Origin of the sequence: Bacillus sp. ILBB4, from assembly GCF_035064545.1 — a bacterium.
Taxonomy (GTDB): Bacteria; Bacillota; Bacilli; order Bacillales; family Bacillaceae_H; genus Priestia.
Window position 1 is genome coordinate 1 of record NZ_JAIQVD010000015.1, and the last position, 56,135, is coordinate 56,135.

General features: G+C 39.8%; 71 protein-coding genes, 1 rRNA gene and 2 other annotated features. Of the genes, 71 read left to right on the top strand and 1 reads right to left on the bottom strand.

Annotation, left to right across the window (positions count from 1 at the left end):
• The 71 genes from rrf to salA form a co-directional block, all read left to right on the top strand.
• Window positions 1-76: ribosomal RNA gene (rrf, locus tag LAV82_RS28735) — 5S ribosomal RNA — on the top strand; the annotation flags it as partial.
• A 235-nt stretch (window positions 77-311) separates the two neighbouring features.
• Window positions 312-773: a CtsR family transcriptional regulator gene (locus LAV82_RS28740; RefSeq protein ID WP_013054895.1), complete on the top strand. Its 462-nt coding sequence runs from the start codon at window positions 312-314 to the stop codon at window positions 771-773.
• Window positions 774-814: 41 nt separating this feature from the next.
• Window positions 815-1,357 (top strand): protein-arginine kinase activator protein McsA, encoded by a 543-nt coding sequence (mcsA, locus tag LAV82_RS28745; RefSeq protein ID WP_013054896.1) that lies wholly within the window; start codon window positions 815-817, stop codon window positions 1,355-1,357.
• A gap of 3 nt (window positions 1,358-1,360) precedes the next feature.
• A complete protein-coding gene (gene mcsB, locus LAV82_RS28750; RefSeq protein WP_013054897.1) occupies window positions 1,361-2,434 on the top strand; it encodes a protein-arginine kinase McsB in 1,074 nt (357 codons plus the stop codon).
• A 20-nt stretch (window positions 2,435-2,454) separates the two neighbouring features.
• Complete coding sequence (clpC, locus tag LAV82_RS28755; RefSeq protein ID WP_014462041.1) at window positions 2,455-4,896, top strand: ATP-dependent protease ATP-binding subunit ClpC; 2,442 nt, start codon at window positions 2,455-2,457, stop codon at window positions 4,894-4,896.
• Window positions 4,897-5,019: 123 nt separating this feature from the next.
• Window positions 5,020-6,396, top strand: coding sequence for a DNA repair protein RadA (gene radA, locus LAV82_RS28760; protein WP_013054899.1), 1,377 nt, complete (start codon window positions 5,020-5,022; stop codon window positions 6,394-6,396).
• Between the two features lie 3 nt (window positions 6,397-6,399).
• On the top strand, window positions 6,400-7,479 hold the full coding sequence (gene disA / locus LAV82_RS28765) for a DNA integrity scanning diadenylate cyclase DisA (protein ID WP_013054900.1): 1,080 nt from the start codon (window positions 6,400-6,402) through the stop codon (window positions 7,477-7,479).
• 147 nt (window positions 7,480-7,626) lie between these two features.
• Window positions 7,627-8,724 (top strand): PIN/TRAM domain-containing protein, encoded by a 1,098-nt coding sequence (locus tag LAV82_RS28770; RefSeq protein WP_013054901.1) that lies wholly within the window; start codon window positions 7,627-7,629, stop codon window positions 8,722-8,724.
• Window positions 8,725-8,749: 25 nt separating this feature from the next.
• Window positions 8,750-9,451, top strand: coding sequence for a 2-C-methyl-D-erythritol 4-phosphate cytidylyltransferase (gene ispD, locus LAV82_RS28775; protein ID WP_029325232.1), 702 nt, complete (start codon window positions 8,750-8,752; stop codon window positions 9,449-9,451).
• Window positions 9,448-9,927 carry a 2-C-methyl-D-erythritol 2,4-cyclodiphosphate synthase gene (ispF, locus tag LAV82_RS28780; RefSeq protein WP_499717466.1) on the top strand — a complete coding sequence of 160 codons (480 nt, stop codon included), beginning with the start codon at window positions 9,448-9,450 and terminating at the stop codon, window positions 9,925-9,927. The genes ispD and ispF overlap by 4 nt, the downstream gene beginning before the upstream one ends.
• A gap of 105 nt (window positions 9,928-10,032) precedes the next feature.
• Complete coding sequence (gltX, locus tag LAV82_RS28785) at window positions 10,033-11,490, top strand: glutamate--tRNA ligase (RefSeq protein ID WP_499717467.1); 1,458 nt, start codon at window positions 10,033-10,035, stop codon at window positions 11,488-11,490.
• 39 nt (window positions 11,491-11,529) lie between these two features.
• Window positions 11,530-11,753 (top strand) — a binding site (T-box leader).
• 69 nt (window positions 11,754-11,822) lie between these two features.
• Complete coding sequence (gene cysE, locus LAV82_RS28790) at window positions 11,823-12,482, top strand: serine O-acetyltransferase (RefSeq protein ID WP_014462037.1); 660 nt, start codon at window positions 11,823-11,825, stop codon at window positions 12,480-12,482.
• Complete coding sequence (cysS, locus tag LAV82_RS28795; RefSeq protein ID WP_499717468.1) at window positions 12,472-13,869, top strand: cysteine--tRNA ligase; 1,398 nt, start codon at window positions 12,472-12,474, stop codon at window positions 13,867-13,869. The genes cysE and cysS overlap by 11 nt, the downstream gene beginning before the upstream one ends.
• A gap of 7 nt (window positions 13,870-13,876) precedes the next feature.
• Entirely contained in the window at window positions 13,877-14,302 is a 426-nt protein-coding gene (locus tag LAV82_RS28800) for a Mini-ribonuclease 3 (RefSeq protein WP_013054907.1), read from the top strand.
• On the top strand, window positions 14,292-15,035 hold the full coding sequence (rlmB, locus tag LAV82_RS28805) for a 23S rRNA (guanosine(2251)-2'-O)-methyltransferase RlmB (protein ID WP_013054908.1): 744 nt from the start codon (window positions 14,292-14,294) through the stop codon (window positions 15,033-15,035). Before LAV82_RS28800 ends, rlmB begins: the two co-directional genes overlap by 11 nt.
• 2 nt (window positions 15,036-15,037) lie before the next feature.
• Complete coding sequence (locus LAV82_RS28810) at window positions 15,038-15,547, top strand: NYN domain-containing protein (protein WP_013081364.1); 510 nt, start codon at window positions 15,038-15,040, stop codon at window positions 15,545-15,547.
• A 68-nt stretch (window positions 15,548-15,615) separates the two neighbouring features.
• Window positions 15,616-16,266: an RNA polymerase sporulation sigma factor SigH gene (sigH, locus tag LAV82_RS28815; RefSeq protein WP_013054910.1), complete on the top strand. Its 651-nt coding sequence runs from the start codon at window positions 15,616-15,618 to the stop codon at window positions 16,264-16,266.
• 81 nt (window positions 16,267-16,347) lie between these two features.
• Window positions 16,348-16,497 (top strand): 50S ribosomal protein L33, encoded by a 150-nt coding sequence (rpmG, locus tag LAV82_RS28820; protein ID WP_013054911.1) that lies wholly within the window; start codon window positions 16,348-16,350, stop codon window positions 16,495-16,497.
• 53 nt (window positions 16,498-16,550) lie between these two features.
• Window positions 16,551-16,730, top strand: coding sequence for a preprotein translocase subunit SecE (gene secE / locus LAV82_RS28825; RefSeq protein WP_013054912.1), 180 nt, complete (start codon window positions 16,551-16,553; stop codon window positions 16,728-16,730).
• 195 nt (window positions 16,731-16,925) lie between these two features.
• Window positions 16,926-17,459 (top strand): transcription termination/antitermination protein NusG, encoded by a 534-nt coding sequence (gene nusG, locus LAV82_RS28830; RefSeq protein WP_013054913.1) that lies wholly within the window; start codon window positions 16,926-16,928, stop codon window positions 17,457-17,459.
• Window positions 17,460-17,624: 165 nt separating this feature from the next.
• Complete coding sequence (gene rplK / locus LAV82_RS28835; protein ID WP_013054914.1) at window positions 17,625-18,050, top strand: 50S ribosomal protein L11; 426 nt, start codon at window positions 17,625-17,627, stop codon at window positions 18,048-18,050.
• Between the two features lie 110 nt (window positions 18,051-18,160).
• Window positions 18,161-18,856, top strand: a complete 696-nt coding sequence (gene rplA / locus LAV82_RS28840; RefSeq protein ID WP_013054915.1) for a 50S ribosomal protein L1 — start codon at window positions 18,161-18,163, stop codon at window positions 18,854-18,856.
• A gap of 65 nt (window positions 18,857-18,921) precedes the next feature.
• Window positions 18,922-19,065 (top strand) — a sequence feature (ribosomal protein L10 leader region).
• 40 nt (window positions 19,066-19,105) lie between these two features.
• Window positions 19,106-19,606 (top strand): 50S ribosomal protein L10, encoded by a 501-nt coding sequence (rplJ, locus tag LAV82_RS28845; protein ID WP_013054916.1) that lies wholly within the window; start codon window positions 19,106-19,108, stop codon window positions 19,604-19,606.
• 44 nt (window positions 19,607-19,650) lie between these two features.
• On the top strand, window positions 19,651-20,013 hold the full coding sequence (gene rplL / locus LAV82_RS28850; RefSeq protein ID WP_013054917.1) for a 50S ribosomal protein L7/L12: 363 nt from the start codon (window positions 19,651-19,653) through the stop codon (window positions 20,011-20,013).
• Window positions 20,014-20,125: 112 nt separating this feature from the next.
• Window positions 20,126-20,728: a class I SAM-dependent methyltransferase gene (locus LAV82_RS28855; protein ID WP_013054918.1), complete on the top strand. Its 603-nt coding sequence runs from the start codon at window positions 20,126-20,128 to the stop codon at window positions 20,726-20,728.
• A gap of 245 nt (window positions 20,729-20,973) precedes the next feature.
• Window positions 20,974-24,537: a DNA-directed RNA polymerase subunit beta gene (gene rpoB, locus LAV82_RS28860; protein ID WP_013081368.1), complete on the top strand. Its 3,564-nt coding sequence runs from the start codon at window positions 20,974-20,976 to the stop codon at window positions 24,535-24,537.
• Window positions 24,538-24,599: 62 nt separating this feature from the next.
• Window positions 24,600-28,193 (top strand): DNA-directed RNA polymerase subunit beta', encoded by a 3,594-nt coding sequence (rpoC, locus tag LAV82_RS28865; RefSeq protein WP_013081369.1) that lies wholly within the window; start codon window positions 24,600-24,602, stop codon window positions 28,191-28,193.
• A 131-nt stretch (window positions 28,194-28,324) separates the two neighbouring features.
• Window positions 28,325-28,573, top strand: coding sequence for a 50S ribosomal protein L7ae-like protein (locus LAV82_RS28870; protein WP_013054921.1), 249 nt, complete (start codon window positions 28,325-28,327; stop codon window positions 28,571-28,573).
• Between the two features lie 99 nt (window positions 28,574-28,672).
• Window positions 28,673-29,095: a 30S ribosomal protein S12 gene (gene rpsL / locus LAV82_RS28875; protein ID WP_013054922.1), complete on the top strand. Its 423-nt coding sequence runs from the start codon at window positions 28,673-28,675 to the stop codon at window positions 29,093-29,095.
• A 50-nt stretch (window positions 29,096-29,145) separates the two neighbouring features.
• A complete protein-coding gene (gene rpsG, locus LAV82_RS28880) occupies window positions 29,146-29,616 on the top strand; it encodes a 30S ribosomal protein S7 (protein WP_013054923.1) in 471 nt (156 codons plus the stop codon).
• Between the two features lie 57 nt (window positions 29,617-29,673).
• A complete protein-coding gene (gene fusA / locus LAV82_RS28885) occupies window positions 29,674-31,752 on the top strand; it encodes an elongation factor G (protein WP_043982712.1) in 2,079 nt (692 codons plus the stop codon).
• Between the two features lie 116 nt (window positions 31,753-31,868).
• Complete coding sequence (tuf, locus tag LAV82_RS28890) at window positions 31,869-33,059, top strand: elongation factor Tu (RefSeq protein WP_013081371.1); 1,191 nt, start codon at window positions 31,869-31,871, stop codon at window positions 33,057-33,059.
• 315 nt (window positions 33,060-33,374) lie between these two features.
• Window positions 33,375-33,683: a 30S ribosomal protein S10 gene (gene rpsJ, locus LAV82_RS28895; protein WP_013054926.1), complete on the top strand. Its 309-nt coding sequence runs from the start codon at window positions 33,375-33,377 to the stop codon at window positions 33,681-33,683.
• Between the two features lie 41 nt (window positions 33,684-33,724).
• Complete coding sequence (gene rplC / locus LAV82_RS28900; protein WP_013054927.1) at window positions 33,725-34,354, top strand: 50S ribosomal protein L3; 630 nt, start codon at window positions 33,725-33,727, stop codon at window positions 34,352-34,354.
• A 28-nt stretch (window positions 34,355-34,382) separates the two neighbouring features.
• Window positions 34,383-35,006 (top strand): 50S ribosomal protein L4, encoded by a 624-nt coding sequence (gene rplD / locus LAV82_RS28905; RefSeq protein ID WP_013054928.1) that lies wholly within the window; start codon window positions 34,383-34,385, stop codon window positions 35,004-35,006.
• Window positions 35,006-35,293: a 50S ribosomal protein L23 gene (gene rplW / locus LAV82_RS28910; RefSeq protein WP_013054929.1), complete on the top strand. Its 288-nt coding sequence runs from the start codon at window positions 35,006-35,008 to the stop codon at window positions 35,291-35,293. Before rplD ends, rplW begins: the two co-directional genes overlap by 1 nt.
• Before the next feature lie 27 nt (window positions 35,294-35,320).
• Window positions 35,321-36,151, top strand: coding sequence for a 50S ribosomal protein L2 (gene rplB / locus LAV82_RS28915; RefSeq protein WP_013054930.1), 831 nt, complete (start codon window positions 35,321-35,323; stop codon window positions 36,149-36,151).
• 57 nt (window positions 36,152-36,208) lie between these two features.
• A complete protein-coding gene (gene rpsS / locus LAV82_RS28920; RefSeq protein WP_013054931.1) occupies window positions 36,209-36,487 on the top strand; it encodes a 30S ribosomal protein S19 in 279 nt (92 codons plus the stop codon).
• A 19-nt stretch (window positions 36,488-36,506) separates the two neighbouring features.
• A complete protein-coding gene (gene rplV / locus LAV82_RS28925) occupies window positions 36,507-36,848 on the top strand; it encodes a 50S ribosomal protein L22 (RefSeq protein WP_013054932.1) in 342 nt (113 codons plus the stop codon).
• A gap of 3 nt (window positions 36,849-36,851) precedes the next feature.
• Window positions 36,852-37,508 carry a 30S ribosomal protein S3 gene (gene rpsC, locus LAV82_RS28930; protein WP_013054933.1) on the top strand — a complete coding sequence of 219 codons (657 nt, stop codon included), beginning with the start codon at window positions 36,852-36,854 and terminating at the stop codon, window positions 37,506-37,508.
• 2 nt (window positions 37,509-37,510) lie between these two features.
• A complete protein-coding gene (gene rplP / locus LAV82_RS28935) occupies window positions 37,511-37,945 on the top strand; it encodes a 50S ribosomal protein L16 (RefSeq protein ID WP_034654907.1) in 435 nt (144 codons plus the stop codon).
• Window positions 37,935-38,135 carry a 50S ribosomal protein L29 gene (gene rpmC, locus LAV82_RS28940; protein ID WP_013054935.1) on the top strand — a complete coding sequence of 67 codons (201 nt, stop codon included), beginning with the start codon at window positions 37,935-37,937 and terminating at the stop codon, window positions 38,133-38,135. Before rplP ends, rpmC begins: the two co-directional genes overlap by 11 nt.
• A gap of 25 nt (window positions 38,136-38,160) precedes the next feature.
• The gene (rpsQ, locus tag LAV82_RS28945; RefSeq protein WP_013054936.1) at window positions 38,161-38,424 is read left to right on the top strand and encodes a 30S ribosomal protein S17; all 264 of its coding nucleotides are present in this window, start codon (window positions 38,161-38,163) and stop codon (window positions 38,422-38,424) included.
• A gap of 51 nt (window positions 38,425-38,475) precedes the next feature.
• Complete coding sequence (rplN, locus tag LAV82_RS28950) at window positions 38,476-38,844, top strand: 50S ribosomal protein L14 (protein ID WP_013054937.1); 369 nt, start codon at window positions 38,476-38,478, stop codon at window positions 38,842-38,844.
• Between the two features lie 49 nt (window positions 38,845-38,893).
• Window positions 38,894-39,205 carry a 50S ribosomal protein L24 gene (gene rplX, locus LAV82_RS28955; protein ID WP_013054938.1) on the top strand — a complete coding sequence of 104 codons (312 nt, stop codon included), beginning with the start codon at window positions 38,894-38,896 and terminating at the stop codon, window positions 39,203-39,205.
• A 31-nt stretch (window positions 39,206-39,236) separates the two neighbouring features.
• Window positions 39,237-39,776, top strand: coding sequence for a 50S ribosomal protein L5 (rplE, locus tag LAV82_RS28960; protein WP_013054939.1), 540 nt, complete (start codon window positions 39,237-39,239; stop codon window positions 39,774-39,776).
• Between the two features lie 33 nt (window positions 39,777-39,809).
• Window positions 39,810-39,995, top strand: a complete 186-nt coding sequence (locus LAV82_RS28965) for a type Z 30S ribosomal protein S14 (protein WP_013054940.1) — start codon at window positions 39,810-39,812, stop codon at window positions 39,993-39,995.
• 30 nt (window positions 39,996-40,025) lie between these two features.
• On the top strand, window positions 40,026-40,424 hold the full coding sequence (rpsH, locus tag LAV82_RS28970; RefSeq protein WP_013054941.1) for a 30S ribosomal protein S8: 399 nt from the start codon (window positions 40,026-40,028) through the stop codon (window positions 40,422-40,424).
• Between the two features lie 30 nt (window positions 40,425-40,454).
• Complete coding sequence (gene rplF, locus LAV82_RS28975) at window positions 40,455-40,994, top strand: 50S ribosomal protein L6 (protein WP_013054942.1); 540 nt, start codon at window positions 40,455-40,457, stop codon at window positions 40,992-40,994.
• 32 nt (window positions 40,995-41,026) lie between these two features.
• The gene (gene rplR / locus LAV82_RS28980; RefSeq protein WP_013054943.1) at window positions 41,027-41,389 is read left to right on the top strand and encodes a 50S ribosomal protein L18; all 363 of its coding nucleotides are present in this window, start codon (window positions 41,027-41,029) and stop codon (window positions 41,387-41,389) included.
• A 20-nt stretch (window positions 41,390-41,409) separates the two neighbouring features.
• Window positions 41,410-41,910 (top strand): 30S ribosomal protein S5, encoded by a 501-nt coding sequence (gene rpsE / locus LAV82_RS28985; protein ID WP_013054944.1) that lies wholly within the window; start codon window positions 41,410-41,412, stop codon window positions 41,908-41,910.
• 14 nt (window positions 41,911-41,924) lie between these two features.
• Window positions 41,925-42,107 (top strand): 50S ribosomal protein L30, encoded by a 183-nt coding sequence (gene rpmD, locus LAV82_RS28990; protein ID WP_013054945.1) that lies wholly within the window; start codon window positions 41,925-41,927, stop codon window positions 42,105-42,107.
• A gap of 33 nt (window positions 42,108-42,140) precedes the next feature.
• Window positions 42,141-42,581, top strand: a complete 441-nt coding sequence (gene rplO / locus LAV82_RS28995; RefSeq protein ID WP_057240831.1) for a 50S ribosomal protein L15 — start codon at window positions 42,141-42,143, stop codon at window positions 42,579-42,581.
• The gene (gene secY, locus LAV82_RS29000; RefSeq protein WP_211079453.1) at window positions 42,581-43,873 is read left to right on the top strand and encodes a preprotein translocase subunit SecY; all 1,293 of its coding nucleotides are present in this window, start codon (window positions 42,581-42,583) and stop codon (window positions 43,871-43,873) included. The genes rplO and secY overlap by 1 nt, the downstream gene beginning before the upstream one ends.
• A gap of 66 nt (window positions 43,874-43,939) precedes the next feature.
• On the top strand, window positions 43,940-44,593 hold the full coding sequence (locus tag LAV82_RS29005) for an adenylate kinase (protein WP_013054948.1): 654 nt from the start codon (window positions 43,940-43,942) through the stop codon (window positions 44,591-44,593).
• A complete protein-coding gene (map, locus tag LAV82_RS29010; RefSeq protein WP_014462024.1) occupies window positions 44,590-45,336 on the top strand; it encodes a type I methionyl aminopeptidase in 747 nt (248 codons plus the stop codon). The genes LAV82_RS29005 and map overlap by 4 nt, the downstream gene beginning before the upstream one ends.
• 235 nt (window positions 45,337-45,571) lie before the next feature.
• Window positions 45,572-45,790, top strand: a complete 219-nt coding sequence (infA, locus tag LAV82_RS29015; protein ID WP_010285101.1) for a translation initiation factor IF-1 — start codon at window positions 45,572-45,574, stop codon at window positions 45,788-45,790.
• Window positions 45,791-45,827: 37 nt separating this feature from the next.
• Window positions 45,828-45,941, top strand: a complete 114-nt coding sequence (gene rpmJ, locus LAV82_RS29020; RefSeq protein ID WP_003156543.1) for a 50S ribosomal protein L36 — start codon at window positions 45,828-45,830, stop codon at window positions 45,939-45,941.
• A gap of 24 nt (window positions 45,942-45,965) precedes the next feature.
• Complete coding sequence (rpsM, locus tag LAV82_RS29025) at window positions 45,966-46,331, top strand: 30S ribosomal protein S13 (RefSeq protein ID WP_013054950.1); 366 nt, start codon at window positions 45,966-45,968, stop codon at window positions 46,329-46,331.
• Window positions 46,332-46,354: 23 nt separating this feature from the next.
• Window positions 46,355-46,744 (top strand): 30S ribosomal protein S11, encoded by a 390-nt coding sequence (gene rpsK / locus LAV82_RS29030; RefSeq protein WP_013054951.1) that lies wholly within the window; start codon window positions 46,355-46,357, stop codon window positions 46,742-46,744.
• A gap of 180 nt (window positions 46,745-46,924) precedes the next feature.
• Complete coding sequence (locus LAV82_RS29035) at window positions 46,925-47,869, top strand: DNA-directed RNA polymerase subunit alpha (protein ID WP_013054952.1); 945 nt, start codon at window positions 46,925-46,927, stop codon at window positions 47,867-47,869.
• Window positions 47,870-47,913: 44 nt separating this feature from the next.
• Window positions 47,914-48,276 (top strand): 50S ribosomal protein L17, encoded by a 363-nt coding sequence (rplQ, locus tag LAV82_RS29040; RefSeq protein WP_013054953.1) that lies wholly within the window; start codon window positions 47,914-47,916, stop codon window positions 48,274-48,276.
• 138 nt (window positions 48,277-48,414) lie between these two features.
• A complete protein-coding gene (locus tag LAV82_RS29045; protein ID WP_013054954.1) occupies window positions 48,415-49,254 on the top strand; it encodes an energy-coupling factor ABC transporter ATP-binding protein in 840 nt (279 codons plus the stop codon).
• Window positions 49,230-50,099, top strand: a complete 870-nt coding sequence (locus tag LAV82_RS29050) for an energy-coupling factor ABC transporter ATP-binding protein (protein ID WP_499717469.1) — start codon at window positions 49,230-49,232, stop codon at window positions 50,097-50,099. Before LAV82_RS29045 ends, LAV82_RS29050 begins: the two co-directional genes overlap by 25 nt.
• Entirely contained in the window at window positions 50,096-50,893 is a 798-nt protein-coding gene (locus LAV82_RS29055; protein WP_013054956.1) for an energy-coupling factor transporter transmembrane component T family protein, read from the top strand. Before LAV82_RS29050 ends, LAV82_RS29055 begins: the two co-directional genes overlap by 4 nt.
• 18 nt (window positions 50,894-50,911) lie before the next feature.
• Window positions 50,912-51,652 carry a tRNA pseudouridine(38-40) synthase TruA gene (gene truA, locus LAV82_RS29060; RefSeq protein WP_211079456.1) on the top strand — a complete coding sequence of 247 codons (741 nt, stop codon included), beginning with the start codon at window positions 50,912-50,914 and terminating at the stop codon, window positions 51,650-51,652.
• A gap of 156 nt (window positions 51,653-51,808) precedes the next feature.
• Window positions 51,809-52,246 carry a 50S ribosomal protein L13 gene (rplM, locus tag LAV82_RS29065; protein WP_013054958.1) on the top strand — a complete coding sequence of 146 codons (438 nt, stop codon included), beginning with the start codon at window positions 51,809-51,811 and terminating at the stop codon, window positions 52,244-52,246.
• Between the two features lie 22 nt (window positions 52,247-52,268).
• Window positions 52,269-52,661 (top strand): 30S ribosomal protein S9, encoded by a 393-nt coding sequence (gene rpsI / locus LAV82_RS29070; RefSeq protein WP_013054959.1) that lies wholly within the window; start codon window positions 52,269-52,271, stop codon window positions 52,659-52,661.
• 111 nt (window positions 52,662-52,772) lie between these two features.
• A complete protein-coding gene (locus LAV82_RS29075; RefSeq protein WP_013054960.1) occupies window positions 52,773-53,195 on the top strand; it encodes a DUF2521 family protein in 423 nt (140 codons plus the stop codon).
• Window positions 53,196-53,265: 70 nt separating this feature from the next.
• The gene (gene cwlD, locus LAV82_RS29080) at window positions 53,266-53,973 is read left to right on the top strand and encodes an N-acetylmuramoyl-L-alanine amidase CwlD (protein ID WP_328127941.1); all 708 of its coding nucleotides are present in this window, start codon (window positions 53,266-53,268) and stop codon (window positions 53,971-53,973) included.
• Window positions 53,974-54,063: 90 nt separating this feature from the next.
• Window positions 54,064-55,137, top strand: coding sequence for an iron-sulfur carrier protein/transcriptional regulator SalA (gene salA / locus LAV82_RS29085; RefSeq protein WP_211079458.1), 1,074 nt, complete (start codon window positions 54,064-54,066; stop codon window positions 55,135-55,137).
• 38 nt (window positions 55,138-55,175) lie between these two features.
• On the opposite strand, the gene LAV82_RS29090 is transcribed toward salA, so the two are convergent.
• Complete coding sequence (locus LAV82_RS29090) at window positions 55,176-56,084, bottom strand: LysR substrate-binding domain-containing protein (RefSeq protein WP_328255444.1); 909 nt, start codon at window positions 56,082-56,084, stop codon at window positions 55,176-55,178.
• Between the last annotated feature and the right edge of the window lie 51 nt (window positions 56,085-56,135).

Genomic DNA, 56,135 nt, shown 5'->3' on the forward strand with positions numbered 1-56,135 from the left:
CGAACACGGAAGTTAAGCTCTTTAGCGCCAATGGTAGTTGGGACTTTGTCCCTGTGAGAGTAGGACGTTGCCAGGCACCTGAAAAAGGACTAGCTATTTTAGCTAGTCCTTTTTTGTTTACAATTTATTTGTTTTATGAAAAAGTATAGTAAGAACAATAAAATTCACGATTTGCAGGTTTTGAAATAAATTTTAGTGGCAACGATAAAAGTAAAGAATAAACTTTAATAGTACATAGTTGAAAATTTTTTCGTTTCCTTTTATATTTAAATTAAGGTCAAATATAGTCAAAGTCAGAAGGAGGGGGCAGCGTGCCAAATATCTCTGACATTATCGAACAGTATTTAAAACAAGTACTTGAATTAAGTGAAAGAGAAATTGTTGAAATAAGGCGCAGTGAGATTGCCGATAAATTTCAATGCGTTCCGTCGCAAATTAATTACGTTATCAATACCCGTTTTACAGTTGAGAGAGGTTATCTTGTAGAAAGTAAGCGAGGCGGCGGCGGCTTTATTCGTATTGCAAAAGTAAAAATGCATGATGCAGCGGATTTGTTTCAGCAAGTAATTGAGATGATTCAAAATGAAATTTCACAAGTAAGTGCTGAAAACGTCATTATTAGGTTAGTTGAAGAAAAAGTCATCACAGAACGAGAAGCAAAAATCATGTTGAGTGTTATCAATCGTTCAGTTATTAATATTGAACTTCCTTATCGTGATGAGCTAAGGGCTAATCTTTTAAAAGCAATGCTTAATTCATTACGCTACCGATAAACTCATGATCTATTTTATTTAGAACAGGGAGTGATGACAGGATGATTTGTCAGCAATGTGAAACGAGACCTGCAACTCTTCACTTCACAAAAATTATTAATGGTGAAAAGACGGAGATGCATGTATGTGAACAATGCGCTTCAGAAAATGGAGATACATTTTCTTTTTCAAATCAGCAAGGTTTTTCAATCAATAACTTACTAGCTGGCCTACTTAACCTAGATCCAGCAGTAACTGAAAATTATAAGCAACAAAGTCAGGAGGTTCTTTCTTGTCCTACTTGTGGCATGACATATCAAAAATTTGCTAAAATCGGCAGGTTTGGATGTGCAGATTGCTACAAAACATTTGAGCGACCTCTTATTCCTTTCTTGAAGAGGTTGCATGGAGGTAATTATCTGCATCATGGAAAAATACCAGCAAGAATTGCAAGTAATCTTCATTTAAAAAAGGAATTACAGGCATTAAGATTGAACTTAAAAGAGTATATCGAAAAAGAGGAGTTTGAGAAAGCAGCCGAACTCCGAGATCACATTCGATTACTAGAAAAGAAGATGAACGAATCGAGAGAGGAGGAAGCGTAATTCATGTCCCAGGATTTGTTCTTTTCCCAGCCTGTTAGCTCTTGGATGCGTCAAGAAGCTTCGAATTCAGATATTGTTCTAAGCAGTCGAATCAGGCTGGCTCGAAATTTAACTCATTATCTTTTTCCAACTCTCTTTTCTAAAGAACAAGCAGTTGAAGTGGTTCGAGTATTCGAGCAAGTTTTTCAAAAAAGTGAGAACACCAATCAGTGGAATTTGCATTTACTAAAGATGAACGAATTACAGCCTCTTCAAAAGCAAGTGTTGGTTGAAAAGCATCTTATCAGTCCTAACTTGGCTGAAGGAGATAACAACGGAGCTTGTTTTTTATCAGAAAAAGAAGATTTGAGTATTATGGTTAATGAAGAAGATCATTTACGCATACAATGTTTATTTCCAGGCCTTCAATTATCTGAAGCTTTAAGCACAGCGAATAAAGTAGATAATTGGATTGAGAAATACGTAGATTATGCGTTTGATGAAAATAGAGGGTATTTAACCAGCTGTCCCACAAATGTGGGTACTGGGCTACGTGCATCTGTGATGATGCATCTGCCGGCTTTAGTGATGACCCGTCAAATTCATCGTATTATTCCCGCTATTAACCAGCTCGGCTTAGTGGTGAGAGGAATTTATGGAGAAGGTAGCGAAGCTTTAGGGAATATCTTTCAAATTTCTAATCAGATAACCTTAGGGAAATCTGAAGAAGATATTGTGGCAGATTTAAATAGTGTCGTACAGCAGTTAATTACACAAGAACACTCTGCACGAGACGCGCTGTTTAAAACATCTCATGTAGAGTTAGAAGATCGAGTGTATCGTTCATATGGAGTATTGGCCAATAGCCGTATTATTGAGTCAAAAGAAGCTTCACAATGTTTATCAGATGTTCGATTAGGAATCGATTTAGGGTATATAAAAGGACTGAGTCAAAATATATTGAATGAACTTATCATTATGACGCAGCCAGGCTTTTTACAGAAGTATTCGGGAGGTCCCCTAAAGCCTCAAGAACGTGACATTAAAAGAGCCACCTTAATTCGAGAACGTCTCACTATAAATAAAAACACAAATTAAACGTGGAGGGTGACGATTATATGATGTTTGGTAGATTTACAGAGCGCGCACAAAAAGTATTAGCTTTAGCACAGGAAGAAGCACTACGCCTAGGTCACAACAACATTGGAACAGAGCATATTTTATTAGGTATCGTTCGTGAAGGTGAAGGAATTGCAGCAAAAGCTCTTTCTGCTCTAGGCCTAAGCACTGAAAAAATTCAAAAAGAAGTGGAAGCATTAATTGGCAGAGGCCAAGAATTAACGCAGACCATTCATTATACACCTCGAGCGAAAAAAGTCATTGAACTTTCAATGGACGAAGCCCGAAAGCTTGGTCATTCTTATGTAGGAACAGAACATATCTTACTAGGCTTAATTCGCGAAGGTGAAGGCGTTGCAGCACGCGTTTTAAATAATTTAGGTGTCAGCCTAAATAAAGCTCGTCAGCAAGTGCTTCATTTATTAGGTAGCAATGAAGCTGCTTCAAGCCATCAAGGCGGAGGCTCTTCAAATGCCAATACACCTACGCTAGACAGCTTAGCACGCGATTTAACAGTTGTAGCGCGCGAAGGAAGCTTAGACCCTGTTATCGGACGTGGGAAAGAAATTCAGCGTGTTATTGAAGTGTTAAGCCGACGTACAAAAAACAATCCTGTATTAATTGGGGAGCCAGGTGTCGGTAAAACGGCAATTGCTGAAGGTTTGGCTCAGCAAATCGTCAACAATGAAGTTCCAGAAATTTTACGTGACAAACGCGTTATGACTTTGGATATGGGAACGGTCGTTGCTGGTACAAAATACCGCGGAGAATTTGAAGATCGCCTGAAGAAAGTAATGGATGAAATTCGTCAAGCAGGTAATATCATTCTCTTTATCGATGAGTTACACACATTAATTGGCGCTGGTGGCGCAGAAGGAGCTATCGATGCTTCTAATATTTTAAAACCGTCTCTTGCTCGTGGAGAACTTCAGTGTATCGGTGCCACCACTTTAGATGAATACAGAAAGTACATTGAAAAAGATGCAGCGTTAGAGCGTCGCTTCCAGCCAATTCAAGTGGATGAACCAACGTTGGAAGAGTCTATTCAAATCTTAAAAGGGCTTCGTGACCGTTATGAAGCGCATCACCGAGTATCTATTTCTGATGAGGCAATCGAGCAAGCGGTGAAACTATCAGATCGCTACATTTCCGATCGTTTCTTACCGGATAAAGCAATCGATTTAATTGATGAAGCTGGTTCAAAAGTGCGTTTACGTTCATTTACAACGCCGCCAAATTTAAAGGAATTAGAGCAAAAATTAGAATCAGTACGCAATGAAAAAGATGCGTCTGTTCAAAGTCAAGAATTTGAAAAAGCAGCATCTTTACGCGATACAGAGCAACGCCTACGCGAAGAATTAGAAGACACAAAGAAAATTTGGAAAGAGCAGCAAGGTAAAGAAAACTCAGCTGTAACCGTAGAAGATATTGCGATGGTGGTATCTAGCTGGACGGGTGTACCGGTCTCTAAACTGGCACAGGAAGAGACAGAAAGACTGCTGAACATGGAAGAGATTCTTCACTCTCGTGTAATTGGGCAAGAAGAAGCGGTAAAAGCAGTTGCAAAAGCTGTGCGCCGTGCTAGAGCAGGCTTGAAAGATCCAAAACGTCCAATTGGTTCATTCATTTTCTTAGGACCAACAGGGGTTGGTAAAACAGAGCTTGCACGTGCATTAGCGGAGTCAATCTTCGGCGATGAAGATGCAATGATTCGTATCGATATGTCTGAGTACATGGAGAAACATTCTACTTCACGCTTAGTAGGTTCACCTCCAGGGTATGTTGGATACGAAGAAGGCGGCCAGTTAACGGAAAAAGTAAGAAGAAAACCTTACTCAGTTGTTCTTTTAGACGAAATTGAAAAAGCGCATCCGGATGTATTTAACATTTTATTACAAGTGTTAGAAGATGGACGCTTAACAGATTCAAAAGGCCGTACAGTTGATTTCCGTAATACGATTTTAATTATGACATCAAACGTAGGTGCTGATACATTAAAACGAAGCAAGCACTTAGGGTTCACAGTAGAAGCAGAAGGGCAAGACTACAAAGATATGAAAGGAAAAGTAATGGCGGAAATGAAGCGCGCGTTCCGTCCGGAGTTCTTAAACCGTATCGATGAAATTATCGTCTTCCATTCATTAGAGAAACCTCACTTAGCTGAAATCGTTAAATTAATGGCGGATCAGTTAACAAAACGCTTAAAAGAGCAAGAAATTGATCTTGAATTAACAAAAGAGGCAATCGATAAGATTGCAGAGGAAGGTTTTGATCCAGAATACGGTGCTCGTCCACTTCGTAGAGCAATTCAAAAACATATTGAAGACCGTTTATCTGAAGAGCTGCTAAAAGGGGTTGTTCAAAAAGGTCAGAAAGTGACGCTAGATGTAGACAAAGGAGAATTTGTTGTTAAATCCTCCGCTCCAAGCAGCATCAGCTAAATTTACTCAAACCAAGACGAGGCATACGAAAAAACACGTATGCCTCCCTTTTTATTTTAGCTTAGGAAATAGTGTACAATAGAGATAGAAATCGATTGAATGAACGGAGAGATTGATAACATAATGGCGAAACGAAAAACAAAATTTGCATGTCAGCATTGCGGATATGAATCAGCAAAATGGATGGGGAAATGTCCCGGATGCGGAAGCTGGAATTCTATGGTAGAAGAAATGGAAGAAACGAAATCATCACGCCGAGGAGCTTTTTCCGGAGCTACTGCTTCTAAAGTTCAAAAACCTCAGTCAATTACAGCGATTGAATCTACAACAGAACCACGAATTTTTACACCTTCTGCAGAGTTAAATCGTGTATTAGGAGGAGGCATTGTCAGAGGGTCACTCGTTTTAATAGGGGGAGATCCGGGTATCGGAAAGTCTACCTTACTTTTGCAAACCTCTGCGCAGTTAGCAATGAAACAAAATAAAGTACTATATATTTCGGGAGAGGAATCAACCAAACAAACGAAGTTAAGAGCGGACAGGCTAGGTGTAAAAGCTGAAGAGCTTTATGTTCACGCAGAAACAAACTTAGAATTAATACTAGAGGCCATCTCAAGTATGCAGCCTGATTTTGTGGTGATTGATTCAATTCAAACCATTTACCATGCTGATGTGACATCAGCGCCAGGAAGCGTCTCACAGGTGCGAGAGTGTACGGCTGAACTAATGCGTGTTGCTAAAACGAATGGAATTGCCATCTTTATTGTGGGTCATGTAACGAAAGAAGGGGCCATTGCAGGTCCAAGACTTCTTGAACATATGGTGGATACGGTTCTTTATTTTGAAGGAGAGCGCCATCATACGTATCGTATATTAAGAGCGGTTAAGAACCGGTTTGGATCTACAAATGAAATGGGCATTTTTGAAATGAAAGAAAGTGGGCTAGAAGAAGTATTGAATCCATCTGAAATCTTTCTAGAAGAACGATCTCAGGGAGCAGCAGGATCGGTTGTTGTCGCTTCAATGGAAGGGACAAGACCCGTATTAGTAGAGCTGCAGGCGCTAATCAGTCCAACGAGCTTTGGAAACCCTAGAAGAATGGCGACGGGAGTAGATCATAATCGCGTTTCGCTTATCATGGCTGTCTTAGAAAAGCGTGTAGGAATGCTGCTGCAGAATCAAGATGCTTATTTAAAAGTAGCAGGTGGAGTGAAATTAGATGAACCAGCAATCGATTTAGCTGTAGCCGTTAGCATTGCTTCAAGCTTCAGAGATGCTGCTTCTAGCGCTACAGATGTTATTGTAGGAGAGGTAGGATTAACAGGTGAAGTACGCCGAGTGTCTAGAATTGAACAGCGCGTTCAAGAAGCGGTAAAATTAGGGTTCCAACGAATTATTATCCCGGAGAAAAATTTAGGAGGATGGAAAGTCCCAGATGGTATTGATGTGATTGGGGTATCAACAGTAGCGGAGGCTCTGCAATATACATTAGGAGGATAAGCAGTGGAAGGAGAAAAAACAACAGTTAGTCAAAAACAAATATCAGAAATTCTGCAGTTTGTAGCACCAGGAACCCCTATTCGTGACGGTATCGATAACGTCTTGCGGGCAAAGACGGGCGGCTTAATTGTTATGGGCTACAATGAACAAGTCAAAAAGATGGTAGATGGAGGATTTTCGATTAATTGTGCATTTACACCTGCGCATTTATACGAGTTAGCCAAAATGGATGGAGCGCTTATTTTAAACGACAGCGGAAGCAAGATATTATTTGCTAATGCTCAGCTCATGCCAGATCCCTCTACTCCTTCTTCACAGACAGGAATGCGTCACCGTACAGCAGAGCGCGTAGCTAAGCAGTCAGGTGTATTGGTGATAGCCATTTCACAAAGACGAAATGTGATTACGCTTTACAAAGGGTCTCTGCAGTATGTATTGAAAGACATTAGTGTTATTTTAGCAAAAGCGAATCAAGCGCTTGGGACACTTGAAAAGTACAAGGCGGTATTAGACGAATCGATTACAAGTCTCAGTGCATTAGAGTTTGAAGAGCAAGTAACTCATACAGATGTGCTGCAGTCGCTTCATCGTACAGAAATGGTTCTGCGTATTAAAAATGAAATTTTGAGCTATATTAGCGAATTAGGAACAGAAGGAAGACTAATCCGTCTCCAAATGAATGAACTACTTTCCCACTTAGAGGAAGAAGCAACTTTATTAATCAAAGATTATATGTATGATCTCAGCTTTGACCCTTACCGAGTAATTGAACGCATGCAGCAGCCGTCAAATAATGTTCTTCTCGATGACCAAACGCTCCTTCGCTTAATGGGATATCCTATGTATACAAGCTTTGAAGACAGCGTTATTCCTAGAGGGTATCGAATGCTTCATAAAATTCCAAGACTTCCATCGATTATTATTGAAAATCTCATTGATGAATTAGGGGATTTAAAAACGATAGCAGATGCGTCGGTAGAAGAATTGGATGAGGTAGAAGGCATCGGTGAAATTCGAGCAAGGAAAATCAGAGAAGGCCTAAAAAGACTAAAAGAGCAGCATCTTACAAACCGTCAGCTATAGGATATTAATTGACATTAAATGTTTGATTCATTAAGATATTGTGAAAATACAAAAAAAGTGACAGTTTGTTTACAAATTCTGTTTTTTGGTTAAATAACAGGTTTCAATCATTGTAAACTGTTTATAATGATAAAGGGAGGTGAAGGCGTGTTAAAACGTTTTGTACAGTTATTTTTTATTATTACAGGTGGTACATTGGGCGTCTTTTTTATACCTGAACTTATTCAATTATTAAATCTGCAAGATGTAGCATTTCTAGAAAAGCCTTACGTCGATGCAATACTGGGAGCGATTTTGTTTTTCCTTGTCACGTTTTGGATTGTTGATTATATAGTTGAATTAATTCGCCGAGTGGAAGAGGCGTTACTGAAGGCGCCTGTAACGGATGTGCTTTTCGGGAGCTTAGGATTGATTTTAGGGCTTATTGTGGCCTACTTGGTCGGAGCTTTTTTAGGTAGAATTCAACTTCAAGTAGTAAGTACCATTTTACCAATCTTTCTAAGTATTCTTTTAGGTTACTTAGGGTTTCAAGTCGGGTTTAAAAAACGTGATGAACTTGTAAGCGTGTTTTCGATGCCGGCTCGAATTGGGAAGAAAAAAGGACAAGAAGAAGAAACAGATAACGAAGAATCATTAAAGTCTCTTAAGATTTTAGATACAAGCGTTATTATTGACGGTCGTATCGCAGATATTTGTCAAACAGGATTTTTAGACGGAACGATTGTTATTCCGCGCTTTGTGCTTGAGGAACTTCAGCATATTGCTGATTCGTCGGATGTTCTAAAACGAAACAGAGGTAGACGAGGTCTAGATATTCTAAACCGTATTCAAAAAGAACTGGCAATGAAGGTAGAAATTTATGAAGGCGATTTCGAAGACATTCAAGAAGTAGACAGCAAGCTGGTTAAATTGGCAAAGCTGACTTCCGGTTTGGTCGTGACAAACGATTTTAATTTAAATAAAGTATGTGAACTTCAAAATGTTGGCGTTTTAAATATCAATGACTTAGCAAATGCCGTCAAGCCAATTGTACTTCCAGGAGAAGAAATGAACGTATTGGTTATAAAAGACGGTAAAGAGCACAATCAAGGTATTGCCTATCTTGATGACGGTACAATGATCGTGGTAGAAGAAGGAAGAAATTATATTGGAAAGCAAATTGATGTACTGGTGACGAGCGTACTCCAAACCTCAGCAGGCCGTATGATTTTTGCGAAACCCAAGTTATTAGAAAAAGCACTGTGACGTAACAGGTAAAGGGAGTATACCTATGAAGTATGAAATTATCGTGTTAGCTGCAGGTCAGGGGAAGCGAATGAAAGCGGGGCGGAACAAACAATTTTTAACTATTCAAAACGTTCCGCTTATCATTCATACGCTGCAAAAATTCGAACAAGATCCTTGGTGCAGTGGAATTGTACTAGTCGTAAACGAAAAAGAAGTGGAGATTTTTGAAGAGTTATTAATCGAATATCCAATTCAAAAGGTTCAATCATTGACAGTTGGGGGCGATGAACGTCAACATAGCGTTTATAACGGTCTTAAAAGTTTAAAGCAGGCTCAGATGGTATTAATTCATGATGGCGCTCGTCCATTTGTTCAACAAAACACAATCCATGAGTTAGTAGAAAAAGCTGCTAGTGATAAGGCTGCTGTGCTGGCTGTTCCAGTAAAAGACACAATTAAGCGTGTGGAACAGGGTACTGTCATTGAAACAGTTGAGCGCTCTAGCTTGTGGGCTATTCAAACGCCGCAGGCTTTTCTTTTTGATGTAGTAATGAATGCACACGAAAAAGCAAAAACAAATGAATACTTAGGTACCGATGATGCAAGCTTAGTAGAAAGAGCGGGGCAAAAAGTATCGATTGTAGAGGGAAATTACGATAATATAAAACTAACAACACCAGAAGATTTGTTATATGCAGAAGCTATATTAACAAAGCTAAACAGGACTGAAGGAGTGGAAAAATGAACATTCGAGTAGGACAAGGTTTCGACGTACATGAATTTGCAGAAGGAAGACCTTTAATCATCGGCGGTTTAGAAATTCCGTATGAAAAAGGACTATTAGGCCATTCAGATGCAGATGTGCTGTTGCATACAATCGCAGATGCCTTATTAGGAGCGGCGGCTAAAGGAGATATCGGAAAGCATTTTCCGGATACAGACCCTGAATTTAAAGATGCTGATTCAGCAAAGCTTCTTCAACACGTATGGAAACTACTAAAAGATGAAGGCTATGAATTAAGCAATGTAGATTGCACAATTATCGCGCAAAAACCTAAAATGGCTCCTTACATTGAACTAATGAGAGAGCGTATTGCGCAGCTGTTAGAAGCAAGCATTTCTCAAATTAACGTCAAGGCAACAACAACAGAAAAATTAGGTTTTACGGGACGTGAAGAAGGAATTGCCGCCCAAGCAGCCGTTTTAGTTTATCAAAAATAAAAACAGTTGACTTTGACAGATACCTATTTGGTGATAAAATTAGAACATGTCTAAAATATCTAAATACATACTATAAGTAATATTAAATTGGAGGTCATCTTAGTTATGTCAAGCGAAGTAAGAGTTCGTTATGCCCCGAGTCCAACTGGACATCTTCATATAGGGAATGCAAGAACAGCACTATTTAATTATTTATTTGCACGAAATCAAAACGGTAAATTTATTATCCGTATTGAAGATACAGATCAAAAGCGTAATATCGAAGGCGGAGAAGAAAGTCAGCTGCGCTATTTAAAATGGTTAGGTATTGAATGGGATGAGAGTATCGACGTAGGCGGCGAGTACGGTCCTTACCGCCAGTCTGAACGTACGGAAATCTATCAAAAATATACGGAAGAACTTCTTGAAAAAGGATTAGCTTATCACTGTTACTGTACGTCAGAAGAGCTTGAAAAAGAGCGTGAAGAACAGCAGGCAAACAGTCAAATGCCGCGCTATTCAGGGAAGTGCCGTAACTTAACAGCTGAACAGCGTGCTGAACTAGAAGCAGAAGGCCGTGAGCCAAGCATTCGCTTCCGTGTTCCTAGTAACAAAGAAATTAAATGGAATGATATTGTCAAAGATGAAGTATCATTTGAGTCTGAAGGCATTGGTGACTTCGTTATTGTGAAAAAAGACGGTACACCAACATATAATTACGCTGTAGCCATTGATGATTATCTAATGAAGATGACACATGTTCTACGCGGAGATGACCATATTTCTAATACACCGAAGCAAATTCTTGTGTATGAAGCTTTAGGCTGGACGCCTCCTGTATTTGGTCATATGACATTGATCGTAAATGAAAATCGCCGTAAGCTAAGTAAACGTGATGAGTCAATCATTCAGTTTATTGAGCAATATAAAGAATTAGGCTACTTGCCGGAAGCACTGTTTAATTTTATTACAATGCTTGGCTGGTCACCTGTGGGAGAAGAAGAAATCTTCTCTAAAGAACAGTTCATTGAAATTTTTGACCCAGCTCGTTTATCAAAATCTCCAGCACTATTTGATACAAGCAAATTACGTTGGATGAACAACCAATACATGAAACAATTGGATTTAGAAGAGGTAGTAGCTTTATCAGTTCCTCACTTAGTGAAAGCTGGAAAAGTTGAAGAAATGCGCGATGCAGAAACAGAACAATGGGTACGTGACCTAGTCGCTCTATACCAAGAACAAATGAGCTTTGGCGCCGAGATTGTTGAACTTACTGAAATGTTCTTTAAGAAAGAAATTGATTACAGTGAAGAAGCAAAAGCAGTGCTTGCTGAAGAGCAAGTACCGGAAGTGTTAAAAGCATTTGCTGAAGAGATTTCTTCCTTAGAAGAATTCAGCGCTGATGAAATTAAGGCAGCAACAAAGGCTGTACAAAAAGCAACAGGTCAAAAAGGTAAAAAACTATTTATGCCAATTCGTGTAGCAACAACAGGCGAAACACACGGTCCTGAGCTTCCAAAAGCTATTTCTCTTTTAGGGAAAGAAACAGTTTTAGCTCGTTTAGAAAGCATTTATAGTTAACAAATTTCTATTTTGCCCATATGATAAAATAATCAAATATGGATATCGTTGAGAAGGAAGAGTAGGCAAGTTCATTGCATATCAGAGAGGGTTATCACCGGCTGAAAGTAACCTATGACAAAACTTGTTGAAGTGCGCCTTTGAGTCTTTTGTTGAATGCTACTAAGTAAGTAGGCAAAAGCGGGTACTTTCACGTTATGAGAGAAGAGTTGGGATCGTTTGTTGATCCAAACAGAGTGGAACCGCGTATATACGTCTCTGTGTCATTTGACATAGGGGCGTTTTTTTATACAATCAATGAGTAGATAGAGGAATAGCGGAATTGGGGTGAGATGATGCTAAAGTTGTTAAAGGAAGACATTGAGGCCATATTTGAACAAGATCCTGCAGCAAGAAGTTATATTGAAGTGATATTAACCTATTCGGGGTTGCATGCTATTTGGGCACATAGATTAGCTCACGGGCTTTTTAAAAGAAAGTGGTTTTTTCTGGCACGTGTAATCTCACAAATTAGCCGATTCTTCACAGGGATTGAAATTCATCCGGGTGCGAAAATTGGCCGCCGATTTTTTATTGACCACGGAATGGGAATTGTTATTGGGGAAACGTGCGAAATTGGAGATAATGTAACAGTATATCAAGGAGTAACACTCGGAGGAACAGGGAAAGAAAAAGGAAAGCGTCACCCGACGATCGAAGACAATGTCTTAATTGCAACAGGTGCTAAAGTACTAGGGTCGATTACGATTCATGCGCACTCCAAAATTGGAGCGGGCTCAGTTGTGTTAAATGACGTCCCAGAAAACTCAACGGTTGTTGGTATCCCTGGCCGAGTCGTCATTCAAAATGGCGTCCGGATTCCAAAAGATTTGAATCATCAAGATTTACCAGATCCAGATGCAGAGCGTTTCAAACAGCTAGAGAAAGAAATTTTACACCTGCAAAATCAATTAAAGGAATTAAAAGAAGGGAAGATTCACCATGGCAATTAAGCTATATAACACGTTAACACGTCAAAAAGAGACGTTTGTACCGCTAGAAGAAAACAAAGTCAAAATGTACGTGTGCGGACCGACCGTGTATAACTATATTCATATTGGAAATGCGCGTCCTGCGATCGTATTTGATACGGTGCGCCGCTATTTAGAATTTAGAGGCTACGATGTAGAGTATGTCTCAAACTTCACAGATGTGGATGATAAATTAATTAAGGCAGCAAAAGAGTTAGGAGAAGATGTTCCAACGATCGCAAACCGCTTTATCGATGCCTACTTTGAAGATACGTCAGCTCTTGGATGCAAGCATGCCGATGTGCATCCACGCGTAACTGAAAATATGGATATCATTATTGAGTTCATCGATGAACTGGTGAAAAAAGGATATGCATATGAGTCAGAGGGTGATGTATACTATCGTACACGTAAGTTTGAAGGATACGGAAAATTATCACATCAGTCTATTGATGAATTGCAATCCGGTGCTCGTATCGAAGTTGGAGAAAAGAAAGAAGATCCATTAGACTTTACTCTTTGGAAAGCAACCAAAGATGGAGAGATCGCATGGGATAGCCCTTGGGGTCAAGGAAGACCAGGCTGGCATATCGAGTGCTCTGCGATGGCACGCAAGTATTTAGGTGATACAATTGATATCCACGCAGGCGGCCAGGATTTAGCTTTCCCTCATCACGAAAATGAAATTGCCCAATCAGAAGCGCTCACTGGGAAATCGTTTGCGAAATACTGGCTTCATAACGGATATATCAATATTGATAATGAAAAGATGTCTAAATCACTAGGGAACTTCGTGTTAGTTCATGACATTATTAAAAAGCATGATCCTTCCCTACTTCGATTCTTTATTTTATCTGTTCACTATCGTCACCCAATTAACTATAACGAAGAAATTTTAGAGAATACGCGCAAAGGGTTTGAGCGTCTGCAAACAGCTTACGGCAACTTAACTCACCGTCTAGAGGCAGCAACAAATCTTCAAGAAGATGCTTCAGAATGGTTCGAAAAGCTAAAAGAGCTTCGCAAAACGTTTGTTGAAGAGATGGATGATGATTTTAATACGGCAAATGCCATTTCTGTTCTGTTCGAGCTAGCAAAGCAAGCTAACTTGTATTTGTTAGAACAAACAACGTCTACAGATGTAATTGAAGCCTTTATTAAAGAGTTTAAAGAATTAGGTGCTGCAATAGGCATTACGTTTGGAGAAGCTGAACTTCTAGACGAAGAAATTGATCAATTGATCCAAGGTCGTATTCAGGCTCGTAAAGATCGTAATTTCCAATTAGCAGATCAAATTCGAGATGAATTAAAGGCTAAAAATATTATTTTAGAAGATACGGCGCAAGGAACAAGATGGAAAAGAGGATAATAGTGTTATGAGCAGCAGTAAATTAGATGTAAAACAGCTAAATAGCTTAGCTCTTGCTTATATGGGTGATGCGGTGTTTGATTTACATGTTCGCCGCCACCTGCTGGTGTTAGGGACAGTGCGCCCTAACCAGCTTCATAATAAAGCTAAAAAATATGTATCAGCAAAAGCACAAGCGCAAATCGTATATTATTTTAAAAATGAAAACTTTTTTACTGAAGAAGAAGAAGGTGTACTGCGCCGAGGACGCAATGCAAAGTCCGGTACAGTCCCTAAAAACACAGATGTGCAAACGTATCGCTACAGTACGGCATTTGAAGCGGTCGTAGGCTATTTGTATCTTTTAGGTGAAGAAGAAAGAATGATGGAACTTATTACTAAAGCTATCTCTTTCGTCGATGAAGGAGAGGGAGGAATGAATCATGGAACATGAATTTATCATTGGACGTAATCCGGTCCTAGAAGCCCTAAAGTCTGGGCGCGACATTAACAAACTATGGATTGCCGAAGGATCGCAAGGCGGTTCTATGGGGCAAATCACGCAGTTAGCAAAACGTAATGGTGTATTGGTGCAGTTTGTACCGAAAAAGAAAATTGAGCAAATGGTAGACGGTATTCATCAAGGAGTAGCTGCACAAGTTGCTGCTTATCAGTATGCAGAGTTAGATGATTTATTTAACTTAGCGGAAAAACGTAATGAAAGTCCGTTTTTTCTTCTGTTAGATGAGCTTGAAGATCCCCATAATTTAGGTTCTATTATGCGAACAGCTGATGCCGTTGGCGCACACGGTATTATTATTCCAAAGCGCCGTTCAGTTGGATTAACCGCCACTGTAGCTAAGGCCTCTACAGGAGCAATTGAACATGTTCCCGTAGCAAGGGTAACAAACCTATCAAGGACGATTGATGAATTAAAAGATCGAGGCGTATGGATTGTTGGAACAGATGCGAAAGAAAGCGATGATTACCGCAACTTAGATGGAGGTATGCCGCTTACGTTAGTGATTGGAAGCGAAGGAAAAGGCATGAGTCGTTTGATTCGTGAAAAATGCGACTTCCTTGTACAGCTTCCGATGGTTGGGCATGTTACATCGTTAAATGCATCTGTAGCAGCTAGTCTTCTCATGTATGAGGTTTACCGAAAACGCCATCCTCTAGGTGAATAAGAATGGATATTCTACTGGTGGATGGTTATAACATGATAGGTGCGTGGCCCGACCTAAGAAAGCTTAGAGATAATGATTTAGCCGGTGCTCGAGACCTGTTAATCGAAAAGATGGCAGAGTATCAAGCATATATGGGTTATCGTGTCATTATTGTCTTCGATGCTCATATGGTCGAAGGAATTGAAAAGAAGGCAAAAAATCATAAGGTTGACGTTGTATTTACAAGAGAAAATGAAACAGCGGATGAGTACATTGAAAAGCTGGCTCAAGAGCTAAACAATGTAAAGACACAGATTCATGTTGCTACATCTGATTTTACGGAGCAGTGGGCAATCTTTGGACAAGGTGCGCTTAGAATTTCTGCTCGAGAATTGTACAACGAAATTGAACAAATTGAGAAACATATTAATCTTGATGTGAAGTCTATTCAAAATCAAAAGCCAGCGGCACGCATTCAACTTTCCAATCAAGTAGCCGAAATTTTCGAAAAATGGCGCCGGGGACAGCGGTGAGGTTATTGACGGTACGGAATTAGCTACTGTATAATATTTCTATCTACTGTGCGGTCGGGGGGATCGATATGGGCGATAATTATGGGAGAAAACTGCATGCTCATTTCGAACAACAAGAGGATGAAACAGTTGTCGATCTTGTGCATAAAGGCGATATTGACGCATTAGAGTATTTGATTCATAAATACAAAAACTTTGTGCGAGCAAAGGCGCGGTCATATTTTTTAATTGGGGCAGACCGTGAAGATATTGTACAAGAAGGTATGATAGGGTTATATAAGGCAATTAGAGATTTTAGAGAAGATAAGCTAACTTCGTTTAAAGCTTTTGCTGAACTTTGCATTACGAGGCAAATTATTACCGCTATTAAAACCGCAACAAGGCAAAAACATATTCCATTAAACTCTTATGTATCATTGGACAAGCCAATATATGATGAAGAGTCCGACCGAACCTTAATGGATGTTATTTCGGGGACAAAAGTAGCAAATCCAGAAGAGTTGCTCATTAATCGAGAGAAGTTTGATGATATTGAATTAAAGATGGCTGAACTGTTAAGTGATCTTGAGCGAAAAGTTCTCGTTCTTTATTTAGATGGTCAATCTTATCAAGAGATTTCAGAAGAGTTAAACCGCCACGTCAAATCCATCGATAATGCACTTCAGCGTGTGAAGAGGAAATTAGAGCGCTACCTCGAGATTCGTGAAATCACAATGTAGCCTTCTATCCTCATATTGACATGCTAAGAAAGTCTGTGATACTTTTTTATAGACATTATCACTCTATAGGTGGTTGACATTATGCGTAAAAAAGTTGTACTTGCGTGTGTGCAATGCGCTAGTCGTAACTATACGACTATGAAAAACACACAGCAAAACGAAGATCGTTTAGAAATGAAGAAGTTTTGCAAAACGTGTAACGCACATACGATTCATCGTGAAACAAAGTAGATCAATAATCTGCACAGACTAATACCCCTTTTAATTTATTGGAGGTTACAAACATGAACCGTGTAGGAAATTTCTTGCGTGATGTTGGGCGTGAGATGAAGAAAGTAAGTTGGCCTAAAAAAAATGAGCTAACTCGTTATACAATTACTGTTATTTCTACAGTTGTATTTATGACACTCTTTTTTGTAGTAGTTGATTACGGAATTTCGTCACTTATTCGTTTAATCCCTTGAATAAATTGACTTAAATCATGGTATAATAAAGCTAAATTATGTTTTTTTCAGAAAAGCCCGGAGACGGGTTTTTTAATTTGCTTTAAGAATGATTGTGCTAGGAGTCAACTATTTTCCTAGTGCGTTGTCTGTGCAATAGATTAGGACATCTTATTTTATAGTGAGCTGGGAGGGAAGGACGTATAGTCCTCAGAAATGGAGAAAAATTGGTATGTAGTCCATACTTATTCTGGATATGAAAATAAAGTAAAAACAAATTTAGAAAAGCGCGTAGAAACAATGGGTATGCAAGATAAAATTTTCCGCGTTGTTGTTCCTGAAGAAGAAGAAAGAGAAATTAAGAACAACAAAGAAAAGATTACAAAGAAAAAAGTATTTCCAGGGTACGTGTTAGTTGAAATCATCATGACGGATGATTCATGGTATGTAGTTCGTAATACACCTGGCGTTACGGGCTTTGTAGGTTCAGCAGGTTCTGGATCAAAGCCAACTGCTCTTCTACCAGAAGAAGTAGAAATGATCTTAAAACAAATGGGCATGGACGAGAAGCATGCTGACTTTGACTTTGAACTAAAAGAAACAGTATTAGTTCAAGAAGGTCCGTTTGCAAACTTCGAAGGTACCATTGAAGAAATCGATACAGATAAACGTAAAGTTAAGGTTCATGTGGATATGTTCGGAAGACAAACGCCAGTAGAGCTAGACTTTACACAAATTGAAAAAATATAATCTGTAAGACCTTGCAATTCATGAAGTTTAATGTTAATATTTCATAAGTCAGTATGTCTCAAAACTAGAGACTAAAACAACTATTTCTTTATTTTATATATAAAGAACATTGAGTGGGAGGGCATCGCCCTATTACCACATCACGGACTTAAGGAGGTGTGTCTCGTGGCTAAAAAAGTAATTAAACTTGTTAAGTTACAAATTCCTGCAGGTAAAGCAAATCCAGCGCCACCAGTTGGTCCTGCATTAGGTCAAGCCGGTGTTAATATCATGGGTTTCTGTAAGGAGTTTAACGCTCGCACAGCTGATCAAGCTGGTCTTATCATTCCTGTTGAAATCACGGTATTTGAAGACCGTTCATTTACATTTATTACGAAAACTCCACCTGCTGCTGTACTACTTAAGAAAGCGGCTGGTATTGAGTCTGGTTCTGGTGAACCAAACCGTAATAAAGTTGCAACAGTCAAGCGTGACAAAGTGCGTGAGATTGCTGAAACTAAAATGCCTGACTTAAACGCTGCTAGCGTTGAATCTGCAATGCGCATGGTAGAAGGTACAGCGCGCAGTATGGGAATCGTAGTTGAAGACTAATTCCATTTGATTGGGTGTTAGAAGGTTGCGAGAAATGGAAGTTTTCCTATGCTCGCAACCTTTATTAGTGGGAGGTTATTCCGTTAAAACCACATAAGGAGGAAACAAAAATGGCTAAAAAAGGTAAAAAGTACGTTGAAGCTGCTAAGCTTGTAGATCGTACACAAACTTATTCAGTACAAGAAGCGATTGAATTAGTAAAGAAAACAAACACAACTAAATTTGATGCAACTGTAGAAGTAGCATTCCGTTTAGGAGTTGACCCTAAGAAAGCTGACCAACAAATTCGTGGTGCAGTAGTACTACCAAACGGTACAGGTAAAACTCAACGTGTATTAGTATTCGCTAAAGGCGAAAAAGCTAAAGAAGCTGAAGCTGCAGGCGCTGACTACGTTGGCGATGCTGACTACATCAACAAAATCCAACAAGGTTGGTTCGAGTTCGATGTAATCGTAGCTACTCCAGACATGATGGGTGAAGTTGGTAAACTTGGTCGTGTATTAGGACCTAAAGGTTTAATGCCAAACCCTAAAACTGGTACAGTAACATTTGATGTTCAAAAAGCAGTTAACGAAATCAAAGCTGGTAAAGTAGAATACCGCGTTGATAAAGCGGGTAACATCCACGTACCAATTGGTAAAGTATCTTTCGAAGAGAGCAAGTTAGTTGAAAACTTCACTACAATCTTCGAAACTATGGTAAAAGCTAAGCCGGCAGCAGCAAAAGGCACATACATGAAGAACGTAGCTGTTACTTCAACAATGGGCCCTGGTATCAAAGTTGATACTGCTTCATTCTCTGCTTAATAAATTTGGAAATAAATTGGTGTTGACTTTTTGAAAGTCCCTGATTATAATAGATAATGTTGTTAAAAAGAATAACATTTGTACCGTAGACAGTAGGTGCTGCAAAGCTTAATTTCCTACCGAGGTGTGTGAGATAAATTAGTGAAACGTTATGGTTCGCTTACTACACCTCCATGTCTTTATTGTCATGGAGGTTTTTTATTGCACCTTGTCTGAGTGTACGGAAGGAAATCTACAGGAGGTGTAAAGATGAGCAACGTAATTGAACAAAAGAAACAAGTCGTAGACGAAATTGCTGAAAAACTTCAAGCGAGTAACTCAATAGTTGTCGTTGACTACCGTGGTTTGAATGTTGCTGAAGTTACTGAACTTCGTAAGCAATTACGTGAAGCAGGCATTGAGTTCAAAGTTTACAAAAACACTTTAACTCGCCGTGCTGTAGAAAAACTTGAACTAACAGATCTTAATGATGCGTTAGTAGGTCCAAATGCAATCGCATTTGGTGGAGAAGATGTTGTTGCTCCAGCTAAAATTCTAAACAACTTCGCGAAAGAACACGAAGCGTTAGAAATCAAAGCTGGTGTAATTGAAGGTAATGTTGCATCTGTTGAAGAAATTAAAGCACTTGCAGAACTACCATCTCGCGAAGGCTTACTTTCTATGTTGCTTAGCGTGCTTCAAGCTCCAATTCGCAACCTTGCTCTTGCTACAAAAGCTGTGGCAGATCAAAAAGAAGAACAAGGTGCATAATCTAGTCTGTTATATATAACACAATCACAAGGAGGAAATTAACAATGACTCAAGAACAAATCATTGAAGCAGTTAAAAATATGACTGTTTTAGAACTTAACGATTTAGTAAAAGCAATCGAAGAAGAATTTGGCGTAACTGCTGCTGCTCCTGTAGCTGTAGCTGGCGGTGCTGCTGGTGAAGCTGCTGCTGAGAAAACTGAATTTGACCTAGTACTTGAAAGTGCTGGCGGACAAAAAATCAAAGTTATCAAAGTAGTACGTGAAATCACTGGTCTTGGCTTAAAAGAAGCTAAAGAAATCGTTGATAACGCTCCAAAAGCTCTTAAAGAAGGTATTTCTAAAGAAGAAGCTGAAGAAGCAAAAGCTAAACTTGAAGAAGTTGGCGCTTCTGTAGAAGTTAAGTAATTATTGCTTAACAACTGATATAAAAAAGCTCGCTTGTACAAGCGAGCTTTTTTGCTTCTGTCATCCTTTTCATTTATAGTAAAGAAGAACATATTGATTAGGAGGTTCTATTTTGACAGAACATTATTTTTCTAATACACCATCGTCTGCAAGTAATGAAGAGCGCTTTTCGTTTGAATTGAGAGGAACCTCTTTTTCATTTACGAGTGACCGCGGTGTTTTTTCAAAAAAAGAGGTCGATTTTGGATCGCGCCTGTTAATTGAAACGTTTCAAATGCCCGAGAGTCCCGGCCCGCTTCTGGATGTTGGATGCGGATATGGTCCAATTGGGTTGGCACTTGCAAAAGAGGACAGCCAAAGAAACGTTCATATGGTTGATGTTAATGAACGTGCATTAGCACTAGCTCAAAAAAATGCTGAAGTTAATTCAGTATCAAATGTTTCAATCTATCAAAGCTCTTGCTATGAAAATGTGAAGGAAACGAATTTTGCAGCTATTCTTAGTAATCCGCCGATCCGTGCGGGTAAAAAAGTTGTTCATGAAATTCTAGAAAAATCATTAGATCACCTTGCTGACCAAGGAGAGCTTTGGATTGTGATTCAGAAAAAGCAAGGAGCGCCATCTGCTCTTGCGAAATTAGAATCTCTATTTAATGAAGTAGAAGTAGTAGAAAAGAAAAAAGGGTATTATATCATATGTGCTAAAAAATGTTGACTAATATTTTTTAGTATGTTAGCATTATAAAATGCCAATATATAAATATTCCATATAAGCTCGGGTTATACATAAAATAAAAGGTATAATTTTGAATTATATGGGAAAAACTAATAAAATCAATAGTACGTTTTTATGAAATTGTGGTTTTCTATTTAAAGAGACCATTTTTCTTTTGTTCAATAATAAACATATGGTTTATTATATATTTTGAATAATAACGCTTGATTTGAGGGGTGAATCAGTTGACAGGTCAACTAGTTCAGTATGGACGCCACCGCCAACGCAGAAGTTATGCTCGTATTAGTGAAGTTTTAGAGTTACCGAACTTAATCGAGATTCAAACGGCTTCATACCAATGGTTTTTAGATGAAGGTTTACGAGAAATGTTCCAAGATATTTCTCCAATTGATGATTTTACAGGTAACTTATCACTAGAATTTATTGATTACAGCTTAGGTGAGCCAAAGTATTCAGTAGGAGAGTCTAAAGAACGTGATGTAACTTATGCAGCACCTCTTCGTGTTAAGGTGCGGTTAATTAATAAAGAAACAGGTGAAGTAAAAGACCAAGATGTGTTCATGGGAGATTTCCCATTGATGACCGAAACAGGTACCTTTGTAATTAACGGTGCTGAGCGTGTTATCGTATCACAGTTGGTTCGTTCACCAAGTGTTTACTATAGTGGAAAACTTGATAAAAACGGTAAAAAAGGATATACAGCAACTGTTATCCCTAACCGTGGTGCATGGCTAGAATATGAAACTGATGCAAAAGATGTAGTATACGTGCGTATTGATCGTACTCGTAAACTGCCAGTAACAGTACTGTTACGCGCGCTAGGTTTCGGTTCTGACCAAGAGATTATCGATTTAATCGGTGATAATGAATACATCCGTAATACGCTTGAAAAAGATAATACGGAAACAACGGAAAAAGCGCTATTAGAAATCTATGAGCGTTTACGTCCGGGTGAACCACCGACAGTTGAGAATGCGAAGTCTCTATTAGTATCTCGCTTCTTTGATCCAAAACGATATGACTTAGCGAACGTAGGTCGCTATAAAATTAATAAAAAGCTTCATATCAAACATCGCTTATTTAATCAAAAGCTAGCTGAAACATTAGTTGATCCTGAAACAGGTGAAATTATTGCAGAAAAAGGCGCAATGATTGACCGCCGTCTGCTAGATCGCTTGATTCCGATGCTTGAAGGTGGAGTAAACTTCAAAACTTATAGTCCGGTTGGTGGAGTAGTAGAAGACGATGTTACATTACAATCTATTAAGATTTATGCGCCAAATGATCCAGAAGGTGAAAAAATCATCACTGTATCAGGTAACGCATATGTAACAGAAGAAGTTAAAAATATCACACCTGCTGATATTTTAGCATCAATCAGTTACTTCTTTAACTTGCTTCATCAAGTAGGAGACACAGATGATATCGACCACTTAGGTAACCGTCGTCTGCGTTCTGTAGGTGAATTGTTACAAAACCAATTCCGTATCGGTTTATCTCGTATGGAACGTGTTGTTCGTGAAAGAATGTCAATTCAAGACACGAATACAATCACACCTCAACAATTAATTAATATTCGCCCAGTTATTGCGGCGATTAAAGAGTTCTTTGGAAGTTCTCAATTATCACAGTTCATGGATCAAACGAATCCATTAGGCGAATTGACGCACAAACGTCGTCTTTCAGCTCTAGGACCTGGTGGTTTAACTCGTGAGCGCGCTGGTTTCGAAGTGCGTGACGTTCACTACTCCCACTATGGCCGTATGTGTCCGATTGAAACGCCAGAGGGTCCGAATATCGGGTTAATCAACTCACTATCTTCTTATGCAAAAGTAAACAAATTCGGTTTCATCGAAACACCTTATCGTCGTATCGATCCTGAAACAGGTAAAGTGACAGAGCGAATTGACTACTTAACAGCTGATGAAGAAGATAACTATGTTGTAGCCCAAGCGAACGCTCGTCTAGGTGATGATGGTTCATTCTTAGATGAAAATGTCGTTGCACGTTTCCGTGGAGAAAACACGGTTATCCGTCGCGATCGTTTAGATTATATGGATGTATCACCAAAACAAGTTGTATCTGCCGCTACAGCATGTATCCCATTCTTAGAGAACGATGACTCTAACCGTGCATTAATGGGTGCGAACATGCAACGTCAAGCAGTACCTTTATTAAATCCTGAAGCACCAATCGTAGGTACAGGTATGGAATACGTATCTGGTAAAGACTCTGGTGCAGCCGTGATTTGTAAATATCCTGGCGTTGTAGAGCGCGTAGAAGCAAAACAAATTTTTGTTCGCCGCTATGAAGAAGTAGACGGACAAAAAGTTAAAGGTAACTTAGATCAATACAAATTATTAAAATTTGTTCGTTCTAACCAAGGTACTTGTTACAACCAGCGTCCAATTGTTTCAGTTGGCGACGAAGTAGTAAAAGGTGAGATCTTAGCCGACGGCCCTTCAATGGAAAAAGGTGAGCTTGCTTTAGGACGAAACGTAATGGTTGGTTTCATGACATGGGATGGTTACAACTATGAGGATGCCATCATCATGAGTGAACGCCTTGTGAAAGACGATGTATATACGTCTGTTCATATTGAAGAATATGAATCTGAGTCTCGTGATACGAAGCTTGGACCTGAAGAAATTACGCGTGACATTCCAAACGTAGGTGAAGATGCGCTTCGCAACTTAGATGAGCGTGGAATCATCCGCATTGGTGCAGAAGTAAAAGACGGAGATCTTTTAGTTGGTAAAGTAACGCCAAAAGGTGTAACAGAACTAACAGCTGAAGAACGTCTTCTACACGCTATCTTCGGTGAAAAAGCGCGTGAAGTTCGTGATACTTCTCTTCGTGTACCGCACGGCGGCGGTGGAATCATTCTTGATGTTAAAGTCTTCAACCGTGAAGATGGCGACGAATTACCACCAGGTGTAAACCAATTAGTCCGTGTATATATTGTTCAGAAACGTAAAATTTCTGAAGGTGACAAAATGGCCGGTCGTCACGGTAACAAAGGTGTAATTTCACGTATTTTACCTGAAGAAGATATGCCTTACCTACCAGACGGTACGCCAATTGACATCATGTTAAACCCATTAGGGGTACCATCTCGTATGAACATCGGTCAGGTGCTAGAGCTTCATTTAGGTATGGCTGCTCGTAAGCTTGGCATTCACGTTGCGTCTCCAGTATTTGATGGTGCGCGTGAGGAAGATGTTTGGGCAACAATCGAAGAAGCTGGCATGTCTCGTGATGCTAAAACAGTTCTATATGATGGTCGAACAGGTGAACCATTCGATAACCGTGTATCAGTAGGAATCATGTACATGATCAAACTTGCTCACATGGTAGACGATAAACTTCACGCTCGTTCTACTGGACCATACTCACTTGTTACACAACAACCACTTGGTGGTAAAGCGCAGTTCGGTGGACAGCGTTTTGGTGAGATGGAGGTATGGGCACTTGAAGCATACGGTGCTGCTTACACATTACAAGAGATCTTAACAGTGAAATCAGATGACGTAGTAGGTCGTGTGAAAACATACGAAGCAATTGTTAAAGGTGAAAACATTCCAGAACCTGGCATACCTGAATCGTTCAAAGTATTAATTAAAGAACTACAAAGTTTAGGTATGGATGTGAAGATGCTTTCTGCTGACGAGCAAGAAATTGATATCATGGACTCAGAAGAGGACCATGAGCAACCAACAGAATCAATTATTGCAGATAACGAAGAAAGCCTTTCTGAAGGACAAAAAGATCCTGTCACAAAAGAGTAAGGAATTACTTTCATATAAACGTTAAGGGAAAAAACCTGTAGATTAAAAGGGAGGTAGGCTCCTTGCTAGATGTAAATAACTTTGAGTATATGAAAATCGGTCTAGCTTCGCCAGATAAAATTCGTTCTTGGTCGTACGGTGAGGTAAAAAAACCTGAAACGATCAACTATCGTACGTTAAAACCTGAAAAAGACGGCTTATTCTGTGAGCGTATTTTTGGTCCACAAAAGGACTGGGAATGTCACTGCGGAAAATATAAGCGCGTTCGTTATAAAGGTGTTGTATGTGATCGTTGCGGCGTAGAAGTTACGCGCGCAAAAGTTCGTCGTGAACGCATGGGTCACATCGAACTAGCTGCACCTGTTTCTCATATTTGGTACTTTAAAGGTATTCCTAGCCGCATGGGACTTGTCTTAGACATGTCCCCTCGTGCGCTAGAGGAAATCATTTATTTTGCTTCTTATGTAGTAACAGATGCTGGTGATACACCACTTGAAAAGAAACAGCTTTTATCAGAGAAAGAATACCGTGCGTATCGTGAGAAGTACGGACAAACTTTCCATGCAGCAATGGGTGCTGAAGCTGTTAAGAAATTATTGCATGACATCGATCTTGATAAAGAAGTAGATGCTTTGAAAGAAGAATTGAAAACTGCTCAAGGTCAACGTCGTACACGTGCTATTAAACGTTTAGAAGTACTAGAGGCTTTTCGTCATTCTGGTAACGAACCTTCTTGGATGATTTTAGACGTTCTACCGGTTATTCCGCCAGAACTTCGTCCAATGGTTCAATTAGATGGTGGACGCTTTGCTACGTCTGATCTAAATGATTTATATCGCCGTGTAATTAACCGTAACAACCGCTTAAAGCGTTTATTAGACCTTGGAGCTCCTAGCATTATCGTTCAAAACGAAAAGCGTATGCTTCAAGAAGCTGTAGATGCATTAATCGATAATGGTCGTCGCGGACGTCCGGTAACAGGACCAGGTAACCGTCCATTAAAATCTCTTTCTCACATGTTAAAAGGTAAGCAAGGTCGCTTCCGTCAAAACTTATTAGGTAAACGTGTTGACTACTCTGGCCGTTCGGTAATCGTTGTAGGTCCGAACTTAAAGATGTATCAATGTGGTCTTCCAAAAGAAATGGCGTTAGAGCTTTTCAAACCTTTCGTAATGAAAGAGCTTGTTGAACGCGGTTTAGCTCATAACATCAAGAGTGCAAAACGTAAAATTGAACGCGTGCAACCTGAAGTATGGGACGTATTAGAATCGGTTATTAAAGAGCATCCAGTTCTTTTAAACCGTGCACCAACTCTACACAGATTAGGTATTCAAGCATTTGAACCTACGCTTGTAGAAGGTCGCGCTATCCGTCTTCACCCGCTTGTATGTACAGCATATAACGCTGACTTTGACGGTGACCAAATGGCGGTTCACGTTCCATTATCTGCAGAAGCACAAGCAGAAGCACGTATCTTAATGCTTGCTGCTCAAAATATCTTGAACCCTAAAGATGGTAAACCAGTTGTTACACCTTCACAGGATATGGTATTAGGTAACTACTACTTAACGCTTGAGCGTGAAGAGGCAGTTGGAGAAGGTATGGTGTTCAAGGATACAAATGAAGCACTATTAGCGTACCAAAACGGTTATGTGCATCTTCATACACGTGTAGGTGTGTATGCAGGTTCTTTAAACAACGAAACGTTTACAGAAGCACAAAATCAACAGTTGCTTGTTACAACGGTTGGTAAATTAGTTTTCAACGAAATTTTACCAAAATCGTTCCCATACATTAACGAACCAACAAGAGAAAACTTAGAAGTGAAAACTCCTGAGAAGTACTTTGTTGAAAAAGGTGCAGATGTGAAGGAATTCATCAAGAATCAACCGGCTATCGCACCGTTTAAGAAAAAAATCTTAGGTAATATTATCGCTGAAGTATTTAAACGTTTCAAAATTACTGAGACTTCTAAAATGCTTGACCGTATGAAAGACCTAGGTTTCAAATATTCTACTAAAGCTGGTATTACAGTTGGTGTAGCTGATATCGTGGTTTTAGGAGAAAAAGAAGTTATCCTAACAGAAGCGCAAGCTAAAGTAGATAACGTACTAAAACAATTCCGTCGCGGTTTAATTACTGAAGATGAGCGTTATGAGCGTGTTATCTCTGTATGGAGTAGCGCGAAAGACGTTATCCAAGGTAAATTAATGGCGTCATTAGACAAACGCAACCCAATCTTCATGATGAGTGACTCTGGTGCCCGTGGTAACGCATCTAACTTCACTCAGCTTGCAGGTATGCGTGGACTAATGGCCAACCCGTCTGGTCGTATCATTGAGTTACCAATCAAATCTAGTTTCCGTGAAGGTTTAACAGTATTAGAGTACTTTATCTCTACCCATGGTGCACGTAAAGGTCTTGCCGATACGGCTCTTAAAACAGCTGACTCAGGTTACCTTACTCGTCGTCTGGTTGACGTGGCACAAGACGTTATCGTACGTGATGACGACTGTGGTACAGACCGCGGTATTCTGGCTGTTGCAATCAAAGAAGGAACAGAAGAAATTGAGAAACTTGATGAGCGTCTAATTGGACGTTATGCAAGAAAAACACTACTTCACCCAGGAACAAACGAAGTGTTAGTGAAAGAAAACGAACTAATTACAGAAGATCTAGCTGAAACAATTGTGGATGCTGGTGTTGAAGAAGTATGGATTCGTTCTGCATTCACTTGTAACACTCGCCACGGTGTATGTAAAAAATGTTACGGTCGTAACCTTGCAACTGGTTCAGAAGTTGAAGTGGGTGAAGCAGTTGGTATCATCGCTGCTCAATCTATCGGTGAGCCAGGTACACAATTAACGATGCGTACATTCCATACAGGTGGGGTTGCTGGAGACGATATCACTCAAGGTTTACCGCGTATCCAAGAGATCTTCGAAGCGCGTAACCCTAAAGGTCAAGCCGTTATTTCTGAAATTGAAGGTACAATTGCCGGCATTTCTGAAGGACGCGATCGTCAACATGAAATTACTGTTCAAGGAGAGATTGAAACTCGTTCTTACACAGCTCCGTACAGTGCCCGTCTGAAAGTTATTGAAGGACAGCGCATTGCACGTGGTCAAGAATTAACAGAAGGTTCAATTGATCCTAAAGAATTACTAAAAGTAAAAGACATCACGGCTGTACAAGAGTACTTGCTTCGTGAGGTGCAAAAAGTATACCGTATGCAAGGGGTAGAAATTGGAGATAAACACGTAGAGGTAATGGTTCGCCAAATGCTTCGTAAAGTGCGCGTAATGGATTCAGGAGATACAGATGTATTACCAGGTTCATTACTTGATATTCACCAATTCACTGATGCAAATGAAAAAGTATTACTTGAAGGCAATCGTCCAGCGACGGGTCGTCCTGTATTACTTGGTATTACAAAAGCATCTCTTGAAACTGATTCCTTCTTATCTGCTGCATCATTCCAAGAAACAACGCGTGTTCTTACTGATGCTGCAATCAAAGGAAAACGTGATGAGTTGCTTGGACTTAAAGAGAATGTTATCATTGGTAAGCTAGTTCCGGCTGGTACAGGTATGACGAGATATCGTAATGCTGAACCGATCAAAAACCAAGCTGAAGAAACGGTAACAATCGACTAATTATAAAATCATTACTCTAGAATGGATGTTTTTTTAAAAAACTACAAAACGTTAGTTGACATCCATTCTAGGGAATGATACTATATCAAAGGTGCTCCTATAAACTACCTGTTACTTTGGAGGATATGATAATGTCTTATGAAAAAGTATTACAGGCTGATCATATTATTGTAGGAACAAAGCAGACGGTGAAAGCATTAAAAAAAGGTACAGTAAAGGAAGTCATCATTGCTGAAGACGCTGATTTTTATGTCACATCCATTGTGGCAAAAACGGCACAGCAAGAAAACGTTCCGTATACGTATGTCCCTTCTATGCGAAAGCTTGGTCAAGCTTGTAGGATAGAAGTTAACGCTGCAACTGTTGCAATTATTAGTTAACACGTTTTTGAACTTTTAGTTTCAAAGACTTTGTTTTTTGCTAAAAAATGAACCACCTGGATGTGTGGTCTTACAAAAGGCGAAAGGAGGAAAATTTAAATGCCTACTATTAACCAATTAATCCGTAATGGTCGTGTGAGTAAAGGTAAAAAATCTGACTCACCTGCTTTAAACAGAGGTTACAACAGCTTCAAAAAAGCTCAAACTAACCAATCTTCTCCACAAAAACGTGGTGTATGTACACGTGTGGGTACTATGACACCGAAGAAACCGAACTCGGCTCTTCGTAAATATGCTCGTGTACGTTTAACAAACGGTATCGAGGTAACAGCTTATATCCCAGGTATTGGTCACAACTTACAAGAACACAGCGTGGTACTTATCCGCGGTGGACGTGTAAAAGATTTACCAGGGGTACGTTACCATATCGTACGTGGTGCACTTGATACTGCTGGTGTGGATGGCCGTATGCAAGGTCGTTCTAAATATGGTACTAAGCGACCAAAAGCAGCTAAAAAATAATAGCTTAACAATTAATAGATAAACTTTTAAAAGTGAAAGGAGGAAGTAGAATGCCACGTAAGGGACCTGTTGCAAAAAGAGACGTATTACCAGATCCGATTTACAATTCTAAGCTTGTATCTCGCTTAATCAACAAAATGATGCTTGATGGAAAGCGCGGTAAGTCACAAGCTATTCTTTATAGAGCATTCGATTTAGTACAAGAGCGCAGTGGTAAAGAAGCTATGGAAGTATTCGACCAAGCTCTTAAAAACATCATGCCTGTACTAGAAGTTAGAGCACGCCGTGTAGGGGGTTCTAACTACCAAGTTCCTGTAGAAGTACGTCCAGAGCGTCGTACTACTTTAGGTCTTCGTTGGTTAGTAAACTATGCTCGTCTTCGTGGAGAAAAAACGATGGAAGAGCGTTTAGCTAACGAAATCCTTGATGCAGCTAACAACACTGGTGCTGCAGTTAAGAAACGTGAAGATACTCACAAAATGGCAGAAGCTAACAAAGCATTTGCTCATTACCGTTGGTAATCTTTTAACGAAACTTTTTAAAAAACAAATCATAATATGGAAGGAGAAATACCTAAGATGGCAAGAGAGTTCTCCTTAGAAAACACTCGTAATATTGGGATCATGGCTCACATTGATGCTGGTAAAACAACAACAACTGAGCGTGTTCTTTATTATACTGGCCGTATCCATAAAATTGGTGAAACTCATGAAGGAGCTTCACAAATGGACTGGATGGAGCAAGAGCAAGAACGTGGTATCACTATCACGTCTGCTGCGACAACTGCTTCTTGGAAAGGTCACCGCGTTAACATCATCGATACTCCTGGACACGTAGACTTCACTGTTGAAGTTGAGCGTTCATTACGTGTACTTGATGGCGCTGTGGCAGTTCTTGATGCTCAATCTGGTGTTGAGCCTCAAACAGAAACAGTATGGCGTCAAGCGACTACGTACGGTGTTCCCCGTGTCGTATTCGTTAACAAAATGGACAAAATTGGTGCTGACTTCTTGTACTCTGTAAAAACGATCCACGATCGTTTAGGTGCAAATGCTCACCCAATTCAGTTGCCAATTGGTGCTGAAGATGAGTTCGAAGCAATCATTGACCTAGTGGAAATGAAAGCATACTTCTACGAAGATGACTTAGGTACTCGTTCAGAGTCTCGTGAAATTCCTGAGGAATACAAAGAGCAAGCTGAAGAATACCGTGCAAGCTTAGTAGAAGCTGTTGCAGAACTTGATGAAGAATTAATGATGAAGTACTTAGACGAAGGCGAGCTTACAGTTGAAGAACTAAAAGCTGGTATCCGTAAAGGTACTTGTGACGTTGAATTCTACCCAGTTATCTGTGGTTCAGCATTCAAAAACAAAGGTGTACAATTAATGCTAGATGCAGTAATTGACTACCTACCATCTCCAGTAGATGTACCATCAATCCAAGGTATCGTACCTGACACAGAAGAAGAAGTTACGCGTGAGTCTAGCGACAACGCTCCTTTCTCAGCATTAGCGTTCAAAGTTATGACGGACCCTTATGTTGGTAAATTAACGTTCTTCCGTGTGTACTCTGGTGTACTAAGCTCTGGTTCATACATCAAAAACTCTACAAAAGGTAAGCGTGAGCGTGTAGGTCGTATCCTACAAATGCATGCTAACTCTCGTGAAGAGATTTCTGAAGTATACGCTGGAGATATCGCGGCAGCTGTAGGATTAAAAGATACTTCTACTGGTGATACTCTATGTGACGAAAAGAGTCTTGTAATTCTTGAGTCTATGGAATTCCCAGAGCCAGTTATCTCTTTATCTGTTGAGCCAAAATCAAAAGCTGACCAAGATAAAATGACTACAGCTCTTCAAAAGTTACAAGAAGAAGATCCAACTTTCCGTGCGGAAACTAATACAGAGACTGGTCAAATCATCATCTCTGGTATGGGTGAGCTTCACCTTGACATCATCGTTGACCGTATGCGTCGCGAATTCAAAGTAGAAGCAAACGTTGGTGCTCCTCAGGTAGCTTACCGTGAAACTTTCCGCGCTGGTGCGAAAGTTGAAGGTAAATTCGCTCGTCAATCTGGTGGTCGTGGACAATTCGGTCACGTTTGGATTGAGTTCGAACCTAACGAAGAAGGAAAAGGCTTTGAATTTGAGAACAAAATCGTTGGTGGTGTAGTTCCACGTGAATACATCCCTGCAGTTCAAGCTGGTCTTGAAGATGCATTACAAAACGGTGTTGTTGCTGGTTATCCATTAATCGATATCAAAGCTGCTTTAGTTGATGGATCTTACCATGACGTTGACTCAAGTGAGATGGCGTTTAAAATTGCCGCTTCTATGGCTCTTAAAAACGCAGTATCAAAATGTAGCCCAGCTATCCTTGAACCAATGATGAAGGTTGAAGTTGTTATCCCTGACGAATACTTAGGAGATATCATGGGTGACATTACGTCTCGTCGTGGACGTGTAGAAGGTATGGAAGCACGCGGTAACGCTCAAGTTGTACGTGCATTCGTTCCACTTTCTGAAATGTTTGGTTATGCAACTGCATTACGTTCAAACACTCAAGGTCGCGGAACATATTCTATGCACTTCGATCACTACGAAGAAGTTCCTAAATCAATTTCAGAAGAAATTATTAAAAAAAATAAAGGTGAATAATTGATTTTCACTCTTTATTGAAGTATAACTACTTATGTACGCTGTGAAAGTGGAGCTCATTCCCTTTCACGGCCTCATAAAACATAAACTACATGAATTTTAAGGAGGATTTTCGAATGGCTAAGGAAAAATTCGACCGTTCAAAAACACATGCCAATATCGGTACAATTGGTCACGTTGACCATGGTAAAACAACTTTAACAGCTGCTATCACTACTGTTCTTGCTAAGAAAAGTGGTAAAGGTGCAGCAATGGCTTACGACATGATCGACGCTGCTCCAGAAGAGCGCGAGCGTGGAATCACAATCTCAACTGCACACGTTGAGTACGAAACTGACACTCGTCACTATGCACACGTTGACTGCCCAGGACATGCTGACTATGTTAAAAACATGATCACTGGTGCTGCTCAAATGGATGGCGGTATCTTAGTAGTATCTGCTGCTGATGGTCCAATGCCACAAACTCGTGAGCACATCCTTCTTTCTCGTCAAGTAGGTGTACCTTACCTAGTTGTATTCTTAAACAAATGTGACATGGTAGACGACGAAGAGCTACTTGAATTAGTAGAAATGGAAGTACGTGACCTTCTTTCTGAATACGACTTCCCTGGTGACGATGTACCAGTAATCAAAGGTTCTGCTCTTAAAGCTCTTGAAGGCGAAGCTGATTGGGAAGCTAAAATCATCGAGCTTATGGACGCTGTTGATGAGTACATCCCAACTCCAGAACGTGACACTGAAAAACCATTCATGATGCCAGTTGAGGACGTATTCTCAATCACTGGTCGTGGTACAGTTGCTACAGGTCGTGTAGAGCGTGGACAAGTTAAAGTTGGTGACGTTATCGACATCATCGGTTTAACTGAAGAGCCAAAATCTACTACTGTAACAGGTGTAGAAATGTTCCGTAAGCTTCTTGACTATGCTGAAGCTGGCGACAACATTGGTGCTTTACTTCGTGGTGTAGCACGTGAAGAAATCCAACGTGGACAAGTATTAGCTAAACCAGGCTCAATCACTCCACACACTAAATTTACTGCTGAAGTATACGTTCTTTCTAAAGACGAAGGTGGACGTCACACTCCATTCTTCACAAACTACCGTCCACAGTTCTACTTCCGTACAACTGATGTAACTGGTATTTGTAACTTACCTGAAGGCGTAGAAATGGTAATGCCTGGCGACAACATCGAAATGACTGTTGAACTTATCGCTCCAATCGCGATTGAAGAAGGTACTAAATTCTCAATCCGTGAAGGTGGACGTACAGTAGGCGCTGGCGTTGTAGCTAAAATTAGCGAGTAATTTCTCGTTTCAGTAAAGGGAGTAGGGTAACCTACTCCTTTTTTATTTGGTGATAAAAGGTAAAGATAGTTTTTACTATTACACTTGCAAAATGATCTCCTTTTATATATAATGAAAAAAGTGTGCGACACATAAAAAAGTTTTTTAACTTTATTGTTGCAATATGAACCCATTTTTAGTATAATAAAAATGTTGGTCTTTGACTGCGATGATGCGGAAGGTTGCCGACACACCCGGCCGCTTTGCCATGGCGAGTGTGGGGAAATTTCCGCGGAGAATGTCTATTGTAAAATAGGCGAAAAAGGAGGGAAAATAATGGCAAAAGAAAAAATTCGCATTCGTTTAAAAGCATATGATCACAGAATTCTTGATCAATCTGCTGAGAAAATCGTAGAAACTGCAAAACGTTCTGGTGCGGCTGTATCTGGTCCGATTCCATTACCGACTGAAAAATCAATTTATACAATTCTACGTGCAGTACACAAATATAAAGATTCTCGTGAGCAGTTCGAAATGCGCACGCATAAACGCTTAATTGATATCGTGAATCCAACACCACAAACTGTTGATTCATTAATGCGTTTAGACTTACCATCTGGTGTAGATATCGAAATTAAACTTTAATTTAAAATAAAGAATGAAAAGATACTTAGGAGGTGTGACTAATGGCCAAAGGAATCTTAGGAAGAAAGATCGGTATGACTCAAGTATTTGCTGAAAATGGTGACTTGATCCCAGTAACAGTAATTGAAGCTTCTGCTAACGTAGTTCTTCAAGTTAAAAACGCTGAGACAGACGGTTACGAAGCAATCCAATTAGGTTTCGAAGATATCCGTGAAAAACTATCTAACAAACCTGCAAAAGGACATGCTACTAAAGCTAATACTGCTCCTAAGCGCTTCATCCGTGAGTTACGCGGTGTGGACGCTTCAGCATATGAAGTTGGTCAAGAAGTCAAGGTTGATATTTTCGCAGAAGGCGATGTAATTGATGTAACAGGAATCTCAAAAGGTAAAGGTTTCCAAGGTGCTATTAAACGCCACGGACAATCTCGCGGACCTATGTCTCATGGTTCTCGCTACCACCGTCGCCCAGGTTCAATGGGCCCTGTAGCTCCAAACCGCGTATTCAAAGGTAAATTATTACCAGGACGCATGGGTGGAGAGCGCATCACTGTGCAAAACTTATCAATCGTTAAAGTTGACGCAGAACGCAATCTTTTATTAGTAAAAGGTAACGTGCCAGGAGCTAGAAAATCTCTAGTTACTGTTAAATCTGCAGTTAAATCTAAATAATAATTCTTCGAGAAAGGAGGAATAACCAATGCCAAAAGTAGCATTGTTTAACCAAAACGGTGAAAACGTTGGAGAAATCGAACTTCAAGATGCCGTTTTCGGTATCGAACCAAACAACAAAGTACTTTTCGACGCGATCGTAATGCAACGCGCATCTCAACGTCAAGGTACTTCTAAAGTTAAAAATCGTTCTGAAGTAAGAGGCGGTGGCCGTAAGCCATGGCGTCAAAAAGGTACTGGTCGTGCTCGTCAAGGATCTATCCGTTCTCCACAATGGCGTGGTGGTGGCGTAGTATTTGGTCCAGTTCCAAGAAGCTATAGCTACAAATTACCTAAAAAAGTTCGTCGTTTAGCAATTAAGTCTGCATTATCAACTAAAGTTCAAGATAACAGCATCGTTGTTCTTGAAGCTCTTTCTTTTGATGCTCCAAAAACAAAAGAAATGGTAGCAGTTCTTAAAAACCTAACAGTAGAACGCAAAGCATTAGTAGTAACTGCTGATCTTAACGAAAACGTTGCACTTTCAGCACGTAATATTCCTGGTGTAACAGTTGTTGCAGCTAATGGTTTAAGCGTATTAGACGTTATGAACCATGATAAGCTTGTAATCACTAAAGACGCAGTTGAAAAAGTAGAGGAGGTGCTTGCATAATGAAAGATCCTCGTGATATTATTAAGCGCCCCGTAATTACAGAACGTTCAACAGACTTAATGGCTGAGAAAAAATATACGTTTGATGTTGATGTAAGAGCTAATAAAACTGAGGTTAAAGATGCTATCGAAAAAATCTTTGACGTAAAAGTTGAAAAAGTAAACATCATGAACTACAAAGGTAAATTCAAGCGTGTAGGTCGCTACAGTGGTCTTACTAACCGTCGTCGTAAAGCGGTAGTAACACTAACTCAAGAAAGCAACGAAATCGAATTCTTCGAAGCTTAAGATTACTAGAGAAGGAGGGAAATTGAGATGGCGATTAAAAAGTATAAACCAACCTCAAATGGTCGTCGTGGCATGTCAGTTTCTGATTTCGCTGAAATTACTACTGACAAACCAGAAAAATCGTTACTTGCACCTGTCAAGAGAAAAGGTGGTCGTAACAACCAAGGTAAATTGACTGTTCGTCACCAAGGTGGTGGGCACAAGCGTCAATACCGTATCATCGATTTTAAACGCGATAAAGATGGAATACCTGGACGCGTTGCTACAATCGAATATGATCCAAACCGTTCAGCTAACATCGCATTAATTCATTATGCTGATGGTGAAAAACGTTACATCCTTGCTCCTAAAAACCTAAAAGTAGGTTTAGAAGTTATGTCAGGTCCTGAAGCTGACATTAAAGTAGGTAACGCGCTTCCTTTAGCTAACATTCCTGTTGGTACAGTAGTACACAACATCGAATTGAAACCTGGTAAAGGTGGACAATTAGTTCGTTCTGCAGGTACATCTGCTCAAGTACTTGGTAAAGAAGGTAAATACGTATTAGTACGTTTAACTTCTGGTGAAGTACGCATGATTCTTGCAACTTGTCGTGCAACTGTAGGTCAAGTTGGTAACGAACAACACGAGTTAATCAACATCGGTAAAGCCGGTCGTTCTCGTTGGTTAGGTATCCGTCCAACTGTACGTGGTTCTGTAATGAACCCTAACGATCACCCACACGGTGGTGGTGAAGGACGTGCTCCAATCGGACGTAAGTCTCCAATGAGTCCATGGGGTAAACCAACACTTGGTTACAAAACTCGTAAGAAGAAAAACAAATCCGATAAATTTATCGTTCGTCGTCGTAAAAAATAACGGGATTGAGCTACGGTTCAAACGAACCGTAGGACAATCACGAAGGGAGGTTCATTTATGGGTCGCAGCTTAAAGAAAGGACCTTTTGTAGATGACCATTTAATCAACAAAATTGAGAAGTTAAACGAAACTGACAGCAAGCAAGTAGTAAAAACTTGGTCTCGTCGTTCAACTATCTTCCCTCAGTTCATTGGTCATACAATTGCTGTATATGACGGTCGTAAACATGTACCAGTTTATGTTACTGAAGACATGGTAGGTCACAAACTTGGTGAATTCGCACCATCTCGTACTTACAAAGGTCACGCAAGTGATGATAAGAAAACAAGACGCTAATATGAGAGGAGGCTTTTAAATGCAAGCTAAAGCTGTCGCGAGAACAGTACGTATTGCTCCTCGTAAAGTTCGTTTAGTTGTAGATTTAATTCGAGGTAAGCAAGTGGGTGAAGCGCTAGCAGTGCTACTTCACACGCCAAAGGCTGCTTCTCCAGTCGTTGAGAAAGTATTAAAATCTGCTATTGCCAATGCAGAACACAATTATGAAATGGACGCTAACAATTTAGTTATTACTGACGCTTTTGTTAACGAAGGTCCAACTTTAAAACGTTTCCGTCCACGCGCTATGGGACGTGCAAGCCAAATTAACAAGCGCACAAGCCACATCACAATCGTGGTATCAGAAAAGAAGGAGGGATAATTCATGGGTCAAAAGGTAAATCCGGTCGGTCTTCGCGTCGGTGTCATCCGTGATTGGGAATCAAGATGGTTCGCTGGCAAAGACTACGCTGACTTATTACATGAAGACTTAAAAGTACGTGAATATATCGCTAAACGTTTAAACGATGCAGCTGTTTCTAAAGTTGAAATCGAACGCGCTGCTAACCGCTTAAACGTAACGATCCACACTGCAAAACCTGGTATGGTAATTGGTAAAGGTGGTACTGAAGTAGAATCACTTCGTAAAGCTCTTAACCAATTAACAGGCAAGCGTGTACACATTAACATCCTTGAAATTAAACGAGCAGATTTAGATGCTAAACTAGTAGCTGAAAACATCGCTCGCCAACTTGAGAACCGTGTATCATTCCGTCGTGCTCAAAAGCAAGCTATCCAACGTAGCATGCGTGCTGGCGCACAAGGTATCAAAACAATGGTATCTGGTCGTTTAGGCGGAGCTGATATTGCTCGTTCTGAATATTACAGTGAAGGTACAGTTCCACTTCATACACTTCGCGCTGATATTGACTATGCTCACGCTGAAGCAGATACTACTTATGGTAAACTTGGTGTGAAAGTATGGATCTATCGTGGAGAGGTTCTTCCTACTAAAAAGAAAACTGAGGAAGGAGGAAAATAATTATGTTATTACCAAAACGCGTTAAATATCGTCGCGAACACCGCGGAAAAATGCGTGGACGCGCTAAAGGTGGTACGGAAGTACATTTCGGTGAATTCGGTTTACAAGCTACTGAAGCTTCTTGGATTACAAACCGTCAAATCGAAGCTGCTCGTATCGCAATGACTCGTTACATGAAACGTGGCGGTAAAGTATGGATTAAAATTTTCCCTTCTAAACCTTATACTGCTAAGCCTCTAGAAGTCCGAATGGGTTCTGGTAAAGGTGCTCCTGAAGGTTGGGTAGCAGTTGTTAAACCTGGAAAAGTAATGTTTGAAATTTCAGGTGTACCTGAAGAGGTTGCACGTGAAGCTTTACGTTTAGCTGCACACAAGCTACCTGTAAAATGTAAGTTTGTAAAACGTGAAGAAATTGGTGGTGATTCTAATGAAAGCTAATGAAATTCGTGACCTTACCACTGCTGAAATTGAACAAAAAGTTAAGGCTTTAAAAGAAGAGTTGTTTAACCTTCGTTTCCAATTAGCGACTGGACAATTAGAGAATACTACTCGTATTCGCGAAGTGCGCAAATCGATCGCTCGTATGAAAACTGTAGTTCGTGAAAGAGAGATTGCTGCTAATAAATAATTAAGTCTGAGAGGAGGCTTTCAGAATGAGTGAACGCAACCAACGTAAAGTTTACACTGGCCGCGTAGTTTCTGACAAAATGGATAAGACTGTTACTGTTCTTGTTGAAACTTACAAAAAGCATTCGCTTTATGGCAAGCGTGTAAAATACTCAAAGAAATTCAAAGCTCACGATGAAAACAATACAGCTCAACTAGGCGATATCGTGAAGATCATGGAAACTCGTCCGTTATCAGCTACTAAACGTTTCCGTCTAGTAGAAGTTGTAGAAAAAGCTGTTATCATCTAATAGTTAAGATAGATCGGATAAGAATGATTCATCCGAAGGGAGGTTTCGTACATGATTCAACAAGAATCTCGTTTAAAAGTTGCAGACAACTCTGGTGCACGTGAGGTACTTACTATTAAAGTACTTGGTGGTTCAGGTCGCAAGACAGCAAACATTGGTGATGTTATCGTTTGTACGGTGAAACAAGCAACACCAGGAGGCGTTGTTAAAAAAGGTGACGTTGTTAAAGCTGTTGTTGTACGTACAAAAAGTGGTGTTCGCCGTACTGACGGTTCTTACATCCGTTTCGACGAAAATGCTTGCGTAATCATCCGTGACGACAAAGGACCACGTGGTACTCGTATCTTCGGACCAGTTGCTCGTGAATTACGTGATAACAACTTCATGAAGATCGTATCATTAGCTCCAGAAGTTATCTAATTGATATATAGAACAAATACAAAATGCCTTTTAAGGAGGTGCGAATAGGATGCATGTTAAAAAGGGCGACAAAGTAGTGGTTATCTCTGGTAAAGACAAAGGTAAGCAAGGTGAAGTACTTGCAGCTTTCCCAAAGAAAGACCGTGTACTTGTTGAAGGCGTGAACGTTGTTAAAAAACACTCTAAACCTTCTCAAGTAAATCCACAAGGTGGAATCGTTAGCCAAGAGGCACCTATCCACGTATCAAACGTAATGCCGTTGGATCCTAAATCTGGTGAGCCAACTCGTGTTGGGTACCAAGTTATCGATGGCAAAAAGGTACGTGTAGCAAAAAAATCTGGTGAAACTTTAGATAAATAATTAATGAAATGTGAAGGGAGGTTTAGTTCACATGAACCGTCTTAAAGAGAAATTTACAAAAGAGATTACTCCTGCTCTAGTTAGCAAGTTTAATTATGAATCTGTAATGCAAGTGCCAAAAATCGACAAGATCGTAATCAACATGGGTATCGGTGATGCTGTTTCTAACTCAAAAGCTTTAGATAACGCTGTTGAAGAACTAGCTGAAATCACTGGTCAAAAACCTGTTGTAACTCGTGCGAAAAAATCTATCGCTGGTTTCCGTCTTCGTGAAGGTATGCCAATCGGTGCGAAAGTTACTTTACGCGGCGAGCGTATGTACGAATTCTTCGATAAACTAGTATCAGTATCACTTCCACGTGTGCGTGATTTCCGTGGTGTATCTAAAAAAGCATTTGATGGTCGTGGAAACTACACGTTAGGTGTTAAAGAACAATTGATCTTCCCAGAGATCGATTATGATAAAGTAACTAAAGTTCGTGGTATGGATATCGTTATTGTTACAACAGCAAACACTGATGAAGAAGCTCGTGAGCTTTTAACTCAGTTCGGTATGCCATTCCAGAAGTAATAACTGCCAACGTTAAGCAGAGGAGGCGAAAATGTGGCTAAAAAATCAATGATTGCGAAGCAAAAACGCCAGCAAAAATTCCAAGTACAAGAGTATACACGTTGCGAACGTTGTGGACGTCCACACTCAGTACTACGTAAATTCAAGCTTTGCCGTATTTGTTTCCGTGAGCTTGCTTATAAAGGTCAAATTCCTGGTGTTAAAAAAGCTAGTTGGTAAAACCCAAGTTTGGGAAGGAGGTAAATTAATATGGTAATGACTGATCCTATTGCAGATTTACTAACTCGTATCCGCAATGCGAACATGGTTCGTCATGAGAAAATTGAAGTTCCTGCTTCTAACATTAAGAAGCAAATTGCAGAAATCCTTAAGCGTGAGGGTTTCGTACGTGATGTAGAATACATCGAAGATAACAAACAAGGTATTATCCGTATCTTCTTAAAATACGGTTCAAATAACGAACGTGTAATTACAGGCTTAAAACGTATCAGTAAACCTGGTCTACGTGTTTATGCAAAAACTAACGAAGTACCACGTGTACTTAACGGTTTAGGTATCGCAATCGTTTCTACTTCTCAAGGTGTTTTAACTGACAAAGAAGCTCGTCAAAAGCAAACTGGTGGAGAAGTATTAGCGTACGTTTGGTAATAAGTTTTAAATGTGAATGGAGGTGTAACTATGTCACGTGTTGGTAAAAAGCCTTTAGAACTTCCAGCAGGTGTTACAGTTACGAACGAGAGCAACACTGTAACTGTAAAAGGACCAAAGGGTGAATTAACTCGTACATTCCACCCTGAAATCGAAATTAAAGTTGAAGACAACGTACTAGTTGTTAATCGTCCTAGCGACAATAAAGAGCACCGCGCTCTTCACGGAACTACTCGTAGCCTTTTAGGTAACATGGTTGAAGGTGTTACTAAAGGATTCGAACGTGGTTTAGAATTAGTCGGTGTAGGTTACCGTGCACAAAAATCTGGTAGCAAATTAGTATTGAGCGTTGGATACTCTCACCCAGTTGAGATTACTCCTGAAACAGGAATCGAAATCGAAGTTCCTTCTCAAACTAAGATCGTTATTAAAGGTATTGATAAAGAACGCGTAGGTGCATTAGCTGCAAATATTCGTGACGTTCGTCCACCAGAGCCTTACAAAGGTAAAGGTATTCGTTACGAAGGCGAATATGTACGTCGTAAAGAAGGTAAAACTGCTAAGAAGTAATGCCGGTTAGGTAAAAGAAAGGAGTGCCCGAAATGATCACGAAGCTTGATAAAAACAAAGTTCGTAAAAAAAGACATGCTCGTGTTCGTGCGAAGTTATCTGGAACTGCAACTCGTCCGCGTTTAAACGTGTTCCGTTCTAATCAACATATTTACGCACAAGTTATCGACGATTTAAATTCAGTAACAATCGCAAGTGCTTCAACGTTAGATAAAGACCTGACTTTAGAAAGCACTGGTAACACTGAAGCTGCTATCAAAGTTGGCGAATTAGTCGCTAAACGCGCAGTAGAAAAAGGTGTAAACGAAGTAGTATTCGACCGTGGCGGTTATTTATATCATGGCCGTGTTAAAGCATTAGCTGACGCTGCTCGTGAAGCTGGATTACAATTCTAATTGTAAAAGGAGGGAAAATCATGCGTCGTATTGATCCAAATAAATTAGAGCTTGAAGAACGTGTTGTTACCGTTAACCGCGTAGCTAAAGTTGTGAAAGGTGGACGTCGTTTCCGCTTCGCTGCATTAGTTGTAGTTGGTGACAAAAACGGTCACGTTGGATTCGGTACTGGTAAAGCACAAGAGGTACCAGATGCAATCCGTAAAGCTATTGAAGATGCGAAGAAAAACTTAATTACTGTACCTATGGTTGGTACAACTATTCCACACGAAATCCTTGGACAATTTGGTGCAGGTCAAATTTTCTTAAAACCTGCTTCTGAAGGTACAGGAGTTATCGCTGGTGGCCCAGTTCGTGCGGTACTAGAATTGGGTGGAGTAAGTGATATTCTATCTAAATCTTTAGGTTCAAACACTCCAATCAACATGGTACGTGCAACTCTTAACGGTTTAGCTAACCTAAAACGTGCTGAAGATGTTGCAAAACTACGTGGCAAGACTGTAGAAGAACTGTTAGGATAAGGGAGGGATATAGAATGGCAAACAAACTAGCAATTACCCTTACTCGTAGCGTAATTGGTCGTCCAGAAGATCAACGTGTAACTGTTCGTACACTTGGCCTACGTAAGTTAAATCAAACTGTCGTTCAAGACGATAATCCTGCAATTCGCGGAATGATTAACAAAGTAGCTCACCTTGTTACAGTAAAAGAGCAATAAGTATAAATTGTCACTCTAAGGAGGTGCTCCGGAATGAAACTTCATGAATTGAAACCAGCTGAAGGTTCACGTAAAGTACGTAACCGTTTAGGTCGTGGTACTGGTTCAGGTAACGGAAAGACTTCAGGTAAAGGTCACAAAGGGCAAAACGCTCGCTCTGGCGGTGGCGTAAGACCTGGCTTCGAAGGTGGTCAAACTCCTTTATTCCGTCGTCTTCCAAAACGTGGGTTCACTAATATCAATCGCAAAGAATACGCGATCGTTAATTTAGAAGCTCTTAACCGTTTTGAAGATGGAACTGAAGTAACACCAGAATTATTAATCGAAACTGGTTTAGTAAGCAAAGCAAAAGCTGGCGTTAAAGTACTAGGAAACGGTACATTAAACTCTAAGCTAACTGTTAAAGCTGCTAAATTCTCTTCAACTGCTAAAGAAGCTATCGAAGCTGCTGGCGGTACAGTTGAGGTGATCTAATGTTTCAAACAATCTCCAATTTAATGCGCGTGCGTGAAATAAGACAAAAAATCTTTTTCACTTTGTTAATGTTAATTGTCTTCCGAATTGGTACATTTATTCCTGTACCTAGTGTTAATACGGATGTACTAAAATTGCAAGATGGGTTAAATGTATTCGGAGTTCTGAATACATTTGGCGGCGGCGCGTTAAAAAACTTCTCCATTCTTGCTATGGGCATTATGCCTTATATTACAGCATCCATCATCGTCCAATTATTGCAGATGGATGTTGTACCTAAGTTTACAGAATGGTCAAAGCAGGGAGATGTTGGGCGCCGTAAATTAGCTCAAGTAACTCGTTATGGAACAATTGTGCTTGGATTTATCCAGGCTTTAGGTATGTCTATAGGATTCAACAATATTTCGGGCGGACAATTGATCGCTAATCCAGGAATTTCTACGTATCTTCTAATTGCTACAGTGTTAACGGCAGGTACTGCCTTCTTAATGTGGTTAGGAGAGCAGATTACTGCAAAAGGCGTAGGTAATGGTATTTCTATCATTATCTTTGCTGGGATTGCAGCTGGTATTCCGACAACATTAAATCAAATTTATGCACAGCAATTTGAAGACGTTGGGGATCAATTATTCATTCGTATCGTAATGGTAGTTTTAATTGCGATTGCAGTTTTAGCTATTATTGTTGGGGTTATTTACTTCCAACAAGCGCTACGAAAAATTCCTATTCAATATGCAAAGGGTTCAGCTGGTCGTAATCCTGTTGGAGGTCAATCCACTCATTTACCGTTAAAAGTAAATGCTGCTGGGGTTATTCCTGTTATCTTTGCAGTTTCATTTATTATCACACCACCAACAATTGCATCATTTTTCGGTCCAAATGATGTAACAACGTGGATTCAGAATACATTTGACTATACTAAGCCAATTGGTATGATAGTGTATGTAGCGTTAATCATTGCTTTTTGTTACTTCTATACATTTGTTCAAGTTAACCCTGAACAAGTAGCAGAGAACCTGAAAAAGCAAGGTGGCTACATCCCAGGCATCCGTCCTGGTAAAAGCACACAAGCTTATTTAACGAAAGTGTTATATCGTCTGACATTAATCGGTTCGATATTCCTTGCGTTAATTGCTGTGTTGCCGGTTCTGTTCATCAAAATTGCAAACTTACCATCCTCTGCTCAGATCGGCGGTACTAGTTTGTTAATTGTTGTCGGTGTAGCTCTTGAGACAATGAAACAGCTTGAGAGTCAATTAGTGAAACGCCATTATAAGGGATTTATTAAGTAAAGCTGTTTAGTGGGAAGCAAGCTGCTTTCCCATTAAACGGATAAGATACTGAGGGGGAAGCAAGAAATGAATTTAGTGTTAATGGGCCTTCCTGGTGCTGGGAAAGGTACTCAAGCAGAAAAAATCGTTGAGCATTACGATATCCCTCATATCTCAACAGGAGATATGTTCCGAGCTGCAATTAAAGAAGGAACGCAACTAGGTTTAAAAGCTAAATCATTTATGGACCAAGGTAACCTTGTTCCTGATGAAGTAACAATTGGAATTGTGCGCGAGCGTTTAAACAAACAAGATTGTGAAAACGGCTTTTTACTTGATGGCTTCCCAAGAACAGTAGCCCAAGCAGAAGCTCTTGAAACAATTACAAAAGAACTAAACAAGCAAATTGATTATGTGATTAATATTGATGTAGATCAAAGCATTTTAATGGAGCGTCTTACTGGACGCCGCATTTGTAAAGATTGCGGAGCTACTTACCACTTAGTATTCAATCCTCCTGCGAAAGAAGGAGTTTGTGACAAATGTGGCGGAGAGCTTTACCAACGTGCAGATGACAATGCTGAGACGGTTTCAACTAGACTTTCAGTTAATGTTAAACAATCTCAACCTCTACTTGATTTCTATCAAGAAAAAGGTTATCTACGCAATATTAATGGTAATCAAGATATTAACATTGTGTTTGAGGATGTTCGTCAATTACTTGCTGGGGTTAAGCAATGATCATTTGCAAGACACCAGAGGAAATTGAGGTCATGCGTGAAGCTGGACGAATCGTGGCTTTAACTCATCAAGAGTTAAAAAAGCATATCGCTCCAGGTATTACGACTATAGAATTGGATGCAATTGCTGAAAATTTTATTCGTCAACATGATGCAATTCCGTCTTTTAAAGGGTATAATGGTTTTCGCGGCAGTGTATGTGCTTCTGTGAATGAAGAATTAGTTCATGGTATTCCGGGTGAACGCAAGCTTAATGAAGGAGATATCATCAGTTTAGACATCGGAGCTAAATTCGGTGGCTATCACGGTGATTCAGCTTGGACATATGGAGTAGGAAAGATTTCATTAGAAAATCAAGAGCTGCTTGATGTGACTGAGCAATCTCTCTACAAGGGATTAGCAGAAGCTAAGCCGGGTGAGCGTTTGTCGAATATTTCACATGCTATTCAACAGTACGCAGAATCACGTAACTTTTCGATTGTAAGAGAATATGTTGGCCATGGGGTCGGCAAAGACTTACATGAAGATCCGCAAGTACCTCATTATGGTCCACCGAATAAAGGACCGCGTCTACGTCCAGGCATGGTATTGGCAGTTGAGCCAATGGTGAATGCTGGTATGCGATATGTAAAAACATTACCTGATAACTGGACAGTTGTCACAGTAGATGGTAAAATGTGTGCGCACTTCGAACATACTATTGCAATTACTGAGACGGGATATGAAATTCTGACAGCATTGTAATGTTAAAGGATGTTATCTCTATCCATTCCTCGCTAGATGCACTGGACAGTAAACAGTAATTATCTAAATTCACGATGATCGTTTTTCGTCTGAATTGCTGTTAAAATGGTAAAGATGTATATTAGCGTCAATCATCTTGAATTTAATGATTACGATCTCCGGATGTTCAGAACAGGTTCTTTTTAAGTCGTTTAATGATAGCTTGTTACTGTTTCAAAGAAAGGAGAGCACTTTAATGGCAAAAGACGATGTAATTGAAGTTGAAGGTACAGTTGCTGAGACTTTACCTAACGCTATGTTCAAGGTAGAATTAGAAAATGGTCATACAGTACTTGCTCACGTATCAGGAAAAATTCGCATGCATTTCATTCGAATCTTACCTGGTGATAAAGTAACTGTAGAATTGTCACCATACGATTTAACTCGCGGTAGAATTACGTACCGTTTCAAATAAAACCTATGCACTCCGTACTATCAAGGAGGTATGAAACATGAAAGTCAGACCATCAGTTAAACCAATCTGCGAAAAATGTAAAGTTATCCGTAGAAAAGGTAAAGTAATGGTAATTTGTGAAAACCCTAAGCATAAACAAAAACAAGGTTAATCAATAAGGAGGTGCACTATTCATATGGCACGTATTGCTGGTGTTGATATTCCTCGTGACAAGCGTGTAGTAATTTCATTAACATACATTTTCGGTATTGGTCGTCCAACTGCTGAAAAAGTTCTAGCTGAAGCTGGAGTTTCTGAAGATACTCGCGTTCGTGACTTAACAGAAGAAGAATTAGGTAAAATTCGTGATATTTTAGATAGCTATAAAGTAGAAGGCGATCTTCGTCGTGAAGTTTCTTTAAACATCAAACGTTTAATTGAGATTGGTTCATACCGTGGTATCCGCCACCGTCGTAGTTTACCAGTTCGTGGTCAAAACAGTAAAAACAATGCTCGTACACGTAAAGGCCCACGCCGTACTGTAGCGAACAAGAAGAAATAATTAGTAAGGGAGGTCATTAACAGATGGCACGTAAAACTAATACACGTAAACGTCGCGTGAAAAAGAATATTGAAGCTGGTGTAGCTCATATTCGCTCAACGTTTAACAACACTATTGTAACAATTACAGATGTTCACGGTAATGCGATTGCTTGGTCTAGTGCAGGCGCACTTGGCTTCAGAGGTTCTCGTAAATCTACTCCATTTGCTGCGCAAATGGCTGCTGAAACTGCTGCTAAAGTTTCTATGGATAACGGAATGAAAACTCTTGAAGTTACAGTTAAAGGCCCTGGTGCTGGTCGTGAAGCAGCTATCCGTGCTCTTCAAGCTGCAGGTTTAGAAGTAACAGCTATTAAAGATGTTACTCCTGTACCTCACAACGGATGCCGCCCACCAAAACGTCGTCGTGTATAATTAATATGTATAGATTCTATTTCGTTGTCTATAATGATGATGGTGTAGAATTTATTCATGCAACGAAATGTTTTCCATTTGTTGTGCACATTCGGGAACTGTCTAATAGGGAATTTCGGTTAGGCATTTGAGAAATCAGCCGTCTAGCCGAGGTTTCGACGTTTTGAAGGAGGGTTTATATTGATAGAGATTGAAAAGCCAAAAATCGAAACGGTAGAAATCAGCGATGATAGAAAGTACGGTAAATTCGTCGTCGAACCACTTGAGCGTGGATATGGTACTACTTTGGGTAACTCCTTACGTCGTATCCTATTATCCTCACTCCCTGGTGCAGCTGTAACATCTATTCAAATTGAAGGTGTATTACATGAATTTTCAACAGTTCCTGGAGTTGTTGAAGATGTAACAAACATCATTTTAAACGTTAAAAAGTTAGCGTTAAAGATTTACTCTGATGAAGAGAAAACACTTGAGATCGATGTTAAAGGTCCTGGTACAGTAACGGCTGCTGACATTCAAGCAGACAGCGATATCGAAGTTCTAAATCCGGATCTTCATATTGCAACACTTGAGTCAGATGCTCATTTCCGTATGAGACTTACTGCTCGCACAGGTCGAGGTTATAATCCTGCCGATGCTAACAAGCGTGAAGACCAACCAATTGGTGTACTTCCAATTGATTCAATCTATACGCCTGTTACTCGCGTATCGTATTATGTAGAGAATACTCGTGTTGGTCAAATGACAAATTACGATAAGTTAACGTTGGATGTTTGGACTGACGGTAGCATCGAGCCAGAAAAAGCTGTTGCTTTAGGTGCAAAGATTCTAACGGAACACTTAAATATCTTCGTTAACTTAACAGATGAAGCTCAAAAAGCAGAGATTATGGTAGAAAAAGAAGAAGACCAGAAAGAAAAAGTTCTAGAGATGACGATCGAGGAACTAGATTTATCTGTTCGTTCTTACAACTGCTTAAAACGAGCAGGCATTAATACTGTACAAGAGCTTGCTAATAAAACAGAAGAAGATATGATGAAAGTTCGTAACTTAGGCCGTAAATCTTTAGAAGAAGTTAAAGCTAAACTTGAAGAATTAGGTTTGGGTCTACGTAAGGACGACTGATTATATCTACCTGTTTAACTACTTAACAAAGGAGGGGACCTCACATGTCTTACCGTAAATTAGGTCGTACAAGCGCACAACGCAAGGCGCTTCTTCGTGATTTAACAACTGATTTAATCATCAGTGAACGCATTGAGACAACTGAAGCTCGTGCAAAAGAATTACGTTCAACTGTTGAAAAAATGATTACTTTAGGTAAACGTGGAGATCTACACGCTCGTCGTCAAGCTGCATCTTACATCCGTAATGAAGTAGCTAACGAAGAAGCTGGTCAAAGCGCTTTACAAAAACTATTCAGCGATATCGCTACTCGCTACGAAGATCGCCAAGGCGGTTACACTCGTATCTTAAAAGTTGGACCTCGCCGTGGTGACGGTGCTCCAATGGTTATCATTGAATTAGTTTAATATTTTTAATACAGATAGAAAAGGGCGAGACAGTGTGTAACTAGTCGTTGCCCTTTTTTTATACCTAAAACCGGGTAAATAGTGTAAAAAATCAATGTAGGCAATGCTGCAATAGAAAAAGCTGAGAGGAAGATAGCGTTGAAAGAAATGTCTTTAGAGGTAAAAGATTTATGCTTTCGATACGATCCTGAAGCAGACCTAACATTAGATCACCTTTCTCTCTCTGCTTATAAAGGTGAATGGTTAGCGATAGCTGGACATAATGGATCTGGTAAGTCGACGCTGGCACGAATTCTAAACGGCCTTTTGCTACCTGAAAAAGGAACGGTTCGAGTGGGCGATACTCTTTTATCTGAAGAAACAATATGGGATGTGCGCAAGCAGATTGGAATGGTGTTTCAAAATCCAGATAATCAATTTGTTGGCTCAACCGTTCAAGACGATATTGCGTTTGGGCTTGAAAACAACGGGATTCCATTTGAAATTATGGAAAAACGTATACCTGAAGCAATCGAAATGGTCAATATGAGTGCTTTTCTGGATCAAGAGCCTCATCAGCTATCAGGTGGACAAAAACAGCGTGTGGCCATTGCGGGTATAATTGCCGTACAGCCATCTGTCATCATTCTAGATGAAGCAACATCTATGTTAGATCCTATTGGGCGAACTGAAGTGCTTGAAACTGTTAGAAAATTAAAAGAAGAAAAACAACTGACGGTTATTTCAATTACTCACGATTTAGATGAAGTAGCAATGGCTGACAGAGTCGTTGTGATGAACAAAGGGAAGATATATGCAACAGGTACTCCACGCGAAGTATTTGCATTAGGTTCCAAGTTAACGGATATTGGACTAGACTTGCCGTTTTCCGTTAAACTAAGCCATCGTTTTGCTTCCGTAGGAATTCCTTTATCAAAAATTCATTTAACAGATGAGGACTTGGTGGACGAACTATGGACATTATATTCAAAGAAGTAGAGCATCGTTATCAAGTTAATACACCATTTGAACGAATTGCTCTACATGACTTAAATTTAAACATTCAATCAGGTACATTTTTGGCTGTTATTGGCCATACTGGTTCTGGGAAATCAACAATCATACAGCATCTGAATGCCTTATTGAAGCCAACTGCTGGTGAAATTCAAATCGGTGAGCGCACCATTAAAGCCAATCGAAAAGAAAAGAATTTAAAAGCTATTCGTCAGCAAGTAGGCGTGGTGTTTCAATTTCCAGAACATCAGCTTTTTGAAGAAACGGTGGAAAAAGATATAGCTTTTGGACCAATGAATTATGGCGTTTCGGAAGAAGAAGCAAAGCAAAAAGCAAGAGAGCTTATCAAGTTAGTAGGGTTGCCAGAAGACATTCTCACCAGATCTCCTTTTGAGTTGAGCGGTGGACAAATGCGTCGTGTAGCGATAGCAGGTATTTTAGCGATGAATCCTAATGTGCTAATTTTAGATGAACCAACTGCTGGATTGGACCCTAGAGGGCGTCAAGAAATTATGAATATGATTTATCGTCTTCATAAAGAAAAAGGCTTGACGACGATTCTCGTGACTCACAGCATGGAAGATGCAGATATGTACGCTGATGAGCTAATTGTGATGAATAAGGGAACGGTTGCGATGAAAGGGTCACCTAGAGAAGTGTTTGGTCAGCATACGCAGCTAAAAGAATATGGATTGGATGTTCCAGAATCGCTTCGCTTTATGCTGAAGCTGCAAGAGAAATTTCAGCTTGAAGCATCGGATACGGTAATTACCTTTTCTGAAGTGGTAGAGAAAGTGCAGCACCTTATGCAGCAAGGTGAACGATTATGATGAACTCAATCATTATTGGTAAGTATGTGCCGGGTCAATCCGTTGTCCATCGAATGGATCCTCGGGCCAAGCTGCTTCTTGTGTTTGCGTATGTATTAATTGTGTTTTTAGCAAATAACCCTATCGGCTATGCTTTTTTAGGTGTGTATACCCTTATGATAGTGGCCATGAGTAAAGTGCCCCTTTCGTTTATTTTAAGAGGGTTAAAGCCCGTTATGTTTATTATTATCATCACGTTTCTTTTGCACATTTTTATGACAAAGGAAGGTCCTCTTTTATTTGAATGGGGATGGTTTTCTGTCTATAAAGGCGGCCTTATTCAAGGTGTTTTAATTTCCTTGCGCTTCTTGTTCTTAATTTTAATTACGACGATGCTAACTTTAACGACTACGCCTATTGAAGTAACAGATGGAATGGAAAGCTTGCTGAATCCATTTAAAAAGCTCAAGCTTCCCGTACACGAATTAGCTTTAATGATGTCCATTTCTCTTCGCTTTATTCCTACATTGATGGAAGAGACAGATAAAATTATTAAAGCGCAGACAGCACGAGGAGTGGACTTTAGCAGCGGCCCCGTTACGGATCGTTTGAAAGCTGTCGTTCCTTTGCTTGTTCCTCTATTTATAGGTTCATTTAAGCGTGCTGAAGAGCTAGCTATTGCCATGGAAGCAAGGGGTTATAAAGGCGGAGAAGGGCGTACAAAGTATCGTCAATTGAAATGGGGAAGCATAGATACAATTATGCTTTTACTTCTGCTGGCAGTAGCAGTTGTTTTAGTGCTGATTAGAACGTAAAGATTGTTTGGTGAAAAGATGAAACGTTTAAAATGTATAGTTGCATACGACGGCACACACTTTTCAGGTTATCAAGTTCAGCCCAATAAGCGAACTGTTCAACTGGAGATTGAAGCCGTTTTAGAGAAAATGCATAACAAAAAAGTGCCGATTTACGCCTCTGGACGAACGGACACAAATGTTCATGCACAGGGGCAAGTCATTCATTTTGATACAAACCTAAATATTCCATGTGATAAGTGGAAAAAAGCATTGAATTCAATGCTACCAGATGATATTGTAATGAAGAATGTATGTGAAGTTGATGCACATTTTCACGCCCGGTATGACGTTACTTCAAAAGAGTATCGCTATCATATTTTGCGCGGCGAAGATCGAAATCCTTTCACTCGTTCTTATGCATACCATTACCCTTATCCATTAGACTACTCAAAAATGAAAAAAGCCATCACATATTTACTCGGTACACACGACTTTACAAGCTTTTGTTCAGCGAGAACAGAAGTGGAAGATAAGATTCGTACGATTTACAAGATTGATATGTATGAAGAGAATAGTCTGCTTGTGTTTAGATTCGTTGGAAGTGGCTTTCTGTATAATATGGTTCGTATTCTTGTTGGAACGCTTTTAGAAGTAGGACAAGGCCGTATTGAACCAGATGCTATAAAAGATATTCTAGAAAGCAAATCACGTCCTCGTGCAGGGAAAACTGCGCCTTCGCAAGGACTATATTTATGGCGCGTTTTCTATGACAACTAAACCTGGTGTAACATTTTCTTGACATTAGTAGCTTAAAGATATAATATATCATATGGTATGTATTTTAACCCCACGGTTAGCCCCGGAAATTAATCGTGTTGAAATAGAAGGTTGAAATAATTTTATAATTGATGATGAAAATTAGGAGGGAAACTCATGCGTACAACTTTCATGGCGAAAGCAAACGAAGTAGAGCGTAAATGGTATGTTGTCGATGCTGAAGGTAAAACTTTAGGTCGTTTAGCAAGTGAAGTAGCATCAATCTTACGCGGTAAACATAAACCAACTTTTACACCACATGTTGATACTGGTGATCACGTGATCCTTATCAATGCGTCAAAAATCGAACTAACAGGTAAAAAATTAACTGATAAAATTTATTACCGTCACAGCATGCACCCAGGTGGTTTGAAACAACGTACAGCATTAGAAATGCGTACTAACTACTCTGAGAAAATGCTTGAATTAGGAATCAAAGGCATGCTTCCAAAAGGTAGCCTAGGCCGTCAAATGTTCAAAAAATTACATGTGTATGCTGGTGAAACACATCCACATGAAGCACAAAAACCAGAAGTTTACGAACTTCGCGGATAATTAATAAGAGGAGGTTATTATCTTGGCACAGGTACAATATTACGGAACTGGTCGTCGTAAAAGCTCTGTTGCTCGTGTACGTTTAGTACCAGGTAACGGTCGCGTAACAATCAACGGTCGTGAAATCGAAGAATACATTCCATTTGCTGCACTACGTGAAGTAGTAAAACAACCACTTGCTTTAACTGAAACTGTAGGTAACTATGACGTATTTGTAAACGTTAATGGTGGAGGTTATGCAGGTCAAGCTGGCGCTATTCGTCACGGAATCTCTCGTGCTTTATTAGAAGCAGACCCTGAATACCGTGGAACATTAAAACGTGCTGGTCTATTAACTCGTGACGCTCGTGCGAAAGAACGTAAAAAATACGGTCTTAAAGGCGCTCGTCGTGCACCACAATTCTCAAAACGTTAATTTTATATTACGTTTCAAGCCTTGGTCTTTGGACCAGGGCTTTTTTTATTTGTTGTTTGCGTATGAGACGAAGGCTTGTGCAGACAATATGTAAAAAAGGGAGGCGTTATCGTGAATGAGGTTACATATTTAAAAGAAAAACGTTATGAAAAAGAAATGAAATATGAACGCAAAGTCCTAAGGGAACTGTCGTTTGATTTGCTTCAAGAGAGGCTGCGCCGTTATTTTCATCCAATGTTTCAGTGGAATATGCTAGGAGACGAACATGTGGAGGAGTACTGTCTTGATATTGCCATCGAATCATTTTTATTAGGTGCCCGGGTGAGTAAACGTGGTAAAGGCTACGAAGACTTTCAGAAGCACAGTAAGCAAGAAGAGTCTCTTTTAATTGATACATTGTACGGAGCCGTCAGCATGTCTGTAACAGATCTTTATCAAGATGGTCTGTATTATTTGTGTCAAGGATATGTGCAAGACTGGTGGAAAGAAGGTTATCGAACCGCAGAAAAAAGACGTCGGTTACGTTTGCATTAAAAAGTACTCATAATTCCCGTTCTTGTCCCATATAGAAATAAATAGGTGAGGCAAGAAGGGAAGGGATAAAATGTCTAAAGTAAAAATAATGAGCACAATTATAGCGCTTCTCGTTCTTTTTGTCATTGTACAATATCAGATAGATCATAGAACATCATCCGGTTCGCTTTCACTTCCTCTTAGCGGGAAAGTTATTGTACTAGATCCTGGACACGGCGGTGTTGATGGAGGAGCCGTAGGAGGGGATGAAGTGCTTGAAAAAGAAATAACTCTTAAAATTTCGTTAATGCTTCGGGACTATCTGCAAGAGCAAGGGGCACTTGTTATTATGACAAGAGAAAAAGACGAAGACCTAGCGGCCAAAGAAACAAGAGGATACAGTCGCAGAAAAGTAGAAGACTTAAAAAATCGCTTAACGATGATTAATAAATCCAATGCTGATTTGTACTTAAGTATTCACTTGAATGCTATTCCATCCTCTGCGTGGAGAGGGGCTCAAACTTTCTATTACGGGTCCCTAAAAGAAAACGAGCAAGTGGCCAAACTCATTCAACAAGAGCTAAGAAATAATCTGGATAATACGAGTCGTGAAGCAAAAGCTATTCAAACGCTTTACCTTCTTAAGCATTCCAAGCCACCAGGTGCTTTGGTTGAAGTAGGATTCTTATCAAATCCTACAGAACGTAAAATGCTTCAATCGAAACGCTATCAAAAAAAGTTAGCTGAATCCATTTATGAAGGAGTCAGCCGGTATTTTACTGGAGAAAAGCCCAAATAAAAAGCATAGCATCCTTCTATTCAGAAAAATCTAATATGTATGATATACTTGATAGTATAAATAAATAGATTTTAACATGGTGGTGGGAGTATGCTAACGGAAAAGCAAGTAAAAGAAGTAGTAGGGGAAATTACGGATCCATTTTTAAATAAAAAACTATCAGAAACAGATGCGATTAAAGAAATAACAATCAAAGCTGAAAAACAGCATATAAGCCTGAAGATTGCTGTTGCAAAAACAGGTACTAGTGAACAGCTGAGCCTTCAAGGCACGATTGTAGAAGAATTAAAAAAAGCAGGTGTACAGTCGGTTGGACTGCGATTTGTTGAGTTTACGCCTGAAGAACTTCAGCAGTACCGCGCTGAGCAACCGAATACTGGCAACTTACTAACTAGTCCGAATGCACCTGAATTTATTGCTATTGCCAGCGGTAAAGGAGGCGTTGGTAAATCAACAGTCTCTGTTAACTTGGCCGTTTCTCTAGCTCGTTTAGGAAAGAAAGTTGGTTTAATTGATGCTGACATTTATGGATTCAGCGTCCCAGATATGATGGGAATCACACAGCGTCCTGTAGTAGAAGGTGAAAAGATTATTCCAGTTGACCGTTTCGGAGTAAAAGTTATTTCCATGGGCTTCTTTGTAGAAGATAATTCACCCGTTATTTGGCGAGGACCTATGCTTGGAAAAATGTTGACGAGCTTTTTTACAGAAGTTGAATGGGGAGAATTAGATTATCTATTACTAGACTTACCTCCCGGAACAGGTGATGTCGCATTAGACGTTCACTCCATGCTTCCTGCTTGTAAAGAAGTGATTATTACGACACCACATCCTACAGCGGCATTTGTTGCAGCTAGAGCGGGTGCTATGGCTTTGAAAACTGATCATGAGGTAATTGGAGTCGTAGAAAATATGGCCTACTTTGAAAGCCAGCTAACAGGGGAAAAAGAGTATGTATTTGGTAAAGGCGGAGGTCCAAAACTTGCTGAGGAACTTCAGACAGAGCTGTTAGGACAGCTTCCGTTAAGTCAGCCCGACTGGAATGAAGAAGATTTTGCACCTTCCATTTACGATGAATCGCATCGTTTAGGTCAAATATACGGAGAGATTGCAAGCAAGATTGCATTTATTTGCGAAAATGAAAAAGCAACAACAGGAAAATAACAAAAAGCACGCGCTGTTCGAGCGCGTGCTTTTTGTTATTATACAGAGAGTTCAATCTGCGCCTTTTTTAAATCAAATGCAAGGTTTTGTTTTAAGAGAGCTAAAAATGTTTTTCCAGCTGTACTTACGGTGTGAGACTGGTGCTTTAAAATGCCGATTGCAGGCCCGTCATGCAAGTCATGAATCGTTTTAACCACCACTTGATCTGGCGGAAGAGTTGCGCTTATTTGTGGAACAACGGCTATTCCTAAGTTTTCTTTTACAAAATGCTGAAGTGTGCTAATAGTGCCTAACTGGACTTTAGCAGGCAGCTGGCCTGTTCGCTCAAAGATTAGCTGCTCAATTTTCTTTTGAACGGAAGATTGCCCAGCTGTAATCAGCGTTTCGTGTATTAAATCTTTTGCAAAGATTGTTTTTCTTTTTGTTAGAGCATGATTGAATGGTAGTAGCAGCACAAGTTTTTCCGTTAGTAATGCCTCAAATTCTATATCTCTGAACGATTCTGAGACAGTGCCAATCGCGAAATCAATTTCTTGATTGCGTATATGTTGATGAAGGTGCTTTTCGTCTGCAACGAGTAAGCTAATTTCTGTGTTGGGATATCTTTTTTTAAATAATGAGAGAATGGAAGGCAGTCGACTGCTTGCTGTAGGTTCCGCAGCACCTATACGGATCGTGCCAGCTTCGCCTGTTGAATAATCCTTTAAGGTGTTATTTAGATATTCATATTCCTTTAGTAAAATATTTGCCCGCTCGTAAAAGATTTTACCTGCTTCAGTAAGTTTAATGCTTTTTCCTCGTTCTAAAAGCTTAAATCCTAGTTCGGATTCTAACTTTTGAATGTGCAGTGTCATGGTAGGCTGAGAGTACTTTAAATATTCAGCGGCTAATTGAAAGCTTCCTAAACGAACAATGGTTTGAAACGTTTTAATAACGCGAAATTCCATCAAATTCCCTCCTTTTGCTATAAAACGATTGTGTTAATTTCTAATATTTTA

Coding starts and splice junctions, on each gene's coding strand:
- LAV82_RS28870 (WP_013054921.1), top strand. CDS start 28,325: ATGTCTTATGAAAAAGTATTACAGGCTGATCATATTATTGTAGGAACA.
- ispD (WP_029325232.1), top strand. CDS start 8,750: ATGAAGTATGAAATTATCGTGTTAGCTGCAGGTCAGGGGAAGCGAATG.
- rpsE (WP_013054944.1), top strand. CDS start 41,410: ATGCGTCGTATTGATCCAAATAAATTAGAGCTTGAAGAACGTGTTGTT.
- rpmD (WP_013054945.1), top strand. CDS start 41,925: ATGGCAAACAAACTAGCAATTACCCTTACTCGTAGCGTAATTGGTCGT.
- rplD (WP_013054928.1), top strand. CDS start 34,383: ATGCCAAAAGTAGCATTGTTTAACCAAAACGGTGAAAACGTTGGAGAA.
- fusA (WP_043982712.1), top strand. CDS start 29,674: ATGGCAAGAGAGTTCTCCTTAGAAAACACTCGTAATATTGGGATCATG.
- rplX (WP_013054938.1), top strand. CDS start 38,894: ATGCATGTTAAAAAGGGCGACAAAGTAGTGGTTATCTCTGGTAAAGAC.
- ispF (WP_499717466.1), top strand. CDS start 9,448: ATGAACATTCGAGTAGGACAAGGTTTCGACGTACATGAATTTGCAGAA.
- rplQ (WP_013054953.1), top strand. CDS start 47,914: ATGTCTTACCGTAAATTAGGTCGTACAAGCGCACAACGCAAGGCGCTT.
- infA (WP_010285101.1), top strand. CDS start 45,572: ATGGCAAAAGACGATGTAATTGAAGTTGAAGGTACAGTTGCTGAGACT.
- rpsM (WP_013054950.1), top strand. CDS start 45,966: ATGGCACGTATTGCTGGTGTTGATATTCCTCGTGACAAGCGTGTAGTA.
- rplL (WP_013054917.1), top strand. CDS start 19,651: ATGACTCAAGAACAAATCATTGAAGCAGTTAAAAATATGACTGTTTTA.
- LAV82_RS29055 (WP_013054956.1), top strand. CDS start 50,096: ATGATGAACTCAATCATTATTGGTAAGTATGTGCCGGGTCAATCCGTT.
- secE (WP_013054912.1), top strand. CDS start 16,551: ATGAACCGTGTAGGAAATTTCTTGCGTGATGTTGGGCGTGAGATGAAG.
- rplC (WP_013054927.1), top strand. CDS start 33,725: ATGGCCAAAGGAATCTTAGGAAGAAAGATCGGTATGACTCAAGTATTT.
- LAV82_RS28800 (WP_013054907.1), top strand. CDS start 13,877: ATGAGCAGCAGTAAATTAGATGTAAAACAGCTAAATAGCTTAGCTCTT.
- truA (WP_211079456.1), top strand. CDS start 50,912: ATGAAACGTTTAAAATGTATAGTTGCATACGACGGCACACACTTTTCA.
- rplF (WP_013054942.1), top strand. CDS start 40,455: ATGTCACGTGTTGGTAAAAAGCCTTTAGAACTTCCAGCAGGTGTTACA.
- rpsC (WP_013054933.1), top strand. CDS start 36,852: ATGGGTCAAAAGGTAAATCCGGTCGGTCTTCGCGTCGGTGTCATCCGT.
- radA (WP_013054899.1), top strand. CDS start 5,020: ATGGCGAAACGAAAAACAAAATTTGCATGTCAGCATTGCGGATATGAA.
- cysS (WP_499717468.1), top strand. CDS start 12,472: ATGGCAATTAAGCTATATAACACGTTAACACGTCAAAAAGAGACGTTT.
- rpmG (WP_013054911.1), top strand. CDS start 16,348: ATGCGTAAAAAAGTTGTACTTGCGTGTGTGCAATGCGCTAGTCGTAAC.
- sigH (WP_013054910.1), top strand. CDS start 15,616: ATGGGCGATAATTATGGGAGAAAACTGCATGCTCATTTCGAACAACAA.
- rplO (WP_057240831.1), top strand. CDS start 42,141: ATGAAACTTCATGAATTGAAACCAGCTGAAGGTTCACGTAAAGTACGT.
- rpsQ (WP_013054936.1), top strand. CDS start 38,161: ATGAGTGAACGCAACCAACGTAAAGTTTACACTGGCCGCGTAGTTTCT.
- clpC (WP_014462041.1), top strand. CDS start 2,455: ATGATGTTTGGTAGATTTACAGAGCGCGCACAAAAAGTATTAGCTTTA.
- rpsL (WP_013054922.1), top strand. CDS start 28,673: ATGCCTACTATTAACCAATTAATCCGTAATGGTCGTGTGAGTAAAGGT.
- rpmC (WP_013054935.1), top strand. CDS start 37,935: ATGAAAGCTAATGAAATTCGTGACCTTACCACTGCTGAAATTGAACAA.
- mcsA (WP_013054896.1), top strand. CDS start 815: ATGATTTGTCAGCAATGTGAAACGAGACCTGCAACTCTTCACTTCACA.
- cwlD (WP_328127941.1), top strand. CDS start 53,266: ATGTCTAAAGTAAAAATAATGAGCACAATTATAGCGCTTCTCGTTCTT.
- rplV (WP_013054932.1), top strand. CDS start 36,507: ATGCAAGCTAAAGCTGTCGCGAGAACAGTACGTATTGCTCCTCGTAAA.
- LAV82_RS28810 (WP_013081364.1), top strand. CDS start 15,038: ATGGATATTCTACTGGTGGATGGTTATAACATGATAGGTGCGTGGCCC.
- nusG (WP_013054913.1), top strand. CDS start 16,926: ATGGAGAAAAATTGGTATGTAGTCCATACTTATTCTGGATATGAAAAT.
- rplM (WP_013054958.1), top strand. CDS start 51,809: ATGCGTACAACTTTCATGGCGAAAGCAAACGAAGTAGAGCGTAAATGG.
- rpsH (WP_013054941.1), top strand. CDS start 40,026: ATGGTAATGACTGATCCTATTGCAGATTTACTAACTCGTATCCGCAAT.
- tuf (WP_013081371.1), top strand. CDS start 31,869: ATGGCTAAGGAAAAATTCGACCGTTCAAAAACACATGCCAATATCGGT.
- LAV82_RS29090 (WP_328255444.1), bottom strand. CDS start 56,084: ATGGAATTTCGCGTTATTAAAACGTTTCAAACCATTGTTCGTTTAGGA.
- LAV82_RS29050 (WP_499717469.1), top strand. CDS start 49,230: ATGGACATTATATTCAAAGAAGTAGAGCATCGTTATCAAGTTAATACA.
- cysE (WP_014462037.1), top strand. CDS start 11,823: ATGATGCTAAAGTTGTTAAAGGAAGACATTGAGGCCATATTTGAACAA.
- gltX (WP_499717467.1), top strand. CDS start 10,033: ATGTCAAGCGAAGTAAGAGTTCGTTATGCCCCGAGTCCAACTGGACAT.
- rplN (WP_013054937.1), top strand. CDS start 38,476: ATGATTCAACAAGAATCTCGTTTAAAAGTTGCAGACAACTCTGGTGCA.
- LAV82_RS29005 (WP_013054948.1), top strand. CDS start 43,940: ATGAATTTAGTGTTAATGGGCCTTCCTGGTGCTGGGAAAGGTACTCAA.
- rplR (WP_013054943.1), top strand. CDS start 41,027: ATGATCACGAAGCTTGATAAAAACAAAGTTCGTAAAAAAAGACATGCT.
- rpsS (WP_013054931.1), top strand. CDS start 36,209: ATGGGTCGCAGCTTAAAGAAAGGACCTTTTGTAGATGACCATTTAATC.
- rplW (WP_013054929.1), top strand. CDS start 35,006: ATGAAAGATCCTCGTGATATTATTAAGCGCCCCGTAATTACAGAACGT.
- rplE (WP_013054939.1), top strand. CDS start 39,237: ATGAACCGTCTTAAAGAGAAATTTACAAAAGAGATTACTCCTGCTCTA.
- rpsG (WP_013054923.1), top strand. CDS start 29,146: ATGCCACGTAAGGGACCTGTTGCAAAAAGAGACGTATTACCAGATCCG.
- salA (WP_211079458.1), top strand. CDS start 54,064: ATGCTAACGGAAAAGCAAGTAAAAGAAGTAGTAGGGGAAATTACGGAT.
- rplA (WP_013054915.1), top strand. CDS start 18,161: ATGGCTAAAAAAGGTAAAAAGTACGTTGAAGCTGCTAAGCTTGTAGAT.
- rplB (WP_013054930.1), top strand. CDS start 35,321: ATGGCGATTAAAAAGTATAAACCAACCTCAAATGGTCGTCGTGGCATG.
- rpsJ (WP_013054926.1), top strand. CDS start 33,375: ATGGCAAAAGAAAAAATTCGCATTCGTTTAAAAGCATATGATCACAGA.
- rpmJ (WP_003156543.1), top strand. CDS start 45,828: ATGAAAGTCAGACCATCAGTTAAACCAATCTGCGAAAAATGTAAAGTT.
- secY (WP_211079453.1), top strand. CDS start 42,581: ATGTTTCAAACAATCTCCAATTTAATGCGCGTGCGTGAAATAAGACAA.
- rplJ (WP_013054916.1), top strand. CDS start 19,106: ATGAGCAACGTAATTGAACAAAAGAAACAAGTCGTAGACGAAATTGCT.
- rplP (WP_034654907.1), top strand. CDS start 37,511: ATGTTATTACCAAAACGCGTTAAATATCGTCGCGAACACCGCGGAAAA.
- rpsK (WP_013054951.1), top strand. CDS start 46,355: ATGGCACGTAAAACTAATACACGTAAACGTCGCGTGAAAAAGAATATT.
- rlmB (WP_013054908.1), top strand. CDS start 14,292: ATGGAACATGAATTTATCATTGGACGTAATCCGGTCCTAGAAGCCCTA.
- map (WP_014462024.1), top strand. CDS start 44,590: ATGATCATTTGCAAGACACCAGAGGAAATTGAGGTCATGCGTGAAGCT.
- mcsB (WP_013054897.1), top strand. CDS start 1,361: ATGTCCCAGGATTTGTTCTTTTCCCAGCCTGTTAGCTCTTGGATGCGT.